The 57671-nt window shown below is 55.7% G+C and carries 53 protein-coding genes and 4 tRNA genes (1 of these 57 running past the window's edge); 14 read left to right on the forward strand and 43 right to left on the reverse strand.

Annotation, left to right across the window (positions count from 1 at the left end; genetic code table 11):
- Window positions 1-256: 256 nt before the first annotated feature.
- Genes hemG through pepQ form a run of 4 tightly spaced genes read right to left on the reverse strand, consistent with a single transcriptional unit; the run spans window position 257 to window position 4250 of the window.
- Window positions 257-802 (reverse strand): menaquinone-dependent protoporphyrinogen IX dehydrogenase, encoded by a 546-nt coding sequence (gene hemG / locus PUZ33_RS18590; protein WP_013099226.1) that lies wholly within the window; start codon window positions 800-802, stop codon window positions 257-259.
- Window positions 803-812: 10 nt separating this feature from the next.
- Window positions 813-2264, reverse strand: coding sequence for a Trk system potassium transporter TrkH (trkH, locus tag PUZ33_RS18595; protein WP_013099227.1), 1452 nt, complete (start codon window positions 2262-2264; stop codon window positions 813-815).
- Window positions 2265-2304: 40 nt separating this feature from the next.
- The gene (locus PUZ33_RS18600; RefSeq protein WP_013099228.1) at window positions 2305-2919 is read right to left on the reverse strand and encodes an IMPACT family protein; all 615 of its coding nucleotides are present in this window, start codon (window positions 2917-2919) and stop codon (window positions 2305-2307) included.
- Complete coding sequence (pepQ, locus tag PUZ33_RS18605; RefSeq protein WP_013099229.1) at window positions 2919-4250, reverse strand: Xaa-Pro dipeptidase; 1332 nt, start codon at window positions 4248-4250, stop codon at window positions 2919-2921. Before pepQ ends, PUZ33_RS18600 begins: the two co-directional genes overlap by 1 nt.
- Window positions 4251-4440: 190 nt before the next feature.
- Between pepQ and fadB the strand changes: the two genes are divergently transcribed.
- Both fadB and fadA read left to right on the forward strand, forming a co-directional pair.
- Window positions 4441-6630 carry a fatty acid oxidation complex subunit alpha FadB gene (gene fadB / locus PUZ33_RS18610; RefSeq protein WP_013099230.1) on the forward strand — a complete coding sequence of 730 codons (2190 nt, stop codon included), beginning with the start codon at window positions 4441-4443 and terminating at the stop codon, window positions 6628-6630.
- Between the two features lie 9 nt (window positions 6631-6639).
- Entirely contained in the window at window positions 6640-7803 is a 1164-nt protein-coding gene (gene fadA, locus PUZ33_RS18615) for an acetyl-CoA C-acyltransferase FadA (protein ID WP_020688730.1), read from the forward strand.
- 161 nt (window positions 7804-7964) lie between these two features.
- Here the strand turns inward: fadA and fre are convergent, their stop codons facing one another.
- Both fre and ubiD read right to left on the reverse strand, forming a co-directional pair.
- Window positions 7965-8666 carry an NAD(P)H-flavin reductase gene (fre, locus tag PUZ33_RS18620; RefSeq protein ID WP_013099232.1) on the reverse strand — a complete coding sequence of 234 codons (702 nt, stop codon included), beginning with the start codon at window positions 8664-8666 and terminating at the stop codon, window positions 7965-7967.
- 30 nt (window positions 8667-8696) lie between these two features.
- Entirely contained in the window at window positions 8697-10199 is a 1503-nt protein-coding gene (gene ubiD / locus PUZ33_RS18625) for a 4-hydroxy-3-polyprenylbenzoate decarboxylase (protein ID WP_161496900.1), read from the reverse strand.
- 173 nt (window positions 10200-10372) lie between these two features.
- On the opposite strand from ubiD, the gene rfaH reads away from it, so the two are divergent.
- Complete coding sequence (rfaH, locus tag PUZ33_RS18630; protein ID WP_013099234.1) at window positions 10373-10864, forward strand: transcription/translation regulatory transformer protein RfaH; 492 nt, start codon at window positions 10373-10375, stop codon at window positions 10862-10864.
- On the opposite strand, the gene tatD is transcribed toward rfaH, so the two are convergent.
- From tatD to udp, 9 genes are all read right to left on the reverse strand, one after another.
- Window positions 10861-11643 carry a 3'-5' ssDNA/RNA exonuclease TatD gene (gene tatD / locus PUZ33_RS18635; RefSeq protein WP_058680740.1) on the reverse strand — a complete coding sequence of 261 codons (783 nt, stop codon included), beginning with the start codon at window positions 11641-11643 and terminating at the stop codon, window positions 10861-10863. The two genes, rfaH and tatD, sit on opposite strands and share 4 nt — an antisense overlap.
- Before the next feature lie 41 nt (window positions 11644-11684).
- Window positions 11685-12455 (reverse strand): Sec-independent protein translocase subunit TatC, encoded by a 771-nt coding sequence (gene tatC / locus PUZ33_RS18640; protein ID WP_013099236.1) that lies wholly within the window; start codon window positions 12453-12455, stop codon window positions 11685-11687.
- A gap of 2 nt (window positions 12456-12457) precedes the next feature.
- Window positions 12458-13000, reverse strand: coding sequence for a Sec-independent protein translocase protein TatB (gene tatB, locus PUZ33_RS18645; RefSeq protein ID WP_023621768.1), 543 nt, complete (start codon window positions 12998-13000; stop codon window positions 12458-12460).
- A gap of 3 nt (window positions 13001-13003) precedes the next feature.
- Complete coding sequence (gene tatA, locus PUZ33_RS18650; RefSeq protein ID WP_013099238.1) at window positions 13004-13258, reverse strand: Sec-independent protein translocase subunit TatA; 255 nt, start codon at window positions 13256-13258, stop codon at window positions 13004-13006.
- Between the two features lie 76 nt (window positions 13259-13334).
- A complete protein-coding gene (gene ubiB / locus PUZ33_RS18655) occupies window positions 13335-14975 on the reverse strand; it encodes a ubiquinone biosynthesis regulatory protein kinase UbiB (protein WP_020688734.1) in 1641 nt (546 codons plus the stop codon).
- Window positions 14972-15577 carry a ubiquinone biosynthesis protein UbiJ gene (gene ubiJ, locus PUZ33_RS18660; RefSeq protein ID WP_058680741.1) on the reverse strand — a complete coding sequence of 202 codons (606 nt, stop codon included), beginning with the start codon at window positions 15575-15577 and terminating at the stop codon, window positions 14972-14974. The genes ubiB and ubiJ overlap by 4 nt, the downstream gene beginning before the upstream one ends.
- Before the next feature lie 13 nt (window positions 15578-15590).
- Window positions 15591-16346 (reverse strand): bifunctional demethylmenaquinone methyltransferase/2-methoxy-6-polyprenyl-1,4-benzoquinol methylase UbiE, encoded by a 756-nt coding sequence (gene ubiE, locus PUZ33_RS18665; RefSeq protein ID WP_013099241.1) that lies wholly within the window; start codon window positions 16344-16346, stop codon window positions 15591-15593.
- 66 nt (window positions 16347-16412) lie between these two features.
- Window positions 16413-17870, reverse strand: a complete 1458-nt coding sequence (rmuC, locus tag PUZ33_RS18670) for a DNA recombination protein RmuC (protein WP_058680742.1) — start codon at window positions 17868-17870, stop codon at window positions 16413-16415.
- A gap of 138 nt (window positions 17871-18008) precedes the next feature.
- Entirely contained in the window at window positions 18009-18770 is a 762-nt protein-coding gene (udp, locus tag PUZ33_RS18675) for a uridine phosphorylase (protein ID WP_003860792.1), read from the reverse strand.
- A gap of 255 nt (window positions 18771-19025) precedes the next feature.
- Here udp and PUZ33_RS18680 point away from each other — a divergent pair, with 255 nt between their 5' ends.
- Window positions 19026-19832 (forward strand): dienelactone hydrolase family protein, encoded by an 807-nt coding sequence (locus PUZ33_RS18680; RefSeq protein ID WP_058650621.1) that lies wholly within the window; start codon window positions 19026-19028, stop codon window positions 19830-19832.
- A gap of 59 nt (window positions 19833-19891) precedes the next feature.
- On the opposite strand, the gene metE is transcribed toward PUZ33_RS18680, so the two are convergent.
- The gene (gene metE, locus PUZ33_RS18685; RefSeq protein WP_047352124.1) at window positions 19892-22153 is read right to left on the reverse strand and encodes a 5-methyltetrahydropteroyltriglutamate--homocysteine S-methyltransferase; all 2262 of its coding nucleotides are present in this window, start codon (window positions 22151-22153) and stop codon (window positions 19892-19894) included.
- A 115-nt stretch (window positions 22154-22268) separates the two neighbouring features.
- On the opposite strand from metE, the gene metR reads away from it, so the two are divergent.
- Window positions 22269-23222 carry an HTH-type transcriptional regulator MetR gene (gene metR / locus PUZ33_RS18690; RefSeq protein ID WP_013099245.1) on the forward strand — a complete coding sequence of 318 codons (954 nt, stop codon included), beginning with the start codon at window positions 22269-22271 and terminating at the stop codon, window positions 23220-23222.
- On the opposite strand, the gene PUZ33_RS18695 is transcribed toward metR, so the two are convergent.
- The 3 genes from PUZ33_RS18695 to pldB form a co-directional block, all read right to left on the reverse strand.
- Window positions 23110-24009 carry a carboxylate/amino acid/amine transporter gene (locus PUZ33_RS18695; protein WP_023621553.1) on the reverse strand — a complete coding sequence of 300 codons (900 nt, stop codon included), beginning with the start codon at window positions 24007-24009 and terminating at the stop codon, window positions 23110-23112. The two genes, metR and PUZ33_RS18695, sit on opposite strands and share 113 nt — an antisense overlap.
- An 82-nt stretch (window positions 24010-24091) precedes the next feature.
- The gene (gene yigL / locus PUZ33_RS18700; RefSeq protein WP_013099247.1) at window positions 24092-24892 is read right to left on the reverse strand and encodes a sugar/pyridoxal phosphate phosphatase YigL; all 801 of its coding nucleotides are present in this window, start codon (window positions 24890-24892) and stop codon (window positions 24092-24094) included.
- A 25-nt stretch (window positions 24893-24917) separates the two neighbouring features.
- Complete coding sequence (gene pldB / locus PUZ33_RS18705; RefSeq protein WP_013099248.1) at window positions 24918-25910, reverse strand: lysophospholipase L2; 993 nt, start codon at window positions 25908-25910, stop codon at window positions 24918-24920.
- 111 nt (window positions 25911-26021) lie between these two features.
- Here pldB and rhtB point away from each other — a divergent pair, with 111 nt between their 5' ends.
- Complete coding sequence (gene rhtB / locus PUZ33_RS18710; RefSeq protein ID WP_013099249.1) at window positions 26022-26642, forward strand: homoserine/homoserine lactone efflux protein; 621 nt, start codon at window positions 26022-26024, stop codon at window positions 26640-26642.
- Here the strand turns inward: rhtB and rhtC are convergent.
- The 3 genes from rhtC to pldA form a co-directional block, all read right to left on the reverse strand.
- Complete coding sequence (gene rhtC, locus PUZ33_RS18715) at window positions 26639-27259, reverse strand: threonine export protein RhtC (protein ID WP_014833703.1); 621 nt, start codon at window positions 27257-27259, stop codon at window positions 26639-26641. The two genes, rhtB and rhtC, sit on opposite strands and share 4 nt — an antisense overlap.
- Before the next feature lie 61 nt (window positions 27260-27320).
- Complete coding sequence (recQ, locus tag PUZ33_RS18720) at window positions 27321-29150, reverse strand: ATP-dependent DNA helicase RecQ (protein ID WP_029883130.1); 1830 nt, start codon at window positions 29148-29150, stop codon at window positions 27321-27323.
- A gap of 90 nt (window positions 29151-29240) precedes the next feature.
- On the reverse strand, window positions 29241-30110 hold the full coding sequence (gene pldA, locus PUZ33_RS18725) for a phospholipase A (RefSeq protein ID WP_013099252.1): 870 nt from the start codon (window positions 30108-30110) through the stop codon (window positions 29241-29243).
- Between the two features lie 162 nt (window positions 30111-30272).
- Between pldA and yigI the strand changes: the two genes are divergently transcribed.
- Entirely contained in the window at window positions 30273-30740 is a 468-nt protein-coding gene (yigI, locus tag PUZ33_RS18730) for an acyl-CoA thioesterase YigI (RefSeq protein WP_013099253.1), read from the forward strand.
- Window positions 30741-30791: 51 nt separating this feature from the next.
- Window positions 30792-31688 carry an EamA family transporter RarD gene (gene rarD / locus PUZ33_RS18735; RefSeq protein ID WP_020686560.1) on the forward strand — a complete coding sequence of 299 codons (897 nt, stop codon included), beginning with the start codon at window positions 30792-30794 and terminating at the stop codon, window positions 31686-31688.
- Window positions 31689-31758: 70 nt separating this feature from the next.
- On the opposite strand, the gene corA is transcribed toward rarD, so the two are convergent.
- The 8 genes from corA to lptM form a co-directional block, all read right to left on the reverse strand.
- Window positions 31759-32709, reverse strand: a complete 951-nt coding sequence (gene corA / locus PUZ33_RS18740; protein WP_008501540.1) for a magnesium/cobalt transporter CorA — start codon at window positions 32707-32709, stop codon at window positions 31759-31761.
- A 151-nt stretch (window positions 32710-32860) separates the two neighbouring features.
- Window positions 32861-32917: a YsgD/CorL family protein gene (gene ysgD / locus PUZ33_RS18745; RefSeq protein ID WP_212743980.1), complete on the reverse strand. Its 57-nt coding sequence runs from the start codon at window positions 32915-32917 to the stop codon at window positions 32861-32863.
- Window positions 32918-33066: 149 nt separating this feature from the next.
- Window positions 33067-35229 (reverse strand): DNA helicase II, encoded by a 2163-nt coding sequence (gene uvrD / locus PUZ33_RS18750; protein WP_013099255.1) that lies wholly within the window; start codon window positions 35227-35229, stop codon window positions 33067-33069.
- Between the two features lie 108 nt (window positions 35230-35337).
- Window positions 35338-36054, reverse strand: a complete 717-nt coding sequence (gene yigB, locus PUZ33_RS18755; protein ID WP_013099256.1) for a 5-amino-6-(5-phospho-D-ribitylamino)uracil phosphatase YigB — start codon at window positions 36052-36054, stop codon at window positions 35338-35340.
- Window positions 36054-36956 (reverse strand): tyrosine recombinase XerC, encoded by a 903-nt coding sequence (gene xerC / locus PUZ33_RS18760; RefSeq protein ID WP_013099257.1) that lies wholly within the window; start codon window positions 36954-36956, stop codon window positions 36054-36056. The genes yigB and xerC overlap by 1 nt, the downstream gene beginning before the upstream one ends.
- Window positions 36953-37660, reverse strand: coding sequence for a DUF484 domain-containing protein (locus PUZ33_RS18765; RefSeq protein ID WP_013099258.1), 708 nt, complete (start codon window positions 37658-37660; stop codon window positions 36953-36955). Before PUZ33_RS18765 ends, xerC begins: the two co-directional genes overlap by 4 nt.
- Window positions 37657-38481 (reverse strand): diaminopimelate epimerase, encoded by an 825-nt coding sequence (gene dapF / locus PUZ33_RS18770; RefSeq protein ID WP_013099259.1) that lies wholly within the window; start codon window positions 38479-38481, stop codon window positions 37657-37659. The genes PUZ33_RS18765 and dapF overlap by 4 nt, the downstream gene beginning before the upstream one ends.
- A 35-nt stretch (window positions 38482-38516) precedes the next feature.
- Window positions 38517-38720 (reverse strand): LPS translocon maturation chaperone LptM, encoded by a 204-nt coding sequence (lptM, locus tag PUZ33_RS18775; RefSeq protein ID WP_013099260.1) that lies wholly within the window; start codon window positions 38718-38720, stop codon window positions 38517-38519.
- A gap of 135 nt (window positions 38721-38855) precedes the next feature.
- On the opposite strand from lptM, the gene cyaY reads away from it, so the two are divergent.
- Window positions 38856-39176 (forward strand): iron donor protein CyaY, encoded by a 321-nt coding sequence (cyaY, locus tag PUZ33_RS18780; RefSeq protein WP_013099261.1) that lies wholly within the window; start codon window positions 38856-38858, stop codon window positions 39174-39176.
- 73 nt (window positions 39177-39249) lie between these two features.
- Here cyaY and cyaA read toward each other — a convergent pair whose 3' ends face one another.
- Window positions 39250-41793 (reverse strand): class I adenylate cyclase, encoded by a 2544-nt coding sequence (gene cyaA / locus PUZ33_RS18785; RefSeq protein WP_013099262.1) that lies wholly within the window; start codon window positions 41791-41793, stop codon window positions 39250-39252.
- Between the two features lie 350 nt (window positions 41794-42143).
- Between cyaA and hemC the strand changes: the two genes are divergently transcribed.
- The 5 genes from hemC (at window position 42144) to PUZ33_RS18810 (ending at window position 47609) form a co-directional block, all read left to right on the forward strand.
- On the forward strand, window positions 42144-43085 hold the full coding sequence (gene hemC, locus PUZ33_RS18790; protein ID WP_032618596.1) for a hydroxymethylbilane synthase: 942 nt from the start codon (window positions 42144-42146) through the stop codon (window positions 43083-43085).
- The gene (gene hemD / locus PUZ33_RS18795) at window positions 43082-43822 is read left to right on the forward strand and encodes a uroporphyrinogen-III synthase (protein ID WP_048972357.1); all 741 of its coding nucleotides are present in this window, start codon (window positions 43082-43084) and stop codon (window positions 43820-43822) included. The genes hemC and hemD overlap by 4 nt, the downstream gene beginning before the upstream one ends.
- A 21-nt stretch (window positions 43823-43843) precedes the next feature.
- On the forward strand, window positions 43844-45040 hold the full coding sequence (hemX, locus tag PUZ33_RS18800; RefSeq protein WP_029883126.1) for a uroporphyrinogen-III C-methyltransferase: 1197 nt from the start codon (window positions 43844-43846) through the stop codon (window positions 45038-45040).
- 2 nt (window positions 45041-45042) lie between these two features.
- Window positions 45043-46242 (forward strand): protoheme IX biogenesis protein HemY, encoded by a 1200-nt coding sequence (gene hemY, locus PUZ33_RS18805; RefSeq protein WP_014833715.1) that lies wholly within the window; start codon window positions 45043-45045, stop codon window positions 46240-46242.
- 155 nt (window positions 46243-46397) lie between these two features.
- A complete protein-coding gene (locus PUZ33_RS18810) occupies window positions 46398-47609 on the forward strand; it encodes a hypothetical protein (RefSeq protein ID WP_058680743.1) in 1212 nt (403 codons plus the stop codon).
- 506 nt (window positions 47610-48115) lie between these two features.
- Here PUZ33_RS18810 and PUZ33_RS18815 read toward each other — a convergent pair.
- The 12 genes from PUZ33_RS18815 to wecC form a co-directional block, all read right to left on the reverse strand.
- Window positions 48116-48192, reverse strand: a tRNA-Pro gene (locus tag PUZ33_RS18815).
- A 42-nt stretch (window positions 48193-48234) separates the two neighbouring features.
- Window positions 48235-48321, reverse strand: a tRNA-Leu gene (locus tag PUZ33_RS18820).
- 20 nt (window positions 48322-48341) lie between these two features.
- Window positions 48342-48417 (reverse strand) — tRNA-His (locus PUZ33_RS18825).
- A 67-nt stretch (window positions 48418-48484) separates the two neighbouring features.
- A tRNA-Arg gene (locus tag PUZ33_RS18830) sits at window positions 48485-48561 on the reverse strand.
- Between the two features lie 102 nt (window positions 48562-48663).
- Window positions 48664-50049, reverse strand: coding sequence for a bifunctional threonine/serine APC transporter ThrP (gene thrP, locus PUZ33_RS18835; RefSeq protein WP_058682101.1), 1386 nt, complete (start codon window positions 50047-50049; stop codon window positions 48664-48666).
- A 197-nt stretch (window positions 50050-50246) separates the two neighbouring features.
- A complete protein-coding gene (wecG, locus tag PUZ33_RS18840) occupies window positions 50247-50987 on the reverse strand; it encodes a lipopolysaccharide N-acetylmannosaminouronosyltransferase (RefSeq protein WP_023619874.1) in 741 nt (246 codons plus the stop codon).
- A gap of 12 nt (window positions 50988-50999) precedes the next feature.
- The gene (gene wzyE / locus PUZ33_RS18845; RefSeq protein ID WP_058680745.1) at window positions 51000-52352 is read right to left on the reverse strand and encodes an ECA oligosaccharide polymerase; all 1353 of its coding nucleotides are present in this window, start codon (window positions 52350-52352) and stop codon (window positions 51000-51002) included.
- Entirely contained in the window at window positions 52349-53428 is a 1080-nt protein-coding gene (locus tag PUZ33_RS18850) for a TDP-N-acetylfucosamine:lipid II N-acetylfucosaminyltransferase (protein ID WP_058680746.1), read from the reverse strand. The genes wzyE and PUZ33_RS18850 overlap by 4 nt, the downstream gene beginning before the upstream one ends.
- Window positions 53425-54675 carry a lipid III flippase WzxE gene (gene wzxE, locus PUZ33_RS18855; RefSeq protein WP_058680747.1) on the reverse strand — a complete coding sequence of 417 codons (1251 nt, stop codon included), beginning with the start codon at window positions 54673-54675 and terminating at the stop codon, window positions 53425-53427. The genes PUZ33_RS18850 and wzxE overlap by 4 nt, the downstream gene beginning before the upstream one ends.
- Before the next feature lies 1 nt (window position 54676).
- Window positions 54677-55807: a dTDP-4-amino-4,6-dideoxygalactose transaminase gene (rffA, locus tag PUZ33_RS18860; RefSeq protein ID WP_040021377.1), complete on the reverse strand. Its 1131-nt coding sequence runs from the start codon at window positions 55805-55807 to the stop codon at window positions 54677-54679.
- A 4-nt stretch (window positions 55808-55811) separates the two neighbouring features.
- Window positions 55812-56489, reverse strand: coding sequence for a dTDP-4-amino-4,6-dideoxy-D-galactose acyltransferase (gene rffC, locus PUZ33_RS18865; RefSeq protein WP_058680748.1), 678 nt, complete (start codon window positions 56487-56489; stop codon window positions 55812-55814).
- Window positions 56486-57671 carry the 3' portion of a UDP-N-acetyl-D-mannosamine dehydrogenase gene (gene wecC / locus PUZ33_RS18870; RefSeq protein ID WP_058680749.1) on the reverse strand. It continues 77 nt past the right edge of the window, so the window shows 1186 of its 1263 coding nt (coding positions 78-1263); its start codon lies off the right edge, out of view — the gene reads right to left on this strand; its stop codon occupies window positions 56486-56488. Before wecC ends, rffC begins: the two co-directional genes overlap by 4 nt.

Consider the following 57671-nt stretch of genomic DNA (forward strand, 5'->3'; position numbering starts at 1 on the left):
GTCACTTTGAGTGCCCACACAGATTGTCTGATAAATTGTTAAAGAGCAGTGCCGCTTCGTTTTCGCTGCGGCGCGGGGTGTGCATATTACGCTTTCCCGCTTCAGAGTCAAGCGTTTAATTTGCTTTTCTCTGCTGACCCGGCGGCGTGTGTGCCGTTGTTCCGTGTCAGTGGAGGCGCATTATAGGGAGTTATTCTGAAGTGACAAGCACAAAATACAAAAAACTTTTCGTTCGCTCACTTTTCAAACTCCACGCTTAAATACGCCGCGATTCGGGTGATAAATGCGCGATTTCCCGGGCAAAACTGCTCACCTGCGTCCAGTCGGTATAAACCACTTCTTTACGCGTATCGGTTTCACCGCCGGTCATTTTCATAATCAGCCGAATCATAAAGCGGTCATACCAGCGATAGCGGGGGTAACGCAGCGCCCCTGCAAAGACGGCACACAGGTCTGGCTGCCACGGCGAATTCAGCAAAAACTTACGCGTGTAGCTGTTGGTCTGCGGTGTACGCTTTTCAGGTTTGCGGGCCACCAGATTGACCGAGTAGAACGCCCCGGGCAGCTTATTGAGCGCTGCCGTATGCTTTTTCACAAAGCGATCCAGCGCAGGATGGAAATGCCCGTAACGGATAGACGCCCCAATCACCACACGGTCGTAATCCTGCCAGGCGATTTGCTCCGTACGGTTCAGGTTCACCACATCAGAGTAAATGCCCAGCTCTTGTAGTTCAGAAGCCAGATAAGAGGCAATCTCACGCGTTTGCCCGTCTCGCGTAGAGAATAGAATAAGTGTTTTCACCGACGACTCCTTACTCGCGCCAGAATGTTGGGGTGAACAGCACCAGCAGCGTAAAGACCTCAAGACGCCCAAACAGCATATTGGCGATTAGGATCCATTTCGCGACCGGGTTCATACTGGCAAAGTTATCCGCCACGACCCCCAGGCCAGGCCCGAGGTTATTAAGTGTTGCCACAACGGACGCAAAGGCAGAGAAATCATCCACCCCCGTCGCGATGATTGCCAGCATACTGACGATAAAGACCAGGGCATACGCCGAGAAGAATCCCCACACCGCTTCGAGAATACGTTCCGGCAGGGCACGGTTGCCCAGCTTGATGCTATAGACTGCATTCGGGTGAACCAGGCGTTTTAATTCACGGTTCCCCTGCTTGAAGAGCAGCAGAATACGAATCACCTTCAGGCCACCGCCCGTCGACCCTGCGCAACCACCAATAAATGCCGAGCACAGCAGCAGCACAGGCAGGAACAGCGGCCAGCGCGCAATGCTGTCCGTGGTAAAACCTGCGGTTGTCGCCATCGACACCACCTGGAAGAACGCCTGGTTTAGCGTGGTCAACGCCGAGTTATAGACATCATGGAACCAAAGCACCAGCGTACAGATGACCACCAGCGTGAGCTGGACGCCAATAAACATACGGAACTCCGGGTCGCGCCAGTACACCTTCAGGCTACGTCCGCTGAGTAATGAGAAGTGTAGACCGTAGTTACAGCCGGAGATCAGCAGGAAAATAGCAATAATGGTGTTGATCGTTGGACTATCAAAGTAGCCCACGCTGGCATCGTGGGTAGAGAACCCGCCGATGGCGATTGTCGCAAAGCTGTGCCCGATGGCATCGAACGCGGGCATACCGGCAAACCACAGCGCCAGCGCACAGGCAACGGTCAGTAAAACATAAATCAGCCACAGGGTCTTCGCCGTCTCGGCAATACGCGGGCGCATCTTGTTATCTTTCAGTGGCCCCGGCATTTCTGCCCTGTACAACTGCATGCCCCCGACGCCCAGGATAGGAAGGATGGCCACCGCCAGAACAATGATCCCCATACCACCGAACCATTGCAGCATCTGGCGATAAAAGAGAATGGCGTGGGGTAATGAATCCAGCCCAACCAGCGTAGTCGCGCCGGTAGTCGTTAAGCCGGAGAAGGATTCAAAAAAGGCATCCGTGATGCTCAGATTGGGCTGTTCAGAGAAGATAAAGGGCAGCGAACCGACGCTTCCCAGCACCGTCCAGAACAGCACCACAATCAGAAACCCTTCACGTGATTTCAGCTCACCTTTCTGACGACGGTTTGGCCACCATAGCAGCGAGCCAATCGCCAGCGCAACAAAGAAGGTCTGGGTAAATGCCCGCCCCGCGCCGTCCCGGTAGATAAGCGCCACCAGTCCTGGGAGAATCATTGTCCCGGAAAAAAGTATGACCAGCAGTCCAACGATTCGGGTTATGGCACGAAAATGCATCTCTGCCGCTTCCTTTGGTATTCAAAAAGTGAGGTGGGGATTATTCTTCAATCGGCAGCAATTGCAACGAACCGCGACTAAAATCCGCCAGTTTTGCCGAAAAAGCAGCCTGTTCAGCCTGAGGAAGCGCCACGCGCAATTGCACCATTGCCTGGTAATCACTGTGTGCAATCACACCGTTAAACTGTTTAAGCAGCGCTTCGACACCCGATAGCTGGGCGTAGTCGCACAACAAAGTATATTCGGTGAGTGGCGTTTTGCGGGTAGTGACCAACATATTAAGCGCCTGCTGTACGCCCCCGCCATACGCTTTCACCAGCCCACCGGTACCTAATAAAATGCCGCCGTAGTAGCGAACAACCACGGCGGTGATTTCACCCACGCCACTGCCCATGAGCTGGGAAAGCATAGGTTTACCGGCAGTACCCGCCGGTTCACCGTCATCAGAAAAACCCAGCTGCTGCGAATCGTCTGGCGGCCCGGCGACCCACGCCACGCAGTGGTGACGGGCGTCGGGATGCGCAGCGCGGACAGACTCAACAAACGCCTTTGCCGCCTCTACGCCATCGGTGTGTGCCAGCAGCGTAATAAAGCGGCTTTTCTTGATTTCTTCAACAAAGGTGACCGGCTCAGCCGGTATCAGCCAGCTTTCCATCAGGCCAGCTTCAGGTCTCGCGTCATATTCTCGATACCGTTCTCATGAATCACGACGTTATCTTCGATACGAATACCGCCAAACGGCTTCAGCGCGTCAATTTTTTCCCAGTTGAAGTGCTTGCTGAACTGACCTTCGCGCCATGGCGCTAACAGCGATTCGATAAAGTAGATCCCCGGCTCGATGGTCAGCACCATGCGCGGCTCAAGGATACGCGTGCAGCGCAGGTAAGGATATTTAGACGGCGCGGCGAGGTGCGTGCCGGTATCATCCTGCATAAAGCCCGCAACATCATGAACCTGCAGACCCAGCGGGTGGCCGATACCGTGCGGCATAAAGGGTCCGGTCAGATCGTTTTCGACCATCGCCTCTTCGCTCATGTCTTTCACGATCTGGTGTTTACGCAGCAGTTTAGCGATGCGCTGATGGAACTGGATATGGTAATCCACATAGCTGGTTCCGGCTTTCATGGTGCTGATAAGCGCCAGTTGCTCATCGTTGACGTCTTTAATCAGATGCGCAAAATCGGTATCCGCATTGGCCGCCCAGGTACGGGTCAGGTCAGCCGCGTAGCCGTTGTACTCTGCGCCCGCGTCCAGCAGGAAGCTGCGCATCTCAGACGGCACATGGTGATCCAGTTTGGTGTAATGCAGAACAGAGGCATGCTCATTCAGGGCGACGATGTTGCTGTAAGGCACATCGGTGTCACGGTGACCGGTCGCGGTGAGGTACGCCTGATTGATATCGAACTCGCTCATACCGGACTGGAAGGCTTCATGCGCTGCACGGTGACCATTCACCGCCGTTTTTTGCGCTTCACGCATGCAGTAAAGTTCGTAGTCGGTTTTATACGCGCGGTAATAGTGCAGGAAATCCAGCACCCCTTTCGGGTTGAGTTTGTCTGCCGGGATATCCAGACCCAGCGCACGCTCCGGGACCGGGCCAATGTAGGCAATATTGCCACGCGCGGCAGGCAACTGGCTGCCAATACCGTCGGCTTTTGGTAAAGCCATGACGTCCACTTCTTCTGTCCAGAAGCTGGTCGGCAGCGGCTCAACGTTGTGCCAGTAATCCACAGGCAGATAGAACCACAGTTTCGGCTTGTTCACGCCATCCACCAGCAACCAGCAATTTGGCACCTGTGTTACCGGCACCCAGGCTTTAAACTGCGGGTTAACCTTAAACGGATACGCATGGTCATCCAGAAAGGTATTCATCAGCTCGCCAGAGTGGATTAACAGCGCATCCAGCTTAAAGCGGGCAAGTACATCACGGGTACGTTCCTGTAGGGTAACGATATGATTTTTATAAAGCGAAGCCAGTGAGTCCATCATTCTTCCTTTCGTTTTTTTGACCTCAAGTCCTCGCATCTTAGCACACCTGTCTCCGGCTGCGTGATTTCCACCGACCGTGATCAATGCAGCAATTTCTTAATGAGTAATTTGCATTTTATTAACATAAATCCCACACTCCGACTCATCTGGTATGACCAGATCCACTTGCTGGATTCAGGAGACTGACATGCTCTACAAAGGCGACACCCTGTACCTCAACTGGCTGGAAGATGGCATTGCCGAACTGGTGTTCGATGCCCCCGGCTCAGTCAACAAGCTTGATACCGCGACGGTGGCCAGTCTTGGCCAGGCGCTGGATGTACTTGAAAAACAAACTGATTTAAAGGGGCTGCTGCTGCGCTCGAACAAAGCGGCCTTTATTGTTGGTGCCGATATCACCGAATTTCTTTCACTGTTCCTGGTGCCTGAAGAACAGCTGAGCCAGTGGCTGCACTTTGCCAACAGCGTCTTTAATCGTCTGGAAGATCTGCCTGTCCCGACCCTTTCCGCCGTTAACGGCTACGCGCTGGGCGGCGGCTGTGAATGCGTGCTGGCCACCGACTACCGCCTCGCCACGCCGGATCTGCGCATCGGCCTGCCGGAAACCAAACTGGGCATTATGCCGGGCTTTGGCGGCTCCGTACGTATGCCGCGCATGCTGGGTGCCGACAGCGCGCTGGAAATTATTGCCGCAGGTAAAGATGTTGGCGCAGAGCAGGCGCAAAAAATCGGCCTGGTTGATGGCGTCGTGAAGCCAGAAAAACTGATTGAAGGCTCCCTCGCCATTCTGCGTCAGGCCATTAACGGCGATCTCGACTGGAAGGCCAAACGCCAGCCGAAACTGGAGCCGTTAAAGCTCAGCAAGATTGAAGCAGCCATGAGTTTCACCATCGCCAAGGGCATGGTGATGCAGACGGCGGGTAAACACTACCCGGCGCCGATCACGGCGGTGAAAACCATCGAAGCCGCAGCCCGCTTTGGCCGTGACGAAGCCCTGAAACTCGAAAACCAGAGCTTTGTCCCGCTGGCACATACCAATGAAGCCCGCGCGCTGGTGGGTATCTTCCTCAACGATCAGTTCGTGAAAGGCAAAGCAAAACAGCTGACGAAAAACGTTGAGACGCCAAAACATGCGGCGGTACTTGGCGCTGGCATTATGGGCGGCGGCATCGCTTACCAGTCCGCCTGGAAGGGCGTGCCGGTGGTGATGAAAGACATCAGCGAGAAATCCCTGACGCTGGGGATGACCGAAGCAGCCAAGCTGCTCAATAAACAGCTGGAACGCGGCAAAATTGACGGTCTGAAACTCTCAGGCGTGATCTCCACTATCCAGCCCGTACTGGAATACACCGGTTTTGACCGCGTCGATGTGGTGGTTGAGGCCGTGGTAGAGAACCCGAAAGTGAAGAAAGCGGTACTGGCCGAAACGGAAGAGAAAGTGCGTCCGGAGACCGTACTGGCCTCTAACACCTCGACGATCCCGATTAGCGAGCTGGCAAGCGTCCTGAAGCGCCCGGAAAACTTCTGCGGAATGCATTTCTTCAACCCGGTGCACCGCATGCCACTGGTCGAAGTGATCCGCGGCGAAAAAACCTCTGACGACACCATCGCAAAAGTGGTGGCGTGGGCCAGCAAGATGGGCAAAACCCCGATTGTGGTCAACGACTGCCCGGGCTTCTTCGTCAACCGCGTACTGTTCCCTTACTTCGCTGGTTTCAGCCAGCTGCTGCGCGACGGCGCGGACTTCCGCAAAGTCGACAAAGTGATGGAAAAACAGTTCGGCTGGCCGATGGGGCCAGCGTATCTGCTGGATGTGGTTGGCATTGATACCGCGCATCACGCTCAAGCGGTTATGGCGGCGGGCTTCCCACAGCGCATGCAGAAAGATTATCGCGATGCGATTGACGCCCTGTTTGACGCCAACCGCTTTGGTCAGAAAAACGGTCTGGGCTTCTGGCGCTATAAAGAAGACAGCAAAGGCAAACCGAAGAAAGAAGAAGATCCGGCGGTGGATAGCCTGCTGGCCGGGGTTAGCCAGCCAAAACGTGACTTCACGGACGATGAAATCATCGCCCGGATGATGATTCCGATGATCAACGAAGTGGTGCGTTGCCTGGAAGAAGGCATTATCGCCAGTCCGGCAGAAGCCGATATGGCGCTGGTCTATGGCCTGGGCTTCCCTCCGTTCCACGGTGGCGCGTTCCGCTGGCTGGATACGCTCGGCAGCGCCCGCTATCTCGATATGGTGCAGCAGTATCAGCACCTCGGCCCGCTGTATGACGTGCCGGAAGGGCTGCGTAATAAAGCGCGCCATAACGAATCCTATTACCCAGCAGTTGAGCCAGCCCGTCCGGTTGGCGAGCTGAAAACGGCTTAAGGAGTCACAATGGAAAAGGTTGTCATTGTTGATGCGATTCGCACCCCGATGGGCCGTTCAAAAGGCGGCGCATTCCGTAACGTGCGTGCAGAGGATCTCTCAGCGCACCTGATGCGCAGCCTGCTGGCGCGTAATCCGGCGCTGGACCCGGCTGCGCTCGACGATATCTACTGGGGCTGTGTGCAACAGACGCTTGAGCAGGGCTTCAACATCGCCCGCAATGCTTCGCTGCTGGCGGAGATCCCACATTCGGTGCCGGCAGTTACCGTCAACCGTCTGTGCGGCTCCTCAATGCAGGCACTGCATGATGCGGCGCGTATGATCATGACCGGTGACGCGCAGGCCTGCCTGGTCGGCGGCGTGGAGCACATGGGCCATGTGCCAATGAGCCACGGGGTCGATTTCCACCCGGGCATGAGCCGTAACGTGGCGAAAGCCGCAGGAATGATGGGCCTGACCGCTGAAATGCTGTCCCGCCTGCACGGAATTAGCCGTGAAATGCAGGATACCTTCGCCGCGCGTTCTCATGCTCGTGCATGGGCCGCCACGCAATCCGGCGCGTTTAAGAATGAGATCATCCCGACCGGCGGCCATGATGCTGATGGCGTTCTGAAGCAGTTCAGCTACGACGAAGTGATCCGCCCGGAAACCACCGTTGAAGCGCTATCCACCCTGCGCCCGGCGTTTGACCCGGTCACCGGTACGGTCACGGCAGGTACCTCGTCGGCGCTGTCTGACGGAGCGGCCGCGATGCTGGTAATGAGCGAAAGCCGCGCCCGCGAGCTGGGGTTAACGCCTCGCGCCCGGGTGCGCTCAATGGCGGTGGTAGGCTGCGATCCTTCTATCATGGGTTACGGCCCGGTTCCGGCCTCGAAGCTGGCGCTGAAGAAAGCGGGATTGACCACCAGTGATATCGACGTGTTCGAGATGAACGAAGCCTTCGCCGCGCAGATCCTGCCGTGCATTAAAGATCTGGGGCTGATGGAGCAGATCGACGAGAAAATTAACCTCAACGGCGGCGCGATCGCCCTCGGTCACCCGCTGGGCTGCTCCGGGGCGCGTATCAGCACAACGCTGATTAACCTGATGGAACGCAAAGACGCGCAGTTTGGTCTGGCAACGATGTGTATTGGGTTGGGTCAGGGTATCGCAACGGTGTTTGAGAGAGTGTAAGGCTATAACGTAGGCCCGATAAGCATCGCGCCATCGGGCTTTTGCCGGGAGGTGCTGCGCTTTCCCGGCCTACGAGAGGTACCTCGCCGCAAGTGACGCCATTTGCGAAGAGAGACAGTTTAGTTGCCGTTCTTCCCGCCTGTCAGGGGCGGGTTTTTTATTTAGATAAACGCAAAAGCATCGCCAAACAGACGATCTTCACGCGCATCACGTTCGTTACAGAACAGGTCACGGGCAATTTTCGCCATCTCAAAGCGGCCAGCGATATAGATATCGTGCCCTGCCAGCGTGCCATGATCCTGCAGTACCGCCGTCAGCACTGTGCCGCTACGCCCACGCCAGCCCTCTTCCGGCTGCTCAACCACCGGTTCAACACGCAGGTTGGGATGGTTAACGCTCAGCGCTTCAAGCTCAGAGAGATCGTAGAGATGTTTCTCTTCGCGGCCACCCCAGTAGATAGTGATATCACGGTTCGGGTTACGCGCCAGGGCCGTCAACAGAATAGAGCGCACGTAGGAGAAGCCTGTACCACCGGCAATCAGGATCAGCGGACGGTCTTCATCGTCACGCAGCCATGCATCACCGTGTGGAATATCCACCACGATCTCGCGCTCTTTAAGAATGCGGTCCATGACGGCCATTGCATACAGGTTAAGCTCTGACGCACCAATATGAAGCTCAATAAATTCCTGCTCCGCTGGCGTTGAGGCCATAGAGAAAGGACGCTTATCACGTTCATCCATCACGACCATCAGGTACTGACCAGCACGGAAAGAGAATGCCGCTTCAGGCACTAAACGGACGCGATATACGGTGTCGGTGATAGCATCTACCGAGGTCACTTTACAGCTTAAGGTTGTCATTCGCTCTCTCTGTCGGGAAGTCTATAGGGCTTAACGGTCAGCCTGCGGTTTACCGTTATTCATTATGGCCAGTTCGTCCCAGATCGCGTCAATTCGCGCGGTCACAGCAGGATCTTTCTTGATCGGGCGACCCCATTCACGGTCGGTTTCGCCAGGCCATTTATTTGTGGCATCCAGTCCCATTTTTGAGCCAAGACCGGAGACCGGCGAGGCAAAATCCAGATAATCTATCGGCGTGTTTTCCACTAACACCGTATCGCGCGCCGGATCCATTCGCGTGGTAATGGCCCAGATAACATCATTCCAGTCGCGGGCGTTAACGTCATCATCGCAGACAATCACAAATTTGGTATACATAAACTGGCGCAGGAAAGACCATACGCCCATCATCACGCGTTTAGCGTGACCAGGATACTGCTTCTTCATTGTGACCACCGCCAGGCGATACGAGCATCCTTCCGGCGGCAGATAGAAATCAACAATTTCCGGGAACTGCTTTTGCAGGATCGGCACAAACACTTCATTCAGCGCCACACCCAGTACTGCAGGTTCATCCGGTGGACGTCCGGTATAGGTGGAGTGATAAATCGCATCTTCACGCTGGGTAATGTGCGTGACGGTAAACACCGGGAAGTTATCCACTTCGTTATAATAGCCCGTGTGGTCACCGTACGGGCCTTCGGGTGCCAGCTCGCCCTGTTCAATGTAACCTTCCAGGACAATCTCTGCACTCGCGGGCACTTCGAGGTCGTTAGAGATACACTTCACGACTTCCGTTTTGGTGCCACGCAGCAGTCCTGCAAAGGCATATTCAGAGAGTGTATCCGGCACTGGCGTTACCGCGCCCAGAATGGTGGCGGGGTCGGCCCCTAACGCAACTGAGACCGGAAAACGCTCGCCCGGGTGTGCAGCACACCACTCCTGGAAATCCAGCGCGCCGCCGCGATGCGACAGCCAGCGCATGATGAGCTTATTCTTGCCAATCAGCTGCTGGCGGTAAATACCCAGATTTTGACGCTCTTTATGCGGCCCGCGTGTGACGGTGAGCCCCCACGTAATGAGTGGCGCGGCATCTTCAGGCCAGCACTGCATGATCGGGATTTTGGTCAGATCTACCGCATCCCCTTCCAGCACTTTCTGCTGGCACGGCGCGCCGCGCAGACGTTTGGTTGGCATGTTCAGCACCTGCTTAAACTGCGGCAGCTTGTCGAACAGATCGCGGAAGCCTTTCGGTGGCTCCGGCTCTTTCAGAAACGCCAGCAGTTTACCCACTTCACGTAACGCTGTGACGTCCTCCTGGCCCATGCCCAACGCCACACGGCGAGGGGTTCCAAACAGGTTGCACAGCACCGGCATTGAATAACCCTTCGGGTTTTCAAACAGAAGCGCCGGGCCACCGGCACGCAGGGTGCGGTCAGCAATTTCTGTCATTTCCAGATAAGGATCGACAGGAAGCGTAATGCGTTTGAGTTCGCCCTGCTTTTCCAGCAGCGTCAGGAAGTCGCGGAGATCGTGGTATTTCATGCAGTTAATCATGGCCTCTCTGTAAGCGCTTCATTATACGGCGTAAGCCTGCGTGATGCTGTAATTTTGTTAAATTAGCGTGAACTTCTGCATCCTGTTCCCTTTTCGGCCATTATAATCAACTTAGCGATCCCGCCAGGGTTTTGATATGCTTGCGCCCGAAACTAAGGGAAAGAGTGATTATGCAGGCCTGGTATTTACTGTATTGCAAACGCGGGCAACTTCAGCGCGCGCAGGAACATTTAGAACGTCAGTCTGTAAATTGCCTGACACCCGTGATCACGCTTGAAAAAATGCAGCGCGGGAAGCGCACAACCGTCAGTGAGCCGCTATTTCCGAACTATTTGTTCGTGGAATTCGACCCGGAAGTGATCCACACCACCACCATCAGCGCCACGCGCGGCGTCAGCCATTTTGTTCGTTTTGGTGCGCACCCGGCAACGGTGCCGTCGACGGTGATCCATCAGCTTTCGGTTTATCAACAACCTGAAGATATTACCGACCCGGAAACCCCGTACGCGGGAGACAGTGTCGTCATCACCGAAGGTGCCTTCGAAGGCCTGCAGGCGATTTTCGCCGAGCCGGACGGTGAAGCACGCTCCATGTTATTGCTCAATCTGCTTAATAAGCAGGTGCTACAAAGCGTGAAAAACACCGACTTCCGCAAAGTTTAAAAATCAATGCCAAACAGGCGACGCACGTTGTCATCCGTCTGCGTAGATAACCCGTGCGGATCCTCTCCGCGCCACTGCGCCACGCTCGTGACAATATGCCCCAGCCACGCCGGTTCGTTACGTCGCGATGCCGGTTTTGGTTTCATATCACGCGGCAATAAATAAGGCGCGTCGGTTTCGAAGAGCAACTGGTCGGCCGGGATCACCGGCAACAGTTCACGAAGCTCCAGCCCGCGGCGTTCATCGCACACCCAGCCGGTAATCCCCAAATAAAGCCCACGATCCAGACAGTCCAGCGCCTCCTGACGTGAACCGGTAAAACAGTGCAGCACCGCGCCTGGCAGTTTATCCAGCCAGGGATCCAGCAGCGCGAGGAAGCGCTCATGCGCGTCGCGACAGTGCATAAACACCGGCATTTCAAGCTCGGCCGCCAGGGCAAGTTGCGCCGTAAACGCTTTTTCCTGCTCGGCAGGGGTGGAAAAATTACGGTTGAAATCGAGCCCACATTCCCCGATAGCCACCACTTCGGCAGTTTTCGCCAGCCTGTGAATGATTTCAGCGCTCTCCGACGTCCACTGGCTGCTGTCATGAGGATGCACGCCCGCCGTAGACCAGCAGCGATCGTAGCGTTGGGCCAGCTGTTGCGCCTGCTCGCTTTCATGCAGGTTGGTGCCTGTCAGCAGCAGCCCTTTTACGCCGGCGGCAAACGCGCGCGCCACGACGTCGTCGCGATCTTTCGCAAACTGTGAACTGGTCAGGTTAAGTCCAATATCAAACATGCAATTCCCCATATGACAACCGCCCTGACGGGCGGCTGGTTTTACTCTTCAGTGCTCTTTTCAGAGACGTCGTCTTCGTCCTCTGACCGACGCCCTTTCCCCACATAGAAACGTGAGAAGAAGACGCCTACCTCAAACAGACAGTACATCGGTATGGCCAGCAGCGTTTGCGAGAAGACATCGGGCGGCGTCAGCAGCATGCCGACCACAAATGCGCCGACCAGAATATACGGACGCTTTTTACGCAGGTCTTCTGGTGTGGTTACACCCACCCAGCAAAGCAGCACAATCGCAACCGGCACTTCGAACGCCACGCCGAATGCCATAAACAGCGCCATCACAAAGCTGAGGTAGCTGGCAATATCGGTCGACACCTGTACCCCTTCCGGCGCGGTATGCGTCAGGAAGCCAAAAGCCAGCGGGAAGACCACGAAATAGGCAAACGCCATGCCGATATAGAACAACAGCGAGCTGGAGACCAGCAGTGGGATCACCAGTTTGCGTTCATGCTTATACAGCGCTGGCGCCACAAACGCCCAGATCTGATACAGCAGGATGGGTGCAGAAGCGATCAACGATACCCAGAACGTGAGCTTAATGGGCGTAAAGAACGGCGAAGCAACGTCCGTCGCGATCATCGTTGCGCCCAGCGGCATCTGCTTTATCAGCGGCGCGGAGACAACCTGGTAGATGTCATTGGCGAAATAAACCAGGCATAAGAAAATAACGAAAACCGCAATAATGCAGTTTAACAGGCGCTTACGCAGCTCAATGAGGTGCGTAATGAGCGGTTGAGTATCATCTACTGCCATGTTTACGCTTTATCACTCGACGAGGGGGATGATTCGGTAACAGGCGCGGCGGGCTTTGCTTCAGCCGCGTTGACCACAGGGTCTTCCGGCTGCGCCTGTTTTTTCAGTTCAGGTTCCTGCGGCGTATGTTCAGGCGCGGTGGCCTGATGCTCCGCGCTGGCAGGCGTTACGCCCTCGCGCTGCGCTTCACTGTTCTTCACCACCGGGTTATGGATGGTGTTCGCTTCATCGCTCGCTTTTTCAGGATCGTTAACGCTGTAGGAGCGCTTCATGGATTCTGCCGCTTCGCGCAGTTCATCCATGGAGGCTTTCAGTTCCGGCGTCAGGTTATCCATGCTCGCCTTCTCAACCTTTTTCAGGCTTTCCTGAAACTCTTGCAGCTTAAGTTCCTGCGCCAGCTCGTTCTGTACGGTGGATGCCAGCGAACGAAGCGCACGCACCCACCCCACAACCGTTTTGACTGCAACGGGTAAACGCTGTGGCCCCAGCACGATGAGGCCAATCACAAAGACCAGCAGCAGCTCACTAAAACCAATGTCGAACACGACTTACACCTGCTCTTTATCGTGGCGTTTAGCGTCTTCCTTTTTGGCATCTTCTTGCTTGTCGGAGATGGATTTAGCAGTAAAGTCAGCGTCCTGGCTGGTTTTATCCTGCTTGCTCTCATCATCGCTCATTGCTTTCTTGAAGCCTTTGATAGACGCGCCCAGATCGGAACCGATAGAACCGAGCTTTTTGGTGCCAAACAGCAGCACGACGATGACGGCAATAATGACTAATTGCCAGATACTGATACCACCCATACATATTCCTCAGAGATAGATGATTAATTAGTCAGACCGCATTATACGTATGCGACCTGGTGATAGCGATGCCTGTTCAGCGCGTCTTTCTCCAGCCAACGAACCAGACCACTATTCCGGCAGCCATTAGCCAGGCGGGCATCATCTGCCAGTCCGGACGGTTGATTAACAACAACGTACCACTGAGCAGCAGGGTTGCGCCAATGCCAAACAGATAGCGAGACTGGCCCTGGCGTACGCGGTTCGACTGAAGCTCGTGGGCGATTTTATCCATGCTGAGCTGAAGGTTCTTGCTCTGACGCAAACTGTCATACACCAGTTCAGGAAGTTCCGGCATTTTTTCAACCCAGAACGGGGCTTTCTCTTTGAAAGCCCGCACCAGAGCCGGAATGCCAACCTGATCCTTAATCCAGGATTCCAGGAACGGTTTCGCGGTCTTCCACAAGTCTAACTGAGGATAGAGCTGTCGACCTACACCTTCAACGTAAAGTAATGTTTTCTGAAGTAAAACAAGCTGTGGCTGCACTTCCATATTGAAGCGGCGAGCGGTGTTAAACAGATTCAGCAAAACGTGACCGAACGAGATTTCCGCCAGCGGTTTTTCAAAAATCGGTTCACAGACGGTACGGATGGCAAACTCAAACTCTTCGACATTGGTGTCCGGCGGAACCCAACCTGAGTCAACATGCAATTCAGCCACTTTACGGTAGTCGCGATTAAAGAAGGCGATAAAATTCTCCGCCAGATAACGCTTATCTTCTTTATTGAGCGAGCCGACAATACCGCAATCAATGCCGATATATTGCGGGTCGTCCGGATGCTCATAGCTCACAAAGATATTGCCCGGATGCATGTCTGCGTGGAAAAAGCTGTCGCGGAAGACCTGAGTAAAGAAGACCTGTACGCCACGTTCGGCCAGCAGCTTCATGTTCGTTCCCTGTTTCTCCAGGGCCACGACATCCGAGACGGGAATACCGTAAATACGTTCCATGACCATCATGTTCTGGCTGCAGTAGTCAGAATAGACTTCAGGAACATACAGCATCGGGCTGTTTTCAAAATTACGCCGTAGCTGAATGGCGTTTGCCGATTCGCGCAGCAGGTTTAGTTCATCGATCAGCGTTTTTTCATATTCCCGTACCACTTCCAGCGGGCGCAGGCGGCGTCCGTCAGGGAGCAGACGCGGAACCCAGCGCGCCAGACGATAGATAAGCTTCATGTCCGCTTTGATGATCGGCAGAATATCCGGGCGGATAACTTTGATAACGACTTCTTTGCCATTCTCTTTCAGACGCGCGGTATGCACCTGGGCAATGGAGGCAGAAGCCAGCGGCTGAATGTCGAAATCGTCGAACCAGGTCTCAACAGGAATATTGCCCATCGCCTCTTCGATCTGTTTTTTCGCGCGCACGCCGTCAAACGGGGCCACACGATCCTGCAGCAGTGCCAGCTGATCGGCAATCTGAGGCGGGAAAAGATCGCGACGGGTCGAGAGCATTTGGCCGAACTTAATCCATACCGGGCCCAGCTCCTGTAGCGCCAGACGCAGGCGTTCACCCAGCGGCTGTCCTTTGTGGCGATTAGGCATCCAGAACAACATCCGCCGCCAGATACGAAGCGGCAGCGTGATACGCATTTTGGGGATAAGCTCGTCGAGCCCGTAACTCAAAAAGGTGTGGACGATAAAATAGAGGCGCCGAATTTCACCAGGCGTCATTTGCCCTCCAGTTTTTCCAGCCGTTTGGTTAACGCATCAACCGCACGTTCAACAGCCGCAGTCTCTTCCGCGAACCAGGCCACTTCCAGCGGTCCAGGGGCCATACGCCACTCTTCAGTCAGCACTTCTGCCGCATAGCGCTGCTGACGTTGCAGGCTTTTACGCAGGAAGGCGGTACCACCATGCAGGGCTTTGCCGATCCCTTCCGCTGCAATGTCGCCAATAAACGGGGCAAGCAGTTCCGCCGGGTCAAACTCGGCCAGATCGCTGAGCGCAACGAAATTTTGTACGACCTGAAGGTCGCCTTCCACTTCCAGCTCACCGCTGCGGATCAGCGCCGTTAGTTGCTGGCGGTCACGCAGTTTTGGCAGCACGCTCATGCGCGTGATGACAGAGCAATCGGCGTCTCCTTCCCACTCCCCCAGAACATCAAGCTGGCGTTCGCTGAAGACCAGCACAAGCGGCGTCGAGAACTCTTTTAAAACGATCCGCAATACCTTCCCGTTAAGTCGCTGCCGCGCGGCTTTTAGCGCTGGCGCACGATAGAGAAAGGCATTCAGTACATTCTCGATGCCTGCGGTGACTAAGGGTTTAAAGGGCACAGGACACCTCCACTCAGAACTTATAACCGCGATGCAGTGCGACGACACCCGCCGTCATGTTGAAATACTCAACGTTTTCAAACGCCGCATCCTGCATCATGGCCTTCAGGGTGTCCTGATCCGGGTGCATGCGAATGGATTCCGCCAGATAGCGGTAGCTTTCTGCGTCGTTTGCCACCAGCTCGCCAATACGCGGCAGAACATGGAATGAATAGGCGTCGTAGGCTTTGCTCAGTGGCTCGATAATCGGTTTGGAGAACTCAAGCACCAGCAGACGTCCGCCCGGCTTCAGCACGCGATACATTGAGCGCAGTGCTTTTTCTTTATCGGTGACGTTACGCAGGCCAAAAGAGATAGTGATGCAGTCAAAGGTATTGTCCGGGAACGGCAGTGCCTCGGCGTTTGCCTGCACATATTCCACATTCCCCACCACGCCGATGTTACGCAGCTTCTCACGCCCCATTTTCAGCATGGAGTCGTTAATATCAGCCAGAACAACACGCCCGGTTTCACCCACCAGACGGGAGAATTTCGCGGTCAAATCGCCCGTGCCGCCGGCAAGGTCCAGTACCGTTTGTCCACGACGCACACCGCTGCAGTCGATGGTGAAGCGCTTCCACAAGCGATGAATGCCGAATGACATCAAGTCATTCATCACATCGTACTTCGCCGCCACGGAATGAAATACGTGGGCCACCATGTCAGCTTTCTGCGCTTTGGCGACAGTCTGAAAGCCAAAGTGCGTTGTGTCTTGTGAATCGTCAACCATCTCAGAGCCTGCTTATCAGTAAAATGTTCGTGAAGTGTAACAGATTGGGCGCGTTTGCCCTACGTTTCAACCACCACGTAAGAAACGCGCCAGATGCGGGTCTGGCGATATCTCTGCCGCTAACTCGTTGTCTTCACTGTCTCTCTTTTGTCCATCAGCGCCTTCGCGCAGGCGAAACTCTTCGTCTTGTGCCGTGGCTTGCTCAACCAGTTCCGGATTAATCTCGCGTTTAACCTCCACCCCCAGGCCGCGGAAGGCTTCAGCTTGCGCCAGCAGATTACCCCGCCCGGAGGCGAGTTTTTTCATCGCCTGGCGGTAGTTGTCCTGCGCGCGGTCCAGGCTTTGCCCGACCGAGGACATATCATCCACAAAGAGGCGCATTTTGTCGTACAGCTTGCTGGCGCGATCGGCAATCTGCTGCGCGTTGCGGCTCTGATGTTCATAGCGCCACAGGTTGGCAATGGTGCGTAACGCCACCAGCAGCGTGGTGGGGCTGACCAGCATAATGTTGTTTTTCAGCGCTTCAGTTATCAGTTCCGGCTGTCTGTCGAGTGCCAGCAGAAAAGCAGGCTCTACCGGGATAAACATCAGAACATAGTCAAGCGAGCGCAAACCCGGCAACTGCTGATAGTCTTTTCTGCCCAGCAGACGAATATGGTTCCGCACGGAGGCAATGTGCTCCTGCAACGCCGATTCGCGGGTGTAGTCATCCTCCGCATTGAAGTAACGCTCATAGGCCACCAGCGTCATTTTGGCATCAATCACCACATCTTTACCCTGCGGCAGACGCACAATGACATCTGGCTGCATTCGCGAGCGGGCGTCGTTTTCTATGCTGACCTGGGTTTCGTATTCATACCCTTCGCGCAGTCCAGAGGCTTCCAGCACCCGCGTCAGGACGACTTCACCCCAGTTACCCTGCGTTTTGTTATCCCCTTTCAGGGCGCGGGTCAGGTTGACCGCTTCCTGCGCCATTTGTGCATTCAACTGCTGCAGATTACGAATTTCGTGTGCCAGGGTGTGCCGCTCGCGGGCCTCCTGACCAAAGCTGTCCTGCACCTGACGACGGAAACCGTCCAGTTGCTCACGCAGAGGCGTCAGGAGACTGTTCAGACTCTGGCGGTTTTGTTCGTCAACGCGGCGGTTGCTGTGCTCAAAAATGCGGTTCGCGAGATTCTCAAACTGTTCGCTGAGGCGCTGCTCGCTGTTCATCATCTGGCGGATTTTGTCTTCCGCATGCAGTTGAGTGGATTCCAGGCGGGTTGTTACTTCACGGAGATCGGCTTCCAGTGAGGTGTTGATATCACGCAGATTGCGCAGTTCGTTGTTGAGTAACTCGCACTCGTCTCGCCAGTGTTCACTCAGCGCAAGTTGCTGTTTTGTCGCGCTTAACTCGGCGACTATCTCTTCACGCTCTGCCAGCTGATCGGCCTTTTGCTGCGCGTGCTGATAGCTGGAAATCAGCCAGCCTATCGCCACGCCCGCGAGCGCAATCACCGCGTAAATCAGAATTGAGAGATCCACAATGCCCCCTGCATCAACGTATTACCGCACAAAATAAGATTGTGCTGTATAAACGTCCAGTTTGAAAGGGTTTTCCTGCGAGGCGCTACGCAAAAAATAAAGGCCGAACGTGTCGGCCTTTGATGTCAGAAGAGAGGATTAGATCAGACGACGGGCCGCTTCAACCACGATTTTTACCGCATGACTTTCGGTTTGTTTCATGGTTTCGGCGTTCGGTATTTCCTGCTGGGTACGGTTGACGATAACCCCCGCCACCATACCGGCACGCAGACCCTGGCTTGCGCACATAGTCAGCAGCGTTGCAGATTCCATTTCATAGTTCATCACGCCCATAGACTGCCACTCTTCCATAGAGCCTTTAAAACGGCTCACCACACGGCCAGAGAAGGTGTCGTAACGCTCCTGACCCGGGTAGAAGGTGTCCGACGAGGCGGTTACGCCCACGTGCGTGGTTGCGCCAACGGATTTCGCTGCTTCAACCAGCGCCGTCGTACATTCAAAATCGGCAACCGCCGGGAATTCCATTGGTGCAAAGTGCAGACTCGCCCCATCCAGACGCACGGACGCGGTAGTCACCAATACATCACCCACGTTGATATGCGGCTGGATCGCACCGGTCGTCCCGATACGCAGGAACGTCCGGATGCCCAGCTGCGCCAGTTCTTCAACGGCAATGGAGGTAGATGGGCCACCGATACCGGTAGAGCACACAATCACGGCCTTACCATCCAGCTCTGCACGCCAGGTGGTGAATTCACGATGGGCTGCCAGCTTAACCGGCTTATCCATCAGCGCGGCGATCTTTTCCACACGCTCAGGATCGCCCGGGACGATCGCGAGCGTAGCCCCTTGTAAATCGTTTTTGGTGAGGCCGAGATGAAAAACATCAGACTTAGACATAGGTGACTCCTCTGTGGGTCGGTTAGTCAGAAGAAGTAAAACGGTACTTTACAGAAGCAATACGCATAATTTCGTGACACATCTCACCATGAATGAAAATGATTGCAGTATATTTCCATAAAAAAGTGATTTACATCACATTAACAAGTTATATCGTGGTGTGCTGCACAAAAGATAGACCGTTTAAGGCACTGTGGGTTGTTAACCTGGTGTCTATATTTACCTTTGCGCTAACTCATTGGTACGGAGAATGCCATGACTGAAAAAACCGGTTTTGCACCTGCTGCGGCTCCGCATGCCTCAACCATCGTCTCAACGCCTGAAGACGCCATTACGGCGGGAGAGACCTCCATTCCCTCGCAGGGGGAAAATATGCCTGCTTACCACGCACGACCAGCATCGGCAGACGGTCCGCTGCCGATCGTGATTGTGGTTCAGGAAATTTTCGGCGTTCATGAACATATTCGCGACCTCTGCCGCCGACTGGCGCTGGAAGGTTACCTGGCCGTTGCGCCAGAGCTCTATTTCCGTCAGGGCGATCCGAACGACTACAGCGATATCCCAACGCTTTTGAGCAACCTGGTCAGTAAAGTGCCGGATGCACAGGTGCTGGCCGATCTGGATCATGTTGCCAACTGGGCGGCGCGTAACGGCGGTGATGCGCATCGCCTGATGATAACGGGGTTCTGCTGGGGCGGACGCATTAGCTGGCTGTATGCCGCGCACAATCCGCAGCTGAAAGCTGCTGTGGCCTGGTACGGTAAACTGGTGGGCGAAAAAACGCTGAACTCGCCAAAACATCCGGTTGATATCGCCACAGACTTAAATGCCCCGGTGCTGGGACTGTACGGTGGTCAGGACACGGGTATTCCACTCGATACGGTAGAGACCATGCGCCATGCGCTACGCGCGGCGAATGCGAAGGCCGACATTGTCGTATACCCGGATGCCGGACACGCGTTTAACGCCGATTATCGCCCGAGCTATCACGCGGAGTCAGCCAAAGATGGCTGGCAGCGGATGCTGGCGTGGTTTAGCCACTACGGCGGCAAGAAAGCGTAAACATAAAAGCCCGGTGGCGGCGATGCCTTACCGGGCTACATAATGGGATCGACTCTGTCTTAACCCTGACGCAAATTCTGCGCCGCTTTCACCATATTCGCCAGCGCCGCGCGGGTTTCAGGCCAGCCGCGGGTTTTCAGACCGCAGTCCGGGTTCACCCACAGGCGCTCTGCCGGAATGCGCTGAGCGGCTTTCTTCAGCAGGGCTTCGATCCACTCTACGCTCGGCACGTTCGGGGAGTGAATGTCATATACGCCCGGCCCGATTTCGTTCGGGTAATCGAACTCTTCGAATGACTCCAGCAGTTCCATATCTGAACGCGAGGTCTCGATGGTGATCACGTCGGCATCCAGTGCGGCAATGGAATCCATAATGTCGTTAAATTCGCAGTAACACATGTGGGTGTGGATCTGCGTGTCGTCCTTCGCCACTGCGGCATTGATGCGGAACGCTTCCACACCCCACTGCAGGTAGGCGTCCCAGTCGCTGCGACGCAGCGGTAATCCCTCGCGCAGGGCCGGTTCGTCAATCTGGATGATGCCAATGCCCGCCGCTTCCAGATCCGCCACTTCATCGCGCAGCGCCAGCGCAATTTGCTTCGCGATGGTTTCACGGGTCACGTCCTCACGCGGGAAGGACCAGCAAAGAATGGTCACCGGACCGGTCAACATGCCTTTTACCGGCTTGTCGGTCAGGGACTGGGCATATTTAGCCCATTCGACGGTGATCGGGTGCGGACGGCTGACGTCACCGATCACCACCGGTGGTTTTACACAGCGGGAACCATAGCTCTGTACCCAGCCGTTTTGGGTAAAGACGAAACCGTCCAGATGTTCACCGAAGTACTCCACCATGTCGTTACGCTCTGCCTCCCCGTGAACCAGCACGTCCAGGCCTAAGCGCTCCTGCTCCACAATCGCCTGTTTGATATGTTCCGCGATGCCGGTGCGGTAGTTGGCCGCATCAAGGTTGCCCTTTTTGAAGTCCAGGCGCAGGCCGCGGATCTCGGTAGTTTGCGGGAAGGAACCGATAGTGGTGGTTGGCCACGCAGGCAAGTTGAAACGGGCGCGCTGGGCTTCTGCACGCACTTCATACGGGCTTTGACGCTGGCTGTCCTGCGCGGTGATAGCCGCCAGACGTTTTTCCACCGCCGGGTTGTGAACGCGAGACGAATGACGACGGGCCTGAATCGGAGCGCTCCATTCGGTAATCGCCGCCGTGTCACCGCTGTTCAGGGCATCACGCAGCAGAGCCAGTTCTTCACATTTCTGCAAGGCAAAGGCAAACCAGCTTTTCACTTCCGCATCCAGGCGGGTTTCAACGCTGAGATCGATAGGGCTGTGCAGCAGTGAACACGAAGAGGCCACCCATAGCTCACGTTTGCCGACGATGTCCTTAATCTGAGCATATTTTTCTGTCAGATCGGCGCGCCAGACGTTACGACCGTTTACCAGCCCGGCAGAGAGCAGCCACTCCGCTGGCAGGCGCTTGTGCAGTTCTGCAACATCATCTTTTCCATGCACCAGGTCAACGTGCAGGCCCTGCACTGGCAATTTGGTGATGGTGCCGAGGTTCGGCGTCACACCTTCAAAGTAGGTGGTAAGCAGCAGCTTCACCTGCCCGGTCAGTGCATCGTAAGCCGGTTTGAAGGCATCGAGCCACGCTTGCGGCAGCTCGAGCACCAGCGCCGGTTCGTCGATTTGCACCCACTGAATACCGCGTTTGCCCAGCTCAATCAGCACCTGTTTGTAGACCGGCAGGATATCCTTCAGCAGGCTCAGACGATCGAACGGCTCGCCTTTGACTTTTCCTAACCACAGGTAGGTCACTGGCCCCAGCAGCACCGGTTTCACCTGGTGCCCCAGCGCCAGCGCTTCGTCCACTTCATCCAGCAACTGGGTCCAGGTCAGTTTGAACTGCTGACCTTTAACAAACTCCGGCACCATATAGTGATAGTTGGTGTTAAACCACTTGGTCATTTCCGCCGCTGCCGCTGGCTCACCGGTTGGCGCACGGCCACGGCCGATGCGGAACAGCGTGTCGATATCTACCGATCCATCGTTGTTCTGATGACGAGCCGGGACATTGCCAAGCAGCAGGCTGGTCGTCAGAACATGGTCGTACCAGGCGAAATCGCCCACCGGCAGCAGGTCTACGCCCGCCTGTTTTTGCTGCTCCCAGTGGCGGGCACGCAGTTCGCGGCCCACTGCCAGCAGTTCTTCACGCGTGGTGTTTCCTGCCCAGTAGCTTTCTTGTGCTTTTTTTAGCTCGCGACGAAGGCCAACGCGAGGGAAACCGAGAGTGTGATTGCGGATTGTCATGTCATGCCCCTTGTGAAATTCGTTATTTAGACGTCCAGATGTTTACACATCTATAATTGGCAGGTACTGTATATTCCTCAAGCGCAAAATGTTCATGGCGAAGTGAAGGACTTTCATGATCGAGATAAAACACCTGAAAACGCTACAAGCGTTGCGAAACTGCGGTTCTCTCGCGGCGGCGGCGGCCTCACTGCACCAGACTCAGTCCGCCCTTTCTCACCAGTTCAGCGATCTGGAACAACGCCTCGGCTTTCGTCTTTTTGTGCGTAAGAGCCAGCCGCTGCGCTTTACTCCCCAGGGCGAGATCCTCCTGCAGCTGGCAAATCAGGTGCTGCCGCAAATTGCCAGCGCGCTTCAGTCCTGCAATGAGCCGCAGCAAACTAAATTGCGTATCGCCATTGAGTGCCACAGCTGTATTCAGTGGCTGACCCCCGCGCTTGAGAACTTCCGCCAGAAGTGGCCGCAGGTAGAAATGGACTTTACCTCCGGCGTGACGTTTGACCCGCAGCCGTCACTCCAGCAGGGCGAGCTGGATCTGGTGATGACGTCAGACATTCTGCCGCGTAGCGGCCTGCATTATTCGCCAATGTTCGATTATGAGGTGCGTCTGGTGCTGGCACCGGATCATCCGCTGGCCAGCAAGACGCGTATCACCCCGGAAGACCTGGCGACTGAAACGCTGCTGATATACCCGGTGCAGCGCAGTCGCCTGGATATCTGGCGCCATTTCCTGCAGCCGGCGGGCATCAGTCCACAGCTGAAAAGCGTGGATAATACGTTGCTGTTGATTCAGATGGTTGCCGCCAGAATGGGCATCGCGGCGCTGCCGCACTGGGTGGTAGAGAGTTTTGAACGCCAGGGCCTGGTGGTCACCAAAACCCTGGGAGAAGGACTGTGGAGCCGGCTGTACGCCGCCGTGCGCGATGGCGAGCAGCGTCAGCCGATCACGGAAGCGTTTATTCGCTCAACGCGGAACCACGCGTGCGACCATCTTCCGTTTGTGCGGAGCGCGGAGCGACCCAACGGCGATGTACCCACAGCGAAGCCAGGATCACCGCTCCCCCAATAAGGAAACTCGGCCAGTGGGGCTGTTGCTGCCAGATAGCAAGGTTTACCAGTAGCCCCGCGGGCACGTGCACGTTGTTCATGATGCCCAGCGTACCGGCGTCTACCTGAGTTGCGCCATAGTTCCACATGAAGTACCCCAGCCCCGAGGCCACCACACCCAGCCAGACCAGAATGCCCCACTGCACGGTGGTGGTAGGTAATTTTTGCGGGTTACCCAACATAAACCAGGCTGCGACCGCGACCACCGCCGCCCCCATATAGAACCAGGCAAACGCGTTGTGCTGTGGCATCGGGCGGGTTTCCATCAGGCGCTTGTAGCCCACCATACCAATAGCGAAGCTGATGTTTGCTAACTGCACGAACATCAGGCCGGTCCAGAAGTGATCGCTCACTTTATCGTAGCGAATAATCGCCGCGCCAATCACCGCCAGCGCTGCGCTCAACAGATAGCCCCAACGCAGACGACGCCTGCTGAGCAGGTCGTAAATCAGCGTGATATAGAGCGGCGTCAGCACTGTAAAGAGCAGAAACTCCGAGACGGACAAGTAGATATACGCCCGAAAGCTAAACAGATACATGATGCCGAGCTGCATCGCCCCCACCAGCATATACAGCAAAACGGTTTGCAGGGATTGTCCGCGCGTACGCAAAAAGGGCAGGAACACTAGCGCCGCCAGCCCCACGCGCATCAGCACCGAGAAATAGCTGTCGACCGATCCGGCAAGGTATTCGCCAATCAGGCTAAAGGAGAAGGCCCACAGGATAGTGGTGATAATGAGTAGCGCCACAATGCTTGTCTCTCAGAAAGAAGGAGAGGCATTGTAGCGAACTCTTTAGTTGACAACTGAGCAATAAACAACCAAATGAAGATTATTCAAGGAACAGCTTGCGCAGATATTTTGGTACCGCATTGTCTGCGTTGGTGCCGATCACTTCCAGCTCCGGGTGCAGGTCTTTCAGGCGCTGGTGCGCGTTCTGCATGATGCAGCCTTTACCCGCCATCGAGAGCATCTCAGCATCGTTCATGCCATCACCAAAGGCGATACAGTCTTTCAGCTCAAAGCCCATGCGTTTGGCCACCGCTTCCAGAGCGTGCCCCTTGGAAACGCCACCCGCCATCACTTCCAGGCAGGTCAGCGTGGAGAAGCTTACGTTGACGCGATCGCCCCAGCGGGCGTTGATCGCCTGCTCCAGCGGCAGCAGTTCTTCGTGACTTTCGCAGGTAAAGAAGACTTTGCTGATCCCTTCCGGCTCGAGCAGACCTGGCTCATACAGGGAGTAGTTAAACACCGCTTCTTTGAAGAAGCGCATCTCTTCCGGGCGGTGGCGGTTCATGAACCAGTCATCGTCGCGGTAAACGTTCGTGACGATAGCCGGATTATTGTGCACCACACCGAACAGATCGGCGGCAATATCGCGATCCAGGTTGTGGGTAAAGATCAGATTGCCATCGGTGTCGTGAACGCGCGCACCGTTGGAGGTGATCATGTACGATTTAATCTCAAGATTATCGCGGATCTGCCCCACATCCACGTGGTGGCGCCCGGTGGCAAACACAAAGTGCACGCCACGGGCAGTCAGCAGCTTTAAGGTCTCTTTCGCGTACGGCGACAGGGTGTGGTCGGGGGAAAGCAGCGTGCCATCTAAATCAGATGCAACAACCTGGTACATAGGAAAATTTAACCTCAATAGAAAATCAGTTATGCCGGTCGAAAAACTCGACGATGGCGTTAAGCGCGACTGAGCGCATAGCGTCCTTTTCAAAAAGGATCTCATGGTACGCGCCGTTGATGACCAGCGGTTTACCCCCTTCACAAGGGTGACCGGCGGCAGCGCGCAGTTCACAAAAACGGTCATGCATGCGGTTATCCACCACACGCTCTTCTTCAGCCTGAATCAGGAGTGTCGGCGTGTCATCATCACCAACACCCGCCAGAACCTGCTCCCCTGCATGTATCCCCTCCCGCACCCAGTGCCAGGTGGGGCCGCCAACGCGCAAGCGAGGCTCATCGGCATAGAAGCGCAGGTTGCGGCGATAACGCTGACGGCTATGGGTTAAGACGTTGAGGGCAAACGGCAAAGCCCGCCAGCGCCCTGTTCCGATGGCGTAGCCTTCACGAATGCGCTGATGGCCCTCAGCCCAGTCGAGAAGATGGCGCACCATCCAGTCCGGAAAACGTATCACAATGCCATACATCGGCGCGGTCAGCGCAATGGCATCGCACTGGTGATCGTAGCGCTGCAAAAAGAGCGTAGAGATCGCGCCGCCCATGGAGTGCGCAAGAATATAGCGCTTGCGCCACGGGCCGGGCTGCACTTCCTGCTGCCAGAAGGCGGCAAGATCGTCGACATAATCGCTGAAGTTATCTACGTGGCCGCGATGGGTATCCGGCAACATTCGACCAGAAAGCCCCTGCCCACGATGATCGATAATTAACACGTCAAAACCCAGATGGAACAGGTCGTACGCCAGCTCGGCATATTTTATGTAGCTTTCGATACGCCCGGGGCAGACCACAATCACCCGGTCATTTTTTTCATCACGGAAACGAACAAAGCGCACCGGGATATTCCCGACGCCCGTAAACTCATCTTCCTCACGCTGACGCCAGAAATCGGTCAGCGGCCCCATGGAGAAAGCAGCAAATGCGTTTTCTCGTGTTTCCCAGTCCTTTTTCTGCTGCAACATCGGGTTTCCACCCCCCGTCATTCAGGGAATATCGTTTTTTTCGTAACTGGTCACAAAATGACTCAACAATAGCGTATTGTGGCATAAAAACAGACGATTCGGGAGTTTCAAATGACCTTCGAGTGGTGGTTCGCTTACCTGCTGACATCCATCATCCTCAGCCTGTCACCGGGTTCGGGGGCAATTAATACCATGACAACCTCCATTAACCACGGTTATCGCGGGGCGGCAGCATCCATTGCCGGTTTGCAAACCGGACTGGGGATTCACATTGTGCTGGTGGGCGTGGGTTTAGGGACGCTCTTCTCCCGCTCGGTGCTGGCATTTGAAGTGCTGAAATGGGCCGGTGCGGCGTATCTGATTTGGCTCGGCATTCAGCAGTGGCGCGCAGCAGGCTCAATTGACCTCAACACTCTTGCGCGGACGCAAACGCGCGGTCGCCTGTTTAAGCGGGCGGTGTTTGTGAATCTGACCAACCCAAAAAGCATCGTTTTTCTGGCTGCCCTGTTCCCGCAGTTTATCGTCCCGCATCAGCCGCAGGTCATGCAGTACGTAGTCCTGGGCGTGACCACCATTGTTGTCGATATTATTGTGATGATTGGCTATGCGACGCTGGCGCAGCGGATTGCAGCATGGATTAAAGGGCCTAAGCAAATGAAGGCCCTGAACAAAGTGTTTGGTTCGCTGTTTATGCTGGTTGGCGCGCTGCTTGCGTCAGCGCGTCATGCTTAGCGAGAGATAATAAGGTGAATACCAAAGCCGGCGAACAGCGCGCCGGCGAAGCCGTCAATCCACTTCGCGATGCGCTGATAGCCACGGCGCATCGCCGGTAAGGCAAACAGGCTGGCAACAACGGTGAACCACGCAAACGTCTCAACCACAATCAGCAGGAAGATGCCCCAGCGTGCACCCGCCCCCACGCTGTCGCCCACGAACAGGGAGAAGACGGAACCGAAATAGATAATCGCTTTCGGGTTCGCCAGGTTGGTCAGCAGCCCTTTCACAAAGCTACGGCCGCCCGTTGCCAGCTCAACTTTTGGCTCTTGCGGTTTTTTCTCTTCTTTCTTCAACGCTCCGCGCAGCATCTGGTAGCCCATCCAGCACAGGTACAGACCGCCACCGACCATGATGATGTTATGCAGCCACGCCATCTTCGCCAGGATCAGGTTCAGGCCAAGCAGCGCCACGGCCGCCCAGACCATAACACCCATAGTGATACCCAACACCCCCATCATGGCTTCTTTGCGGGAGCGGCTGACGGCGGTTTGTGACACGAAGAAAAAGTCAGGGCCCGGGCTCATCAGCGCAACAATGTGCACCAACGCCACGGTAAGAAATAGCATTAACATAATTCGCTCGCGGGAAAATAATTCAGTGAGTCATCATCCTGGCACTTTTTTGCGCGGCTGACTACTCCTCATCATCACCATCGACATGTGAACGGATGAGCGCCATGAATTCTTTACCAAAGCGCTCCAGCTTGCGCGTGCCCACGCCGTTGACGCTGAGCATTTCGCTGGCGCTGAGCGGCATCTGCTCGGCCATCTCGATCAGCGTCGCGTCGTTGAAGACCACATATGGCGGAATGTTCTCTTCATCGGCAATCGCTTTACGCAGCTTGCGCAGTTTGGCAAACAGCTTGCGGTCGTAGTTGCCGCCGTAAGACTTCTGCATCACCCGCGGTTTCAGGGCGACAACGCGCGGCACGGCGAGCTTGAGTTCAACATCCCCGCGCAGTACCGGACGCGCAGCTTCGGTGAGCTGAAGCGCGGAGTGCTGGGCGATGTTCTGTGTGGCAAAGCCGAGGTGAATCAACTGGCGAATAATGCTGACCCAATGCTCGTGGCTCTGGTCCTTACCAATACCGTAGACAGGCAGCTTATCGTGGCCCATGTCGCGGATACGCTGGTTATTGGCGCCGCGCAGCACTTCCACCACGTAGCCCATCCCGAAGCGCTGATTAACACGGTATATGGTCGAAAGCGCCTTACGCGCGTCCATCAGGCCATCGTACTGCTTTGGCGGGTCGAGACAGATATCGCAGTTGCCGCACGGCTCCTGACGCCCTTCACCAAAGTAGTTGAGCAGCACCAGACGACGGCAGGTCTGCGCTTCCGCAAACGCGCCCATGGCGTTGAGTTTGTGACGCTCGATATCCTGCAGCTGTCCCTGCGGTTTCTCTTCCAGGCAGCGGCGCAGCCACGCCATATCGGCCGGATCGTAAAACAGCATCGCTTCCGCAGGCAGGCCATCACGGCCGGCGCGGCCGGTTTCCTGGTAGTAGGATTCGATATTTCGCGGAATGTCGAAGTGCACCACAAAGCGGACGTTGGGCTTGTTAATGCCCATGCCGAACGCCACCGTCGCCACCACAATCTGCAGGTCATCACGCTGGAATTTTTCCTGCACGTCGGCGCGGATGTGGTTTTCTAACCCGGCATGATAGGCCGCCGCGCTAAAGCCGCGGTTTTGCAGACGCGCAGCGGTGTCTTCCACCTTCGCGCGGCTGTTGCAGTAGATGATGCCTGACTTGCCGCGCTGCTCCTGCACATAGCGCAGAAGCTGATCCAGCGGCTTGAATTTTTCCATCAGCATATAGCGGATGTTCGGGCGGTCGAAGCTGCTGACCTGGATCAGCGGGTCGTTCAGCCCCAGCAGGCGGACGATATCCAGCCGCGTGGTGTCATCTGCCGTGGCGGTCAGCGCCATAAACGGCAGTTCAGGGAAGCGCTGACGCAGCTGACCAAGTGCCGCATATTCCGGGCGGAAATCGTGGCCCCACTGCGAGATACAGTGCGCTTCATCAACGGCCAGCAGAACGGGATTCCAGTGCGCCAGATGGTCGAGGAAGTTATCCAGCATCAGACGTTCTGGTGCGATATACAGCAAGCGAACCTGTCCGGTACGGCAACCGGCCATCACCTCTTGCTGCTGCTCGCGGGTTTGCGTGGAGTTAAGACAGGCCGCCGCCACACCGTTGGCGAGCAGCTGGTCAACCTGGTCTTTCATCAGAGAAATCAGCGGCGATACCACGACCGTCAGGCCATTAAGTACCAGCGCGGGCACCTGATAGCAGAGCGATTTACCGCCACCGGTCGGCATTACCACCAGGCAATCACGGCCTTCCAGCACGGTTTCAATGATGGTTTCCTGGCCAGGACGGAACTGCTGGTAGCCAAAGGTTTCATGCAAAACCTGTTTAGCCAGCGACTCCTGATTCAATACTTCCGCCTGCGCCACGTTAACCCCATATGCCAGAAATGAAACAGGCGCTATTTTCAGCGCCTGAGAGAGAAACTTCAACGTTTAACGCAAAAACATTCGAGCGTCTTAGAAAATATCGTTCAGCATCACGCCGACACCCACGCGGGTCTGATTGAAGTTGTAATCGATGAGCGACTCGCCGTAACCGCTGTAGACCTGCGTATAGATACGCACGTGTTTGGTCATCGGGTAGCTTAAGCCCACTTCTGCGCCGCCGTAACCGGTGTTCCAGTTGTACTGGCCCCTGGCGCTCAGCACCGCATCACCCAGCTGATAGCCAATCCTGAGCTGATAGTAGCCCATATATTTGGTGATATCCGGGTTGTCATCGGTGCTGCCCACCACGTACCACGGCTTCACTTCCACCATCATATTACCGTTTTGCGCCATCAGGCGCGTATAGGCGCGGTTCCAGCTACGTGAGGTTGGATCGGAACGGCCGTTGGAGTCATGGTTGAAGCCCACTTCAACGTCACGCAATGTCCAGCCTGCAAACTCATAATCCGTGGCGAACCCCAGGAACAGCTGTGGCTCATAGTTGGTTTCACGGAACGGTGACGATTCACCGCTGTTGGAAAGCTGCCACCAGGATTTCTGGGTATAAGATGCACCGAGAACCGAATTCGGCCCCAGAATGCCGCGCCAGAACGGAAATGCGAGGCTGAGCTGATATTTCACCTCATCTTTGCGCGCATTCTCAGCCCAGTCATAGGAGCGAATCGCCTCTTTGTTGAGATCGCTGGTCCAGGTATAGAGCACATAGTTGGTGTCGTACGGGTAGAGCGTGAAGGGATTATCATGCTCCTGCAGCAGGTTAGCGATAATGCTACCGCGAACTGCTGGCGTATCATGCACCTCTTTGACTGTCGCTTCCTGCGCATAGGCTGTGAGGGGCAGCGCAACCGCTGCCAGTAACCCTGCCAGATACGTCCGCATCGGTGGTGTTCTCCTGCAAAATGTTAAATGATCTGAATCGTTATATGGCGCACATTCTACAGACTTCTGCAGCAACTGCTGCATCCTCGTTTCTGAAAGTGGCATTCTTGCCTGTCCGGGCATAAAATCAACATTTTATTAACATTAAGGATGTGATGTCTCATGTCAGCCATGCTAACCGCCGAAGAAGCGTTAAAACTCGTGGGCGAGATTTTTGTTTACCATATGCCGTTTAACCGCGCGCTGGGACTGGAGCTGGAGCGTTACGAAAAAGACTTTGCCCAGCTCAGCTTTAACAACCAGCCGATGATGGTAGGCAACTGGGCACAGAGCATTTTACATGGCGGGGTGATTGCCTCCGCGCTGGACGTGGCTGCAGGGCTGGTATGTGTTGGCAGCACCCTGACCCGCCATGACACCATCAACGAAGACGAGCTGCGTCAGCGCTTATCCCGCATGGGTACCATCGATTTACGCGTCGATTATCTGCGTCCCGGGCGCGGAAACCGCTTCACCTGCAGCAGCAGCCTGCTCCGTGCGGGTAATAAGGTCGCCGTGGCGCGTGTTGAATTGCATAACGAAGAACAACTTTATATCGCCAGCGCAACCGCCACTTATATGGTGGGTTGAAGCTGAAAAATCGGGTAAAGTTAATTCACTTTTTTGTCACGGATTTTCCCGATGGATGCTAAACAGACGCGGCAGGGCGTGTTACTCGCCCTTGCCGCTTATTTTATTTGGGGTGTCGCCCCCGCCTACTTTAAATTTATCGCTTACGTACCGGCTGATGAGATCCTCACTCACCGCGTCATCTGGTCCTTCTTCTTCATGATCGCGCTGATGAGCGTTAGTCGTCAGTGGTCTGGCGTCAAAACGCTGCTACAAACTCCGAAGAAGATCTTCCTGCTGGCACTCTCGGCAGTACTGATTGGCGGAAACTGGCTGCTGTTTATCTGGGCGGTGAATAATCATCATATGCTCGAAGCGAGTCTGGGCTACTTTATTAACCCGCTGGTGAATATTGTGCTGGGGATGATTTTCCTCGGCGAGCGCTTCCGCCGGATGCAGTGGCTGGCGGTGATCCTCGCCTTCTGCGGCGTGCTGATTCAGCTGTGGACCTTCGGTTCACTGCCTGTTATTGCGCTGGGGCTGGCGTTCAGCTTTGCGTTCTACGGGCTGGTGCGTAAGAAGATTGCCGTGGAAGCGCAAACCGGCATGCTGTTTGAAACCCTGTGGTTGTTGCCGGTGGCCGCTATCTATCTCTTCGGCATTGCCGACAGCCCGACCAGCCACATGGGCAGCAACCCGTGGTCCCTGAATGTAATGCTGATGGCCGCAGGCGTGGTGACGACCATCCCACTGCTCTGCTTTACCGGTGCGGCAACGCGCCTGCGTCTGTCCACGCTGGGCTTTTTCCAGTACATCGGCCCGACGCTGATGTTCCTGCTGGCGGTGGTGTTTTACGGCGAAGTGCCGGGTGCGGATAAGATGGTGACGTTCGCGTTTATCTGGGTGGCGCTGGCGATTTTTGTCGCTGACGCGATTTATACCCAGCGCCGGGTGCGTAAAGGGCTGTGATTTTCCCCCTCCCGGTGGGAGAGGGAATTCGATCGTAGGGCGGGTAAGCGCAGCGCCACCCGCCAGATTTTTACAGCCAGTTGCGACGCTTGAAATAGAGATACGGCGCCAGCCCGGCGAGGATCATAAAGATAATCGCCCCAGGATAGCCGAAACTCCACTTCAGCTCTGGCATAAACTCAAAGTTCATCCCATAGCTGGATGCCACCAGCGTCGGCGGCAGGAACACCACGGATACCACCGAGAAGATCTTGATAATGCGGTTCTGCTCGATGTTGATAAAGCCCATCGCCGCCTGCATCAGGAAGTTGACCTTCTGGAACAGTGATTCGTTGTGCGGCAGCAGGGATTCGATATCGCGCAGGATCTCACGCGCCTGTTCCAGCTGGCCGCCCGGCAGACGCGCCTTGCGCACCAGGAAGTTCAGCGCGCGTTGGGTATCCATCAGACACAGACGCACCTTCCAGCCGATATCTTCCAGCTCCGCCAGCGTGGAGAGCGCTTCGTCGTATTCATCGCCCTGATGGCCTTCCATGATGACGCGGCTCAGTTTTTCCAGATCGCTGTAGATGTTTTCAATCTCATCCGCCAGCTGCTCAATTTTGGTTTCGAACAGATCGAGCAGCAATTCGTAAGCATTGCCGTCCACCATCGCCTGGCTGCGGGCGCGCATACGATAGAGACGAAACGCCGGCAGTTCGCGCTCGCGCAGGGTAAACAGGCGACCGTCGCGAATGGTGAATGCCACGGTGGAGTTCCCCGCGTGGTCTTCGGCATCTTCAAAGAAGAAGAAGGAGTGAATGTGCAGGCCGTCTTCGTCTTCAAAAAAACGTGCGGATGCTTCGATGTCTTCCAGTTCCGGGCGAGTTGCCAGACTCTGCCCCAGCTCAGATTGTACGCGCAGGCGTTCATCGTCGTCCGGCTCGACCAGATCCACCCATACGGCATCAATGAGGGGCTGTGACTCTTCGGCTTCAAGCCGAGTCAGTCGGTTATTTTCGAGTTGAAATGCGCTCAACATGACCGGGACTCCCAATGCAAAAAATATCGGACAGTTCGGTGGGCACACAGAAACAAATTGGGTTTCAGACCATTAAACAGCCTGACTCAGCGCGACGGGAATAATGCAGGTCGCTGACAACCACTAAGGCCATCAGCAAGAGGAGATAGCCTTAGGAGTTGTTCCTGGATGACAGGGAATTGAGCCAGTATCTACTGGGTGTGTCCAAGGCGAATGTCCTCTTAGCGTAATCGTGCGCGCATGTTACGCCAGCAGCAACTGTGGCGTCAACACGCAACGAAACGCTGAAGGGCATTAATTGACCTTCAACGTATAAGGCTAGCAGATTATTACAAAATAATGATATTTTTCTGAAAGTTACACTGCTTCCAGCTTGGCGTACGCGGCCACCAGCCATTTGATCCCCTGCCCCTGGAACGCCACCTGCAGGCGACTGTGCTCGCCGCTGCCTTCCAGATTGACGATGGTGCCTTCACCAAACTTCGAATGACGCACGCGCTGGCCCAGCTTATAGCCGGTGTCGGTTTCCGCAATCGGCGAGCCCATCCGCTGATGGCTGACCGGGCGGCTGATACTGGCACGCAGACGAACCTCTTCGACACACTCTTCCGGCAATTCGCCGATAAAGCGCGACGGACGGTGATAGACCTCTTTACCGTACAAACGGCGGGTTTCAGCGTAGGTCAGCGTCAGCTTCTGCATCGCTCGCGTCACGCCTACGTAAGCCAGACGGCGCTCCTCTTCCAGACGCCCGCCTTCATCCAGCGACATCTGGCTCGGGAACATCCCCTCTTCCATGCCGACGATAAACACCTGCGGGAATTCGAGGCCTTTGGCAGAGTGCAGGGTCATCAGTTGAACCGCATCCTGCCAGGTATCCGCCTGCCCTTCGCCCGCTTCCAGCGCGGCGTGAGAAAGGAACGCCTGCAGCGGCATCAGGTCTTCGTCTTCTTCGTTGTAGCTGAACTGGCGCGTTGCCGTCACCAGTTCCTCTAAGTTCTCAATACGGGTCTGGCCCTTCTCGCCTTTCTCCTGCTCGTACATGGTGCGAAGGCCGGAGTCTTTGATCACCCGGTCAGTCTGCACATGTAGCGGCATGTCGGCGGTTTCCTGCGCCAGCGCGTCAATTAATTCCAGGAAGCGCTGCAGCGCGCTGGCAGCGCGTCCGGCGAGGGCTTTTTCCTGCAACAGCTCGCGGCACGCCTGCCAGAGCGTAAGCTGCCGATCGCGCGAGGCCTGACGCACCACGTCCAGCGTTCGGTCACCAATGCCGCGGGTTGGCGTATTCACCACACGTTCAAACGCCGCATCGTCGTTTCGGTTAGCGATCAGGCGCAGATACGAGAGCGCGTCTTTGATCTCCTGACGTTCGAAGAAGCGCATGCCGCCGTAGATACGGTACGGCATGCTCACCTGCAGCAGCGCCTCTTCCAGCACGCGCGACTGGGCGTTGCTGCGGTAGAGAATGGCACACTGTTCCAGCGCGCCACCGTTGTCCTGCCAGGTTTTGATGCGGTTCACCACGAAACGTGCTTCGTCGAGCTCGTTGAAGGCGCAGTAAATCGAAATCGGCTCACCGTCGACCCCATCGGTCCACAGCTTTTTACCCAGGCGCCCGTTGTTGTTTTCAATCAGGGCGTTGGCCGCGCTGAGGATATTGCTGGTCGAGCGGTAGTTCTGCTCCAGACGGATGGTTTCGGCGCCGGGGAAGTCGTTGAGGAAGCGCTGAATGTTTTCCACCTGCGCGCCACGCCAGCCGTAGATGGACTGGTCGTCATCGCCCACGATCATCACCTTGCCGGTATCCCCGGCCAGCAGGCGGATCCAGGCGTACTGGATATTGTTGGTATCCTGGAATTCGTCCACCAGAATGTTGGTGAAGCGTTCGCGGTAGTGCTGCAGGATATGCGGTTTATTGAGCCACAGCTCGTGGGCGCGCAGCAACAGTTCGGCAAAGTCCACTAGCCCGGCGCGGTCACACGCTTCCTGGTAGGCCTTGTAAACGTTCTGCCAGGTCTGCTCCACCGGATTGCCAAAGCTCTGAATATGGTGCGGGCGCAACCCTTCGTCTTTCTGGCCGTTGATGTACCACATCGCCTGACGCGGCGGCCACTGCTTCTCGTCGAGGTTCATCGCCTTAATCAGGCGTTTCAGCAAACGGAGCTGGTCTTCGCTGTCGAGGATCTGGAAATCCTGCGGCAGATTGGCATCCATATGGTGCGCGCGCAGCAGGCGGTGCGCCAGGCCATGGAAGGTGCCGACCCACATGCCGCCCTGGCTGGTGCCCATCAGCTGGGCGATACGGTGGCGCATCTCCGCCGCCGCCTTGTTGGTGAACGTGACCGCCATGATGGAGTACGGAGAGCAGTTTTCCACGCTCTGCAGCCAGGCGATACGGTGAACCAGCACGCGCGTCTTACCACTGCCCGCCCCAGCCAGCACCAGCAGGTTGGTACGCGAGGCGGCAACCGCGTCACGCTGTTTGTCATTAAGGCTGTCGAGCAGGTAAGAAACGTCCATTGGCACCGTCACATAGTATTCAGGAACACAGCAAAGCGCCCGGCGGCGCTTTGCTTACCGGGCCTACAACTGCAAAAACCCTGGTAATTTATACAATATTACTGGTGATTATATCAGCGTCGTGAGGGATGCCAACCGTGAAATTTCCAGGTGCGGCAGAAGACGGCTGTCCGGGGCGATCATCAGGTCCGTCTTTTCTGGCTTGATCCAGCAGGCCTGCATACCGCAGCGGATGGCACCCGCTACGTCTGTGGTCAGGTCATCACCCACATGCAACATTTCGCCGAGCGGCAGGTTCAGCTTCTCCGCCGCCAGATGATACATATCGTTAAACGGCTTCGAGCGTCCGTGCGGACCCGCCCGCAGCACAAATTCAAAGTAATCCCCCAGACCAAACAGCTCCGGCTGCGCATTGCCATTGGTGATTGCGACCAGCGGCCATTTTTCTGCCAGTTTTGCCAGGGTGTCGTGCGTTTCCTGCGGCACGTCGATACGGCTGCGCCATTTGGCGAAGTTTTCCATTGCGGCTTCAGCCCCGACGGCCGCATCCTGTGCGCTCAGCCCAGCGTTGAGCATCGCCTGCTCCACCGCACGGCGACGCCATTCGGTTACATCGTGATAAATATCCGGCTCGGTCTCACGCAGGGACTGGCGCAGCAGCTGAAAGTCCTTGTTCTGCATCGTCTTCAGCGCCGGATGGTAGTTCTGAACAAACGCCAGTGACTCCTGCTCAGTTCGCAGGATCACTTCACGGTTGTCATAAAGGGTGTCATCAAGATCAAAAGTCAGGGCTGAGATGTGACCCAGTGGGCGGTAAAAACGCATTATTTCCCCCGTTTGGCGCGTGGATGCGCCGCGTCATACACCGACGCAAGGTGTTGAAAGTCTAAGTGGGTATAGATTTGGGTGGTGGAGAGATTCGCGTGGCCGAGCAGTTCCTGCACGCCACGCAGATCGCCACTCGATTCCAGCATATGGGTGGCAAAAGAGTGGCGCAGCTTGTGCGGATGGACGTGGCTGTTCAACCCCTGCTTAATGCCCCACTCTGCAAAGCGTTTCTGCACGTTACGCGCCGAGATCCGCTTGCCGAGTTTCGACAGGAACAGCGCATCCTCCTCGGCGCCAAACAGCCCGCGCAGATCCAGCCAGTGCTCAATCCACGAGACGGCATTACGGCCAATCGGCAGGCGGCGCTCTTTGCTGCCCTTACCCATCACCCACACTTCGCCGGACTCCAGATCGAGATGTTTTAAATCGAGATTAACCAGTTCGGAAAGACGCAGACCCGCACCGTACATGACCTCCAGCATCGCGCGATCGCGCACGGCCAGCGGGTCGTTGAGGTCAATATCCAGCAGGCGGTTTACATCGTCGACGTCGATATTTTTCGGCAGGTGACGCGGGGCTTTCGGCGTGGCGATGCCTTTCGCCGGGTTGGCTTTTAAGCCGCCCTGGCTCACCAGCCAGTCGAAGAAACTGCGCAGCGCAGAAAGCCTGAGCGCCAGACTCGCCGGGCTTAGGTTTTTTTTACGGCTGCGCACAACAAACCCACGGACGGTTGCAGCGTCACATTGTTGCCAGCTTTTCAGGCCGATCTCATCGGCAATCTGCATGATGGCATCAAGCTGACGCTGATAGTTCAGCAGCGTAATGGGGCTTAGCTGACGTTCAACGCCCAGGTAGCGCAGAAAGCGCGAGACGTCAGTCGCGAGCAGGGCGTCCGTCATACACGTTCAATCCAGCGCTCCAGCAGCTCAGGCAGCATCAGGGCGATCTCCTGCAGCAGCTGCGTGCCTTGTCCCTGCTCGTAATGATGCGCGTCGCGGCTGGTAAATAACATCACCCCCAGATCGCCATCACGCCCCATCATCGACATCGCCACCGAGCCTATCGCTTTCGCCTCCGGCAGTACCACCAGCAGTTCCGGCCCGTTAAGCGGCCCAAGATAGTGATGTTCGTGGCCCAGACGCTGAATACGCAGGGGTTCAAACGCCTGGCGACTCAACGCCAGATGGGTAAAACCGGACGGCGCGCCAATGCGCCAGCGGTCAGGGAAAAGACGAATCGTTGCGCCAGCCAGCCCCAGTTCACGCGCCCAGCGGTGGAAGCGGCTGAGAAATTCTTCGAGGCTGTGCGCCGAGGCCAGACGCGCCTGCAGATGCAGAAGACGATAGAACAGGCTTTCGTTCGTGTTGGCCTGCTCCATCAGCAACGTCATGTTCTCTTCAAGCTGATTGATGTGGTTGCGCGAGCGTGCCATGTGCCATTCGACCAGCGACACGGTCCCGCGAACCGGATGCGGCACACGCATCGCTTCGACGACGCGTGCATTGCGAATAAAAAACTCAGGATTGCGCAGCAGATAATCAACAACAGCCCTGTCGTCCAGTTCCGTCACCGTTTCCTGCAGTTCTTCCCCTGGTTGTTTCATAGATGGATAAACCCGTCATAGACATGTGCCGCCGGGCCAGTCATATACAGTGGATGACCCGGTCCTTTCCAGGCGATATCAAGACGACCGCCTGGTAACTCCACGCGAACCTCTTCGGCCAGTAACCCCTGAGAGATGCCGACGGCCACCGCAGCACAGGCACCGCTTCCGCAAGCCTGCGTTTCGCCCGCGCCGCGCTCGTACACGCGCAGACGGATATGCTCACGCTTCACCACCTGCATAAAACCGATATTCGCCCGTTCCGGGAAACGTTCATGGCTTTCCAGCACCGGGCCCAGGGTTTCAACCGCGGCCGTTTCCACGTTATCGACCTGAATCACACAGTGTGGGTTGCCCATCGAGACGACGCCACACAATACTGTCTGCTCGGCCGCACGCATAATATAGGTCTTTTCCGCTTTGTTTGCGCGAAACGGCACCGCAGAAGGTTCGAAGTTTGGTTCGCCCATGTTCACGCGCACCAGCTCGTCATCGGTAACGCTGAGCACCATGCGGCCATTCGCCGTGCTGACACGGATATCGCGTTTGTTGGTCAACCCTTTCAGGCGGACAAAGCGGGCAAAACAGCGCGCGCCGTTGCCGCACTGATTCACCTCGCTGCCATCCGCATTGAAAATACGGTAGTGGAAATCGAGGTCTGGATCGTACGGCGGTTCAACCACCAGCAGCTGATCGAACCCCACGCCCAGGTGTCGATCCGCCAGGCGGCGGATCAGTTCCGGGGAGAAAAAGACATTCTGCGTTACCGCGTCGACGACCATAAAATCGTTACCAAGGCCATGCATTTTAGAGAACTGCATCATTTGCTCCATTGCGCGGGTACAGAACGTGATCGTCAGAGATTAACCTGAGTCGGGCCACCGTTGTTGCCACGATCGTTAGTGTCTGGCGTAGATGACTCAATGCCGCTGTTCACAGGTTTCGTCGGCGGCGGCGCGGTTTTATCCGCTGGCGGGAAGTACAGCGGCCCCTTCAGTCCACAGCCAGTCAGACTAAACAGCGTGATGAGAACGGCAAGCGTTCGGAAAGCGTTTTTCATTATAAAGTTGCCCGTAAGTTCAAATCTGTTTCTATCATCGCAGGAGAAGACACAAAAGCAAGAGTTTGCCGCTTTCCTGCAACGGGAATTATTTAGGGTTATACTGCCGGCATCACGAAAAACAGGAACAAAACCATGAACGACAGTGAATTCCATCGCCTTGCCGACACCCTGTGGATGACCATTGAAGAGCGCCTGGACGACTGGGAAGGCGACAGCGATATCGATTGTGAAATCAACGGCGGTATCCTGACCCTCAGTTTCGAAAACGGCAGCAAAATTATTATTAACCGCCAGGAGCCGCTTCACCAGGTATGGCTGGCGGCCAGACAGGGTGGCTACCATTTCGATCTGAAAGGGGATGAATGGGTTTGTGACCGTAGCGGCGAAACCTTCTGGGATCTGCTTGAGCAGGCTGCAACCGCGCAGGCGGGTGAAGATGTGAGTTTCAGGTAGTGTTGTTGCCCGGTGGCGGCTACGCCTTACCGGGCCTACAACGGCTCGGACCGTAGCCACCCGGCGAAAAGCATCACGAGAAATACTGCTGCAACAGCGGTGCGGTATCCTGATTCGCAGGCACGGCAGGCGTGACGGCCTGAGTACGGAACGGAATCACCTGCGCACGGCCATCGACATTCACAATCTGGTAGAACTGCGGCAGGTTGAAGTTGATGAAGCTGGAGCCGTAGGTGAAGCGGTCGTGTGATGAGGAGTAGAAGCGGCTAACGTCACGCACCAGTTCCTCTTTACTGCCTTCGCAGTGGTGATACACCTCTGCGCGGTTGGTCTCATCAAGAATATAGATGTTGAAACCGGCATCGTCTCCCGACTCTTCAAAGAAGAACTGGATAATCCCTTCGCTGGCAAAGCCATCCACCACCTGCGGCAACTTGACGTGGTTGGTCTCCACCTGAACCGACAGGCCATGCAGTTTGTTGTGCGAAATCGCGCCGTAAAACTCAATGGCGTTCTCCAGCTTCTGCACCGACACGTTCAGGCGTTCGAAGAACAGACCCCAGGTTTGCCCTGAAACACGCAGCGCTTTAAAGCGACCGGTTTCCTGACGGGTACTGGAAAGACGCAGCTCAATACACTCTGAAACTAACTGCTGCACGCGGGTACGAATCAAACCACGCAGGTGCTGGCTGTAGCAGAACACTTCCACGCTGTCCGGCGGCGCGGCATCCTGGTGCATCTTACCGAGAATGGTTTTCAACGCTTCGATCATCGCCTGCTCGCCGTTGAAGTGCAGCGTACGCACTTCGTTCCACGAGTTGCGGTACAGCAGATCCACGCTGCCGACCAGGCAGTTTTGCTGCTCGCCAAAGCTGAAGACGTCCAGCTTGCGGAAGTCAAAATGCACGACCTGATTGCGGAAGGCCGCCGTCGGGTCATATTCCAGGTTGACGATAATCGCCAGATGACGAATTTCACACGGGCTGTAGAGCGCTTTTGGCGTGGGTGCCGGCAGACGCAGCGGGAAGTGATGGGAGACATCCGCCACCATCTCCTGCAGTTTGGCTAAATCGACCACCTCGTTGCCTTTGATAAACAGGCGGGTGCGCGAGGTCAGCAGGCCGTTAAACCAGGCCCAGGCCACCAGCTTGTTCAGGTAGCGGTTATACTCCAGCGGCTGATGGCTAATGATCGAATCCATGCTTGGGGCACGGTTATACAGATACCACCCGGTGCGGTTCGCGCGGCCCGGCGGCACATAGATAAAGGTCAGGTTTGGCTCTGACAGATCGGGCGAAATTTGCGGGTTAACCAGGGTGACTTTGCCCGGCAGCGCTTCAAACGCGGCATACAGTTTGCGGGTCAATACCCCGATGTCCTGCGGGCTGGCGGACACGCTGAGATTGTTACGGCGCGCAAAGCGGATCAGGTTACGGTAGCTTTGCATCATCGCATCAAGCAGTTCGTTGTGCGCTTCACGCACCTGATCGATTTTCCAGTTGGCGCGATTGTCGAGCATGGAGAGACGCTCTTCGCCCCATCCCCACTCTTTGACGAGCTGAGAAACCACTTCACGACGCCAGCCCACGCAGGCGCGTTCACGGCTCAATTTCTCACAAACTTTGAGATAGAAACATCGACGCACCAGGTCGAGACGCGTGGTGTCATCAATGGCTTTCAGGTATTCGGTAACGCGTTCCAGCATCATGCAGTAGGCGTCAAGCCCAAAGGAGACAATCTCCCCGTCGTGCAGACGCTGCTTGATATCTTTCGCCAGCAGGCGTGGGGTTGGGTATTCCCAGGAATAGGCTTCGAGCAACAACGTTTTCAGCACCGCTTTGTACGGTGAGTCGATGCTCTTATAAAGCTGCCAGAGGCTCGCGCCAAAGTACTCTTCGGCCGACAGGGAACTCAGGCCGCCCAAATCCAGCCATTCGTTTGGCGTCAGTACGCCCTGCGCGTAAAGCGACATCACGTAATCATCGTAATGCTCTTCTTCTTCGCACGGGACCATATTCCACAGAATACGCTTCCCGGCCAGACGCACTGCCGTACGGTAAAATTCGTCCAGCAATAAAATGTGCTGCGTGGAGCCGCAGTCCTCACCACCCAGACTGCCGCTTTCGTTATGGCGGAAACGGTTTTCATCAATCAGGAAGAAGCTCACTTCCACGCCAAGCGATGCCGCCCAGCTTTCCAGCAGGCTACATTTACGCTGCAGCAACTGACGCTCTTCGTTATCGAGCCAGGATTGATGACAGACCCAGATGTCCAGGTCAGACGAACAGCTTTGCCCTACCGAAGAGGTGCTCCCCATGGAGTAAACGCCGGTGATAGGCAGTTCACCTTTCGGGGATTCCTGCGGCGGCATGCCACGGTAGAGTTCAAGTTCGTTGAGATAATGCTGTTGGGTTTCATCAGGCGTGAAAAGGCAAATGCCCTTGGGAACGTTACCGTCAAGGTAACCCGGCATCAGCGGATGGTGATAGTGCAATAATGTCGGCAGCAGACTGTATACCTGCTGGAAAGCAGGGCCCATGGCAGCAAGCGCGCGATCCACACGCAGTTGATTGATGGCATCCAGTCTCTGTTTCAGAGTCTCAATATAGAGGTACAAGACGTATCGCCTGATGTTTCCGGGTGTCGCAAGCTATTCAAAAACCAAAATAACAGCGAGCCCGCAGTATTTCAAAAAGATAACCGTTACCCTTTTTCGCCCTTATCATTATGCTGGTACCGACGAAAAAATGGTCTAAAACGTGATCAATTTAACACCTTGCCGATTGACCGTAAAGAAAGTTGCGCTACATACAAAGTGTAGCACCGTTCTGTACGTGTAAATTCCTTAATACGGCTGTGGCTGACGAGAACTCCCGCCCTGTCCCTCTCTTCTTCATCACCGTAAAACTGCCATCCCAGAGTCAACAATGTTAGGATGGTTAGCGATTGATAATGACGGTAACAAGCATGTTAGACAATGTTTTGAGAATTGCCACACGCCAAAGCCCTCTTGCGCTCTGGCAGGCACATTATGTTAAGCAGCGCCTGGAAGCCTGCCACAGCGGCTTGCGCGTCGAGCTGGTGCCCATGGTCACGCGCGGCGATGTGATCCTTGATACGCCGCTGGCGAAAGTGGGCGGCAAAGGCTTGTTTGTCAAAGAACTGGAACTGGCATTGCTTGAGAACCGCGCCGATATCGCCGTGCATTCGATGAAAGACGTGCCCGTCGAGTTCCCGGAAGGGCTGGGACTGGTGACCATTTGCGAGCGCGAGGATCCGCGCGATGCGTTTGTCTCTAACCAGTTTGACTCGCTTGATGCGTTGCCCAAAGGCAGCGTGGTTGGCACGTCCAGTTTACGCCGCCAGTGTCAGTTGGCTGAACGCCGTCCGGATCTGATCATACGCTCGCTGCGCGGTAACGTTGGCACGCGTCTGGGCAAGCTGGATAACGGCGATTACGATGCCATTATCCTCGCGGTAGCAGGACTTAAGCGTCTGGGGCTGGAGTCACGCATTCGCGTCGCGTTGCCACCGGAGCTCTCTTTGCCGGCCGTGGGACAGGGCGCTGTAGGTATTGAGTGCCGTCTGGATGACAGGCGTACCCGTGAACTGCTTGCACCGCTGAATCATGACGAGACGGCCATTCGCGTCAAAGCCGAGCGTGCGATGAATACCCGCCTTGAAGGGGGGTGCCAGGTGCCGATTGGCAGCTATGCTGAATTAATTAACGGTGAACTGTGGCTGCGTGCGCTGGTTGGCGCGCCGGATGGTTCGCAGATGGTACGCGGTGAGCGCCGCGGTAAACCGCAAGATGCTGAGCAGCTTGGCGTTTCGCTGGCGGAAGAGTTACTGGATAACGGTGCCCGCGAGATTCTGGCTGACGTTTACGATGGAGAGCCCCCTGCATGAGTATTCTCGTCACCCGCCCTTCTCCCGCAGGAGAGCAGTTAGTGAGCCGTCTGCGCGCACTGGGGCAGGTGGCCTGGAGTTTTCCGCTTATTGAATTCTCCCCGGGTCGGGAGTTGTCCGCGCTCGCCGACCATATGAATACCCTTCAGGAAGGCGACCTGCTGTTTGCCTTGTCGCAACATGCTGTGGAATTTGCCCATGCGCAGCTACAACAGCAGGGACTGAACTGGCCTACCGCGCCACGCTATTTCGCGATTGGCCGTTCCACCGCCCTGGCGCTGCATACCGTAAGTGGAGCAGACGTGCGTTACCCGTTAGATCGGGAAACCAGCGAAGTCTTGCTACAATTACCTGAATTACAAACCCTAATCGGAAAACGTGCGCTGATTTTACGCGGTAACGGCGGACGCGAACTGTTAGGCGAAACGCTGCGTGAACGCGGAGCTGACATCACGTTTTGCGAATGTTATCAACGCTGTGCAAAACATTACGATGGTGCACAAGAGGCGATGCGCTGGCATACGCGCGGCATTACAACGTTGGTGGTGACCAGCGGCGAAATGCTGCAGCAACTCTGGTCGCTGGTGCCGCTTTGGTATCGTGAAAACTGGTTACTCCACTGTCGGCTTTTGGTCGTCAGTGAGCGTCTGGCGAACCTCGCCCGGGAACTGGGCTGGCAAGATATTCGGATCGCTGATAACGCCGACAACGATGCGCTGCTGCGCGCATTACAATAACTCTCATAATGGGATGCCATAATGACGGAACACGACAAATCCTCCGCCGTGGTTGAAGAGACCAGGGAGACTGTGGACATGACGCCACAGTCAGAAACGACTGAGAAAACCGTTGAGAAGAAAAACGGCAGCAACAAGACCAGCCTCGCGCTGAGCGCGATTGCCATCGCCATTGCGCTGGCAGCAGGCGTCAGCCTCTACGGCCTGGTGAAACAGCAAAGCACCAATCAGACGGCAACCAGCGACGCGCTGGTTAATCAGCTCGCCGCGCTGCAAAAAGCGCAGGAGACACAAAAAACCGAGCTGGAAGGCGTCATCAAACAGCAGGCCGCCGCGCTTGCCGATGCGAACAGCAAACAGGAAGAGCTAACCAAACAGCTGGACGAAGTGCAGCAAAAAGTGGCCTCCATTTCCGGTACCGATGCCAAAACATGGCTGCTTTCTCAGGCCGATTTTCTGGTGAAACTGGCCGGGCGTAAGCTCTGGAGCGATCAGGATGTCACCACCGCCGCCGCTCTGCTGAAAAGCGCAGATGCGAGCCTGGCGGACATGAACGATCCAAGCCTCATCACCGCACGTCGCGCCATTACCGAAGACATCGCCAGCCTCTCCGCCGTTTCTCAGGTGGATTATGACGGCATCATCCTCAAGGTAAATCAGCTCTCGAACCAGATTGATAACCTGCAGCTGGCAGATAACAACGACGACGATTCTCCCATGGATTCCGACGGCACCGAACTGTCCAGCTCCCTGAGCGAGTGGCGTGTAAACCTGCAAAAAAGCTGGCAGAACTTTATGGACAGCTTCATCACCATTCGTCGCCGTGATGAAACCGCCGTGCCGCTGTTAGCGCCGAACCAGGATATCTACCTGCGTGAGAACATTCGTTCCCGTCTGCTAGTCGCGGCCCAGGCCGTGCCACGTCATCAGGAAGAGACCTACAAACAGGCGCTGGATAACGTCTCCACATGGGTACGTGCTTACTACGATACCGATGATGCCACCACCACGGCTTTCCTCGATGACATCGACAAACTGAGTCAGCAGAACATCACCATGAACGTGCCGGATAAACTGGCCAGCCAGCCGATTCTGGAAAAGCTGATGCAAACGCGCGTACGTAACCTGCTGGCACAGCCGGGCGTTCCGGCTGCGCAGACGGGTGAACCAGCACCAGCCGCCGCGCCCGCGCCTGAAAGCGCCCCACAAGGAGAGTAACGATGCTTAAAGTACTCTTACTCTTTATCCTGCTGATCGCCGGGATCGTCCTTGGGCCGATGCTTGCCGGTCACCAGGGATACGTGTTGATCCAGACCGACAATTACAACATCGAAACCAGCGTAACGGGTCTGGTGATCATTCTGATCCTGGGCGTTGTGGTGCTGCTGGCGCTGGAGTGGATCCTGCGCCGTATTTTCCGCACCGGTGCCCATACCCGTGGCTGGTTCGTTGGCCGCAAGCGCCGTCGCGCCCGTAAGCAGACCGAGCAGGCGCTGATTAAGCTCGCCGAGGGCGACTATCAGCAGGTGGAAAAGCTGATGTCGAAAAACGCCGATCACGCCGAACAACCCGTCGTGAACTATCTGTTGGCTGCTGAAGCAGCTCAACAACGTGGTGACGAGGCCCGTGCCAATCAGCATCTGGAGCGCGCGTCGGAGATGGCGTCCGACAACCAGATCCCGGTTGAGATCACTCGCGTTCGCCTGCAGCTGGCACGTAATGAAAACCATGCGGCGCGCCACGGCGTTGACCGTCTGCTGGAAATCACTCCTCGCCACCCTGAAGTGCTGCGCCTTGCCGAGCAGGCCTATATCCGTACCGGTGCATGGGGTTCACTGCTGGACATTATTCCTTCGATGGCGAAAGCCGACGTGGGTGATGATGAACATCGTGACGAACTCCAGCGCATGGCGTGGATTGGTTTGATGGATCAGGCGCGTGCCGATCTGGGCAGCGATGGTCTGAAAACCTGGTGGAAGAATCAGAGCCGCAAAACACGTCAGCAGGTTCCTCTGCAGGTGGCAATGGCGGAACACCTGATTGAATGTGACGATCATGACACGGCTCAGGAGATCCTCCTCGACGGTCTGAAGCGCCAGTACGACGATCGTCTGGTCATGGTGATCCCGCGTCTGAAAACCAACAACCCTGAGCAAATCGAAAAAGTGCTGCGCCAACAGATCAAAACCGTTGGCGATCGTCCGCTGCTCTGGAGCACGCTGGGTCAGTCGCTGATGAAACACGGTGAATGGCAGGAGGCGAGCCTCGCCTTCCGTGCGGCGTTAAAACAGCGCCCGGATGCGTTTGACTACGCGTGGCTTGCCGATACGCTCGACAAACAGCATAAACCGGAAGAAGCTGCCGCCATGCGGCGCGACGGTCTGCTTTTGACATTGCAGAATAACGGAAATCAGCAATAATCGTTAAGGAGGCCGGACGGCCTCCTTTTTTACGCACCCTTTTTGCATATCCATCAGGAAACGTTCCGGCCAATGTAACGATCTCTTTTCATTAACCTTTTTACACACACGCGCATCAGCCGCGTGGACTAAATCGTTTTTGAAAGGAAATCGTCATGAACTCGCTTTTGTATGCGCTTGTTGAAGCGCTGCGCTGTCATCGCTGGCTGCGTTTGCTGGCCTGCGCCTTTATTTTTACGTCGCTGGGAAATGGGTTAACTCAGGTTGTTGTCTTCGGTTTACTTTTAGACTGGTCGGCACCAGCCACTCTGCTTACGCTCGCCTTTCTTTTTGCAACGGTGCCTGGTTTTATCGGCAGCATCATCAGCGAAAAACTGTGCGCACACTATTCTCCCGTCTCTTTGTTGATCCTGTCAGAGGGGTTGGGCTTACTCGCCCTGTTATTCCCACTGCTGGGTATTCATTATCACAGTATTTCAGCGCTGCTTGCTGTGCAATCCACCGAAGCCCTGTTGAATGGGATGAGCTGGCCGGCCCTAACGTTGCTCTTTAAACGCGGACTCAGTAAAGCAGAGCTTCCTGCAGCAACCTGTCTTGAAAACGTGATTTTTGCGGCTCAGGTACTGCTCGGTACCGGACTGGGCGTAGTACTTTTCCAGCGAATATCGGTGATGACATTGCTGGCAATCGATGCTGCCAGCTTTCTGGGGTCAATGTTTATGCTGTGGCTGGCTGGAAGGACATTTACTGCGCAAGCACGCTCTTTATCCCCAGACGAAGGCTCCCCGGTTATGCTGCGGTGGCATGCGCTGACCCTCCGGCAAAAACGCAGTTTACTCATTTTGCCCGTTCTGGCAGCCGTCGGTTCACCCGCCATGGCGCTTTTACCGGCGCTAGCGCAGCAGATCCAACCGGAGGATGCTGCGGCTCTCGCCTTACCGCTTCTCTTTGCCAGGAGTATGGGGCAGCTTTGCGGCCCTATACTCCTGAAGAGAGACAGCCTGCCGCGGCTCACTGCGCACACACCATTGTTAATGCTCTGCCTTAGCCTCTTTTTAGCGGCTTACGGTGTGATCCCGTTTTTATCTGGTTGGATGGTGTGTGCACTGGGGATGATTTTTATTGCACATCTGGCATCAAACGTTGTTTTCGCGGTGGGAACATATGGTGTGCTCAGCAACTTTCACTCTACGCAGACTGCTTCAGCGAGTGGAAAAGTCTGGCGCTGGCAAACGCTCAGTGCCTCTTTGTTCACCGGTATTGCAGCGGCATTAACCGCCGCGTTAGAGGCACTACAGGCAATGTATATTGTCTCTGCGGGTGCGCTGCTTCTGGCAGCCCTGGTCATGTTTCGTTACCGTGAATAAGGCATAAAAAAACGCCTGCTATAAGAGCAGGCGTTAAAACAGGTCTGTAAGACAACATATTTGGTGCTTCACTCAACGTTATGCCCATGGTGTCTGATGAGGCCGAAGCGACATCTGTCAGTGGACGATAAGCACCGTAAATGGCTCTGCATCATTCCTGAGTTTATGAGGCACGAAGGCGAACATAAGAGATGGAATGAGCATCTACACGTATATTATTGCACGTTACATGCCAACGTTACACGAAGAAATTTTACATCGCGCAACATTTTAAGATAAAAGGAATTTCTGCTGCTAAGACTCGTCTGACGCACCATAAGATATCGGTAAAAGCGCTGAAGTGTCGTCAGAAAGAGACGGTTAAGACGATGATGCAATATTGTTTTAGTTTTCAATTAATTAAGTGTCGCTGGTTCGCGACAACAGGAAACGCGTATGTCGGGGATTGGATACAGAGGTGAAAAGCCGCAGAAAACAAAAAACCCCGCCGAAGCGGGGTTCAAAATTGGTCGGCGAGAGAGGATTCGAACCTCCGACCCACTGGTCCCAAACCAGTTGCGCTACCAAGCTGCGCTACTCGCCGATGTACTGCTTTTTGAATTTTTAGTTCAATTCATTAAAGTCGTGGTGCGAGGGGGGGGACTTGAACCCCCACGTCCGTAAGAACACTAACACCTGAAGCTAGCGCGTCTACCAATTCCGCCACCTTCGCAATTCACAACTCTTCAATAATGGGGTGGCTAATGGGATTCGAACCCACGACAACTGGAATCACAATCCAGGGCTCTACCAACTGAGCTATAGCCACCACTGTATTCTTTCACGCGGTACTGACTACTTCTCAGACCACCGCAGCTCTAGCGCCGGGACTAAAATGGCGCGCCCGACAGGATTCGAACCTGAGACCTCTGCCTCCGGAGGGCAGCGCTCTATCCAGCTGAGCTACGGGCGCTTAGCGCCGTTGCGGGGCTGGATATTACGTACCTCCGACCCCGCTGTCTAGTGCTTTTTTGAAAAAAATGCGCGTTTGGTTATGGTTTGCACATTTTGCCGCTTATTCCTCCACTTTCTGCGTGGTGGCGCGGCGCCCCAGCCCAAATAGCTTATAGGCTGCAGTGACTGCCGCCAGGAAGATCATCCCGACAAACAGCGACATGCGGGTATCATCATTAAAGTACATCCCGATTAATACGCAAATCAGGAACGCCATCGTCAAATAGTTCGCATACGGGAACAGAATCGAGCGGAACGGATGGCTGGCAATCGCCTGTTTATGCGCATGGCGGAAACGCAGCTGGCTGATCAGAATAACGAACCACGGCACCATCCCCGGCAGCACGCTGGCGCTGTAGACATAAACAAATACGCGCTGCGGATTTGGAATAATGTAGTTCAGGCATGAGCCAATCAGCAGGATGGCAATCGACACCGCCACACCCGCAACAGGCACACCCGCGCGGGACACTTTACTCATTGCCGCAGGCAATTGATTGTTCTTCGAAAGCGCATAGAGCATACGACCACAGCTGTACATTCCGCTGTTACAGCCAGACAACGCCGCCGTCAGGACGACAAAGTTGATGATACCTGCTGCCGCCGTAATACCTATCTTCGCGAATGTTAAGACAAACGGGCTGCCTGTCGTGCCGATCTCATTCCACGGGAAGATGGTCACGATAACGAAGATCGCCCCCACATAGAAAATCAGGATACGCCACAGCACCTTACCCACCGCACTACGCAGCGTGACCTGCGGGTTCTTCGCTTCACCGGCCGTAATACCAATAAGCTCAACGCCCTGATAGGACGCGACAACGATACACAGCGCCGTCAGGAAGCCTTTCCAGCCACCAGCGAAGAAGCCGCCGTGCCCGGTCAGGTTACCGAAGCCAATCGCGTTACCACCGTTGCCAAAGCCGAAGAAGATGACGCCGAGTCCAACCACAATCATCACGATGATGGTGGTGACTTTAATCATCGCAAACCAGAACTCGATTTCACCATAAAGGCGAACGGCTGCCAGGTTTGCCATTGCCACCAGCCCCACAGCAATCAGCGCCGGTATCCACTGGACCATATCCGGGAACCAGAACTGCACATACACCCCGATTGCGGTAATCTCCGAGATACCCACCGCCATCCACATAAACCAGTATGACCAGGCCGTCAGGTAGCCGAAGAACGGGCTCATGTAGCGGTGCGCATAGACGGCGAAAGAGCCGGTCACTGGCTCCAGGAAGAGCATTTCGCCCATCGAACGCATGATGAAGAAAACGAACAGGCCAGCAATAATATATGCCAGCAGAACGGATGGCCCGGCCCATTTGAGCGTGCTTGCAGAGCCCATAAACAGGCCCACACCAATAGTGCCGCCCAGCGCTATCAGTTCAATATGACGAGCTTCCAGCCCACGCTGTAGCTCCGGTTTTTTCTCTGCCATAGATCCTCGGTTGTGTTTGCTGTTTCCCGGCTTAATACCAGGTATTGTTTTTTAGGGGTACTAAAATACGGAGCGAATGGTTTCTTAAATTCTGCAAAATGGCAAACAATGCATTAAAAAAATAAATGCATTGCACAGTTTCGCAGCAGTTTTGCAGGGGAGTTGCAGCGCGAACAGCATATCGCGCTACATTTTGATTACATTTTCCCGGTGTAGTGCCAGGCGAGATAACGCAGCAGACGGAGCTGGCGTTTAATACGTGTTGGTTGCGACAGCAGTCGGTACAGCCACTCCAGTCCCAGGTTTTGCCATACCTTCGGCGCACGTTTTACATGGCCAGTGAAGACGTCATACGTCCCGCCGACGCCCATATAGAGGGCATCCGGGCAAACCAGACGGCAATCACGCATCAGGATTTCCTGGCGCGGTGAGCCCATCGCCACGGTGACAATTTTCGCCCCGCTGTCGCGCACGCGGTCAAACAGCGCCTGCCGATCCTCAGGTTTAAAATAGCCGTCCTGACTACCCACAATATTAACATTCCACTGACGCCGCAGTTTCTGCTCGGTCTGCGCCAGGACCTCAGGCTTACCGCCAATAAGAAATACGGGCGTGCCTTCTGCCCCTGCACGTGCCATCAACTGTTCCCAGAGATCGGCCCCCGCGACGCGTGAAACATTAGCACCAGGAAACTTTTTACGGATCGAGCGCACCACGCTGATACCGTCCGCGTATTTAAACTCGGCGGCGTCTATCAGACTTCTGACTTCAGCGTTATCTTCTACCGCCAGCATCTTCTCCGCATTGATGGCGACCAGCGTACCGGATTTCATCTGGCCACCCGCAAAGAGAAAATCCAGCGCGTGTTGCATATCGCGCCAGCCAATAAGCTGCAGGCCACGCAGCGCGTAGCGCGGTGCAGAGGTTGTGTCGGTCATGACTATCCTTACTCAGACTTGCGACAGCGTTCTGCTGCCCTGTGGCTCGCGCTTATGCACAAGCCCTGCACTGTCAAACAGCCAGTACAGCAGTTTGGCCAGCAGCAGGCAGACGCCGAAAACGACCATGAAGAAAACCACGCGCGAGACGAATGAATCCAGCCCCTCGCGCGCCAGAACGATCATATTGAAAATGGCACCAAAGCAGAAACTGTGCAAAATGGCGGCCTTGTAGCGGTTAGTCTCTTCGTTGCCGAGCACATAGAGCCAGTCAAACCATTTGATAATCAGCCCTACCACAACCGCGCCCGGCAGAATAAACCAGCTTCCGCCCATCACCACCAGCGAACCAATCAGCGTAGGGGAAATGGCCAGACCTGAATGGTTGTTCAGCACTTCCCAGGTGAAGTAGTTCGCCGTATTGAGCACGGCACCCGGGCGGTCAGGCCACAACCACGACGGGATAAACACATAGAAGTCACGCACAATGGGCGCCAGCCCCTGGAAATCGATTTTGTCGTAGTTTTGCAGCAGTAAAGCGAGGTTTTCCCACGGCGAGAAGGTATCGCGCGTGAGATACAGGAAGGTGTAAAACGCTTCGTCACCGGCCACGTTCAGTCCATAGCGCTTAAGGGCCAGCCAGAACATCCCCACAATGCCAAACACGCCCGCTGCCGCCAGCATCCACAGGGAGATCCACCCGCGAATGATGCCGATAAACAGGAAAATCGCAAAGGCGATAATAATGTTGGCGCGCGTCCCACCCACAATCATGTAGGTCAGGAAACCAAAGGCGACCGTGCTCACCAGGAAGAAGAGCCAGGCCTTACTGTCCTGGCGCAGGAAAAAGATCACCAGCATTGCCGGGATGAAGAAATAGAAGAAGCGCTTAAGCGCCACGCCCGAAACTTCGGCAGAAAAAATCTGACTGTAGGAGTGCAGCTTAAACAGCAAAAAGCCGTTATGCATGAAGAAGATCCCCACGCTGACCAGCGCGATGGTCATCAGCATCACCCACGTCAGATGGGTCTCTACCCGGTTCATGGTGAACAGCGGACGACGCGGCGCACTCGCTTTCACCGAACGCAGACGCGTTTTATAGGTGACGTAGTACACCGCATAGAAGCAGGTCGCCGACAAGAGTGCCTGGAGCAGGATTTCCGGCGGCGCGACGCTCACGTCAAAACGGAAAACCAGAATACTGGTCAGCGGAAAACCGAAGAAGAAGGTCAGAAGAAACAGTAACGAGAAGAAGACGTTAAAGTTAAAACGCACGCGGCGGAACTCAAACCAGGTCAGAGTGGCGATAAATAGCGTGCTCAGAAGCCATACCACTAACAAGCCGCTGAATTGCAACTGGCTCATGCGTTGTCTCCTGAAGCGATACGCAGCGCACGGTGCCACGGCGTAAGGTAGTTCGGACTAAAGAAATCGATGGTACTTTTATCCACCAGCGCCAGTTGACGCTGAGCTTCACGTACCACCTCCACGTTCAGGGTATCCGTGGTGAACAGTACCGGAATGTGTTGTTCAGCCATATCCTGCCAGAACGGATTATCGCGATTAAGCACACAGGGAACGCCTGCCTGAATCAGCAGGCACAGCGTGCCAATTCCCTGCTGGCGGGCAAAGATGAAATAGCCGAGATCGCACTGGCGAAGCAACGCCAGATATTCATCAAATTCCAGCTTATCGCGCAGGATGTTCATATTCTCCGGGCTAAACAATCCCAGAGCCTGCTGGCGAACGTCATTGATGTAAGCATCATTATTGGCCGGATAGCCCATCGGCACAACGACATTTACCGTGTCGCCAAACTGCTGATGTACCGCCTTCAGCGCAGCAATATGCTCATTGCTGCGATCGCCAGAGTTACCCACCAGGATCGTCAGCTTACCCTCACGCGGCGTATCGTTTGCCATGTTATTCAGCGCCGGGTTCATGCGTGTCGGGAAATAGAGCAGCTCACCGCGAACGTTGGGGTGCTGTTTCGCGAAGTAATTGAGATCGCCACGGGTGGCGAAAACACAGCCAACCCGCCCCTGCGCCATACGCCGTAGCGGGTAGAAGAGTCGGAACTTCCAGCCGCGGGAGACTTCATAGAGATCGGCTCCCCAGATATGCCAGCTGCACTGGGAAGGTTTAATCCCGCCGCTCAGGAGAGCCAGCCACAGACCGGTATTAAATTGTCCATGGAAGAAGAAGCGCTGCTCACGATCCGCTTTCGCTTTCGCGACAACTGCCTTCGCCAGGGCGGCTTTATCCGGCCAGAAGGTAAGCGTCAGCGCCGGACACATCTCGCTCAGGCCCCTGTCCTGGCCTGCAACCATAAACTCGCGTGCATCGGGATTGTCCGGGGCCAGCTCATCGTTGAAGAACCGCAAAACGGTCTGGTTATGGTGTGGGATATCCGATCCCAGTATGTGAATCAGTGCAGTCATGCGCGTTTACGCCAAAGTAAAAATACGCCGCAACAGGCAGCGAAATAAACGATATAGGTTGCCATATAGGCCTGAGCCGCCCCCAGTGCACCGTGTGCCGGGATCAGCCAGTGTGAGAACGCCGTCAGGAGCGTAAACTGGCTTATCTCTGCCAGGATATACAAACGCAGCGAGGCTTTCGCAATCACCAGATACCCGAATACGTAAGCGCCTACTTTCAGTACATCCCCCACCAGCTGCCAGGCAAACAGATCGCGCATGGCGATGAATTTCGCCGAAAAGAGCAGCCAGATGGCGACATCGCGCAATAACCACACGGTAAAACTGGCCGCCGCCACGGCGGGAAGTACAAAACGCAGCGAGCGGGTAATCTCGCGGGTAATATCCTGTCGGGAGCTCAGACGCGATAAGGTTGGCAGCAACCAGACGCTAAAGGAAGCCGTTATAAATTGGAGGTAGGCGTCAGAAATGCTGCTTACGCCCTGCCAAATTCCCACCTCATCCCAGCTGTAATGCGCCGCCAGCAGGTTTCGCATCATCACGTAAGCCACTGGCAGCGTAACAGAGGTAATGAGCGCCATCAGGGTAAATTTACCCAGTTGACCCGCAAGCACCTTGTCCCACTGCGGTTTCAGGTAGCTTAAGGGGATAACGCCACGACGCATCAGCATAAATGCCGCCGGAACGACCACTAACGCAGGTACCAGCGCCAGACCCAGCAGCGCGCCTTCATACCCGCCCAGGCGGTAGCAGAAGTAATAGGCGATAACACCTATAACGCTGCCCAGGATCAGCGCAAGCGCGTTCCCGGCAGCATCACGAAACCCTTTCATCAGCGCCAGTAGCAGGTTAGCCCACGCGATCCCCATCTGAACCAGAGCGACCAGACGCACCAGCCCTTCATAATGCGTGTGTCCAAACAGCCCCTGGCTAAGGGGGGCCGCCGCCAGCAGAAACACCGCGGCCAGCAGAGTAGAGAAACCTAACACCATCGCCGACGATGTGCCGACGACTTTGCGCAGCTGCGCTACGTCATCCTGATGCTGTGCAACGTATTTCGTAACGCCGTTGAAGATCCCGGCGCCGGCCAATACCCCAAGGACGGTGACAAGCTGGCGGAAATTGCCCGCCAGACCCACCCCAGAAGGGCCGAATGAGACGGCCAACAGCTTGACGACCAGCAGCCCGGCGCCAATTTTGACAAGCGTGGACGCGGCGGTCCACACCGATGCTTTTGCCAGAGACATATCAGCCGAAATAGCTCAGAAGGGTATTAATCACCGTACGCTGGTTAACCGGCGCGAGGTTGTAGAACAGTGGCAAGCGAAGCAAACGCTCACTTTCTTTCGTGGTATAGCGGTCTTCACCCGCGAATGTCCCGAACGCTTCACCGGCCGGGCTGGAGTGCAGCGGAATGTAGTGGAACACCGCCATAATCTCAGCCTCTTTCAGCCAGGCAATCAGCTTGCTGCGATCGTCGTTATCGCGCAGTTTGATATAGAACATATGGGCATTGTGGACGCAGTCTGCTGGAATGGTCGGCAGCGCAATACGCCCGGCTTTTGCCAGCGGTGCCAGCGCGTCGTAATAGGTCTGCCACAGGGACAAACGCTGCAGGTTAATGCGCTCTGCCGCCTCCAGCTGTGCCCACAGATACGCCGCCTGCAGATCCGCCATCAGATAGCTTGAGCCAATATCGCGCCAGGTATACTTATCAACCTGGCCACGGAAGAACTGGCTGCGGTTGGTGCCTTTTTCGCGGATCACTTCCGCACGCTCAACCAACGCGCGGTCGTTAATCAGCGTCGCGCCGCCTTCACCACCTGCGGTATAGTTTTTGGTTTCGTGGAAGCTAAAGCAGCCGATATGGCCGATGGTGCCGAGCGCGCGTCCTTTGTAGGTGGACATCACGCCCTGAGCGGCATCTTCCACCACAAACAGGTTATGCTTTTTCGCGATCGTCATAATGGTGTCCATTTCACAGGCCACGCCCGCGTAATGCACCGGAACAATCGCCCGCGTTTTATCAGTGATCGCCGCTTCAATCAGCGTTTCATCGATATTCATGGTGTCCGGACGAATATCCACAAAGACGATTTTCGCCCCGCGTAACACAAACGCGTTCGCCGTGGAGACAAAGGTGTAGCTCGGCATAATCACTTCATCACCGGGCTGAATATCCAGCAGCAGCGCAGCCATTTCCAGCGACGCCGTACAGGAAGGGGTCAGCAGCACTTTAGCGCTGTGAAAACGCTGTTCCATCCACTGCTGGCAGCGACGGGTAAACCCACCATCACCGCAGAGTTTGCCGCTGCCCATAGCAGACTGCATATAGTCGAGTTCGGTTCCCACGACGGGTGGTGCGTTAAATGGAATCATCTTGTCACCTGTATAACCAGTAGGCGGTGGCGTCGATGTTGGCACCACTCGCAATATAACGTTTAAGCGCAGCGGTGTTGCCCATCTGGGTTGCCACCCGCAGCGTCGAGACCTGTTGCTGCTGCGCCCAGTGTAGCGCCGCCTGCATGAGTTTCTCGCCCATACCCCGGCCGGCTAATAAGCCGATACGCGCCTCGCGCTCGTTGAGCTTGCGAAGCGAAACAAAACCCTGGATCTGGCCGTCCGCCGCGCGGAATACCAGACAAACATGATCGAACGTCCCTTTTACCGCATTCTCAATCCACTGGGCATAGAAACGTCCGCTGTCCTCAGGTGCATACCAGGGGGCACGAAAGCGGCTGCGGGCAAACGCCTGCGCCGCCATTTCGCGCAGCACCGGGATATCCTTCTTAGCGGCAACCTCCGCACCTGGCGCCTCATGCCGGGTTAGCGTAATGGCAAGATCGACTTCGCCTTCCACCAGCTGAAAACCGTGTTGCTGAAGCGCATCCAGCAGGTCGGCGCGGTCCGCCGGGATCTTCGCCTGTACCCGCTGCCAGACGCGAAAGTCGGCGTCAGTCAGTGCCGGTGCAGTTTCGCGCAGACGCAGAATGGCGGAAGGCAGGCCAAAAAAATGGCTCTCCCACTCAAGGGACTCAAGCGTCCCGTTCAGGTTGCTCAACGCCAGACACCTTTGGTATCAATAATGTAACGCTGCTGTACGGCATCAGCGGGGGTCGCTTTAAACTCTTTATGATCCACCAGCAGCACCAGTACGTCCGCCGTGGCCAGCGCGTCATCCAGCGCGGTAAGCGTGCAGTGCCCCACCAGTTTTGCCGGCAGTTCATGAATATTCGGCTCGACCACCAGCGTTTCGCCCGTGTGCCATTGGGCAATCATCTCAGCAATTTCCATCGCCGGGCTTTCGCGCAGATCGTCGATGTTAGGTTTGAATGCCAGGCCAAAGCAGGCAATTTTCAGTTCACTGGCCCGTTTGCCACTCTCAGCCAGACAATCTGCCACCGTGGTTTTAACCTGGTTGAGAACCCAGTGTGGCTTGCTGTCGTTAACTTCACGCGCGGTGCGGATCAGGCGTGCCTGATCGGGGTTTTGCGCCACGATAAACCATGGATCGACGGCGATACAGTGACCGCCCACGCCCGGGCCTGGCTGCAGAATGTTAACGCGCGGATGGCGATTCGCCAGGCTGATTAATTCCCAGACGTTAATCCCCTGATCGGCACAAATTAGCGACAGTTCGTTGGCAAAAGCAATGTTCACATCGCGGAAGCTGTTTTCCGTCAGTTTGCACATTTCTGCGGTACGGGAGTTCGTCACCACGCATTCGCCTTCGAGGAAAATCTTGTACAGCGCGCTGGCACGAGCGGAACAAACAGGCGTCATCCCGCCAATCACGCGGTCGTTTTTAATCAGTTCGACCATCACCTGCCCCGGCAGCACGCGCTCCGGACAGTAGGCGATATTGATATCGGCCTGCTCTCCCGCCTGCTGCGGGAAGCTTAAATCCGGCCGGGCTTCTGCCAGCCACTGTGCCATCTGCTCGGTTGCGCCAACCGGAGAAGTGGACTCCAGGATCACCAGCGCCCCTTTCTTGAGCACAGGTGCAATAGATTTCGCAGCGGCCTCGACGTAGACCATGTCGGGTTCATGGTCGCCTTTGAATGGCGTCGGCACAGCAATGAGATAAGCATCGGCTTCAACCGGCGTGGTACTGGCGCGCAGGTATCCCCCATCAACGGCCTCTTTGACCACGCGGTCGAGATCGGGCTCCACAATATGGATTTCGCCACGGTTAATGGTTTCCACCGCGCGCGCATTGATGTCCACGCCTACAACCTGTTTT

The sequence above is a fragment of the Enterobacter cloacae complex sp. 2022EL-00981 genome (genome assembly GCF_028737495.1).
GTDB lineage: Bacteria > Pseudomonadota > Gammaproteobacteria > Enterobacterales > Enterobacteriaceae > Enterobacter > Enterobacter cloacae.

What these genes read in the sequence shown, in the direction of transcription:
- ubiB (WP_020688734.1), bottom strand. Translation starts at nt 14,975, where the DNA reads ATGACGCCTGGTGAAATTCGGCGCCTCTATTTTATCGTCCACACCTTT.
- fre (WP_013099232.1), bottom strand. Translation starts at nt 8,666, where the DNA reads ATGACAACCTTAAGCTGTAAAGTGACCTCGGTAGATGCTATCACCGAC.
- pldB (WP_013099248.1), bottom strand. Translation starts at nt 25,910, where the DNA reads ATGTTGCAGCAGAAAAAGGACTGGGAAACACGAGAAAACGCATTTGCT.
- dapF (WP_013099259.1), bottom strand. Translation starts at nt 38,481, where the DNA reads ATGCAGTTCTCTAAAATGCATGGCCTTGGTAACGATTTTATGGTCGTC.
- lptM (WP_013099260.1), bottom strand. Translation starts at nt 38,720, where the DNA reads ATGAAAAACGCTTTCCGAACGCTTGCCGTTCTCATCACGCTGTTTAGT.
- fadB (WP_013099230.1), top strand. Translation starts at nt 4,441, where the DNA reads ATGCTCTACAAAGGCGACACCCTGTACCTCAACTGGCTGGAAGATGGC.
- fadA (WP_020688730.1), top strand. Translation starts at nt 6,640, where the DNA reads ATGGAAAAGGTTGTCATTGTTGATGCGATTCGCACCCCGATGGGCCGT.
- PUZ33_RS18600 (WP_013099228.1), bottom strand. Translation starts at nt 2,919, where the DNA reads ATGGAAAGCTGGCTGATACCGGCTGAGCCGGTCACCTTTGTTGAAGAA.
- rfaH (WP_013099234.1), top strand. Translation starts at nt 10,373, where the DNA reads ATGCAGGCCTGGTATTTACTGTATTGCAAACGCGGGCAACTTCAGCGC.
- corA (WP_008501540.1), bottom strand. Translation starts at nt 32,709, where the DNA reads ATGTTGAGCGCATTTCAACTCGAAAATAACCGACTGACTCGGCTTGAA.
- trkH (WP_013099227.1), bottom strand. Translation starts at nt 2,264, where the DNA reads ATGCATTTTCGTGCCATAACCCGAATCGTTGGACTGCTGGTCATACTT.
- tatD (WP_058680740.1), bottom strand. Translation starts at nt 11,643, where the DNA reads ATGTTTGATATTGGACTTAACCTGACCAGTTCACAGTTTGCGAAAGAT.
- cyaY (WP_013099261.1), top strand. Translation starts at nt 38,856, where the DNA reads ATGAACGACAGTGAATTCCATCGCCTTGCCGACACCCTGTGGATGACC.
- hemX (WP_029883126.1), top strand. Translation starts at nt 43,844, where the DNA reads ATGACGGAACACGACAAATCCTCCGCCGTGGTTGAAGAGACCAGGGAG.
- rarD (WP_020686560.1), top strand. Translation starts at nt 30,792, where the DNA reads ATGGATGCTAAACAGACGCGGCAGGGCGTGTTACTCGCCCTTGCCGCT.
- rhtB (WP_013099249.1), top strand. Translation starts at nt 26,022, where the DNA reads ATGACCTTCGAGTGGTGGTTCGCTTACCTGCTGACATCCATCATCCTC.
- wzyE (WP_058680745.1), bottom strand. Translation starts at nt 52,352, where the DNA reads ATGAGCCAGTTGCAATTCAGCGGCTTGTTAGTGGTATGGCTTCTGAGC.
- yigB (WP_013099256.1), bottom strand. Translation starts at nt 36,054, where the DNA reads ATGCGTTTTTACCGCCCACTGGGTCACATCTCAGCCCTGACTTTTGAT.
- tatA (WP_013099238.1), bottom strand. Translation starts at nt 13,258, where the DNA reads ATGGGTGGTATCAGTATCTGGCAATTAGTCATTATTGCCGTCATCGTC.
- yigL (WP_013099247.1), bottom strand. Translation starts at nt 24,892, where the DNA reads ATGTACCAGGTTGTTGCATCTGATTTAGATGGCACGCTGCTTTCCCCC.
- hemY (WP_014833715.1), top strand. Translation starts at nt 45,043, where the DNA reads ATGCTTAAAGTACTCTTACTCTTTATCCTGCTGATCGCCGGGATCGTC.
- pepQ (WP_013099229.1), bottom strand. Translation starts at nt 4,250, where the DNA reads ATGGACTCACTGGCTTCGCTTTATAAAAATCATATCGTTACCCTACAG.
- hemC (WP_032618596.1), top strand. Translation starts at nt 42,144, where the DNA reads ATGTTAGACAATGTTTTGAGAATTGCCACACGCCAAAGCCCTCTTGCG.
- wecG (WP_023619874.1), bottom strand. Translation starts at nt 50,987, where the DNA reads ATGACCGACACAACCTCTGCACCGCGCTACGCGCTGCGTGGCCTGCAG.
- xerC (WP_013099257.1), bottom strand. Translation starts at nt 36,956, where the DNA reads ATGACGGACGCCCTGCTCGCGACTGACGTCTCGCGCTTTCTGCGCTAC.
- tatC (WP_013099236.1), bottom strand. Translation starts at nt 12,455, where the DNA reads ATGGCAGTAGATGATACTCAACCGCTCATTACGCACCTCATTGAGCTG.
- PUZ33_RS18680 (WP_058650621.1), top strand. Translation starts at nt 19,026, where the DNA reads ATGACTGAAAAAACCGGTTTTGCACCTGCTGCGGCTCCGCATGCCTCA.
- metR (WP_013099245.1), top strand. Translation starts at nt 22,269, where the DNA reads ATGATCGAGATAAAACACCTGAAAACGCTACAAGCGTTGCGAAACTGC.
- rffA (WP_040021377.1), bottom strand. Translation starts at nt 55,807, where the DNA reads ATGATTCCATTTAACGCACCACCCGTCGTGGGAACCGAACTCGACTAT.
- ubiE (WP_013099241.1), bottom strand. Translation starts at nt 16,346, where the DNA reads ATGGTTGACGATTCACAAGACACAACGCACTTTGGCTTTCAGACTGTC.
- PUZ33_RS18810 (WP_058680743.1), top strand. Translation starts at nt 46,398, where the DNA reads ATGAACTCGCTTTTGTATGCGCTTGTTGAAGCGCTGCGCTGTCATCGC.
- metE (WP_047352124.1), bottom strand. Translation starts at nt 22,153, where the DNA reads ATGACAATCCGCAATCACACTCTCGGTTTCCCTCGCGTTGGCCTTCGT.
- rhtC (WP_014833703.1), bottom strand. Translation starts at nt 27,259, where the DNA reads ATGTTAATGCTATTTCTTACCGTGGCGTTGGTGCACATTGTTGCGCTG.
- yigI (WP_013099253.1), top strand. Translation starts at nt 30,273, where the DNA reads ATGTCAGCCATGCTAACCGCCGAAGAAGCGTTAAAACTCGTGGGCGAG.
- uvrD (WP_013099255.1), bottom strand. Translation starts at nt 35,229, where the DNA reads ATGGACGTTTCTTACCTGCTCGACAGCCTTAATGACAAACAGCGTGAC.
- wzxE (WP_058680747.1), bottom strand. Translation starts at nt 54,675, where the DNA reads ATGTCTCTGGCAAAAGCATCGGTGTGGACCGCCGCGTCCACGCTTGTC.
- PUZ33_RS18850 (WP_058680746.1), bottom strand. Translation starts at nt 53,428, where the DNA reads ATGACTGCACTGATTCACATACTGGGATCGGATATCCCACACCATAAC.
- hemD (WP_048972357.1), top strand. Translation starts at nt 43,082, where the DNA reads ATGAGTATTCTCGTCACCCGCCCTTCTCCCGCAGGAGAGCAGTTAGTG.
- udp (WP_003860792.1), bottom strand. Translation starts at nt 18,770, where the DNA reads ATGTCTAAGTCTGATGTTTTTCATCTCGGCCTCACCAAAAACGATTTA.
- pldA (WP_013099252.1), bottom strand. Translation starts at nt 30,110, where the DNA reads ATGCGGACGTATCTGGCAGGGTTACTGGCAGCGGTTGCGCTGCCCCTC.
- thrP (WP_058682101.1), bottom strand. Translation starts at nt 50,049, where the DNA reads ATGGCAGAGAAAAAACCGGAGCTACAGCGTGGGCTGGAAGCTCGTCAT.
- PUZ33_RS18765 (WP_013099258.1), bottom strand. Translation starts at nt 37,660, where the DNA reads ATGAAACAACCAGGGGAAGAACTGCAGGAAACGGTGACGGAACTGGAC.